General features: G+C 27.0%; 40 protein-coding genes, 7 tRNA genes, 3 rRNA genes and 1 other RNA gene (2 of these 51 running past the window's edge). 1 reads left to right on the top strand and 50 read right to left on the bottom strand.

Features of this window, described 5'->3' with window-relative positions; all coding sequences use genetic code 11:
• The 48 genes from H7686_RS00720 to H7686_RS00485 form a co-directional block, all read right to left on the bottom strand.
• Window positions 1-323: the start of a GNAT family N-acetyltransferase gene (locus tag H7686_RS00720; RefSeq protein ID WP_193621764.1), read on the bottom strand. It extends 340 nt beyond the left edge of the window; the window shows 323 of its 663 coding nt (coding positions 1-323); the start codon lies at window positions 321-323; its stop codon lies beyond the left edge, outside the window.
• A 140-nt stretch (window positions 324-463) separates the two neighbouring features.
• Window positions 464-1,135 carry a hypothetical protein gene (locus H7686_RS00715; RefSeq protein WP_193621762.1) on the bottom strand — a complete coding sequence of 224 codons (672 nt, stop codon included), beginning with the start codon at window positions 1,133-1,135 and terminating at the stop codon, window positions 464-466.
• 59 nt (window positions 1,136-1,194) lie between these two features.
• On the bottom strand, window positions 1,195-1,623 hold the full coding sequence (locus H7686_RS00710) for a hypothetical protein (RefSeq protein WP_193621760.1): 429 nt from the start codon (window positions 1,621-1,623) through the stop codon (window positions 1,195-1,197).
• Between the two features lie 35 nt (window positions 1,624-1,658).
• Complete coding sequence (locus tag H7686_RS00705) at window positions 1,659-4,379, bottom strand: PHP domain-containing protein (RefSeq protein WP_193621759.1); 2,721 nt, start codon at window positions 4,377-4,379, stop codon at window positions 1,659-1,661.
• 108 nt (window positions 4,380-4,487) lie between these two features.
• Complete coding sequence (locus H7686_RS00700; protein WP_193621757.1) at window positions 4,488-4,877, bottom strand: hypothetical protein; 390 nt, start codon at window positions 4,875-4,877, stop codon at window positions 4,488-4,490.
• Window positions 4,878-4,966: 89 nt separating this feature from the next.
• Complete coding sequence (gene lysS, locus H7686_RS00695) at window positions 4,967-6,445, bottom strand: lysine--tRNA ligase (RefSeq protein ID WP_193621755.1); 1,479 nt, start codon at window positions 6,443-6,445, stop codon at window positions 4,967-4,969.
• A 162-nt stretch (window positions 6,446-6,607) separates the two neighbouring features.
• Window positions 6,608-6,995: RNase P RNA component class B (gene rnpB / locus H7686_RS00690), an RNA gene on the bottom strand.
• A 1,471-nt stretch (window positions 6,996-8,466) separates the two neighbouring features.
• On the bottom strand, window positions 8,467-10,635 hold the full coding sequence (locus H7686_RS00685; protein ID WP_193621754.1) for a polyribonucleotide nucleotidyltransferase: 2,169 nt from the start codon (window positions 10,633-10,635) through the stop codon (window positions 8,467-8,469).
• 87 nt (window positions 10,636-10,722) lie between these two features.
• Window positions 10,723-10,798, bottom strand: a tRNA-Asn gene (locus tag H7686_RS00680).
• Between the two features lie 62 nt (window positions 10,799-10,860).
• A tRNA-Val gene (locus tag H7686_RS00675) sits at window positions 10,861-10,936 on the bottom strand.
• Between the two features lie 12 nt (window positions 10,937-10,948).
• A 5S ribosomal RNA gene (gene rrf / locus H7686_RS00670) occupies window positions 10,949-11,062 on the bottom strand.
• Window positions 11,063-11,105: 43 nt separating this feature from the next.
• Window positions 11,106-13,985, bottom strand: a 23S ribosomal RNA gene (locus tag H7686_RS00665).
• 68 nt (window positions 13,986-14,053) lie between these two features.
• Window positions 14,054-14,130 (bottom strand) — tRNA-Ile (locus H7686_RS00660).
• A 79-nt stretch (window positions 14,131-14,209) separates the two neighbouring features.
• A 16S ribosomal RNA gene (locus H7686_RS00655) occupies window positions 14,210-15,739 on the bottom strand.
• The 16S, 23S and 5S rRNA genes sit together here with 4 tRNA genes alongside, the layout of an rRNA operon.
• Before the next feature lie 174 nt (window positions 15,740-15,913).
• Window positions 15,914-15,997: transfer RNA gene (locus H7686_RS00650), tRNA-Tyr, on the bottom strand.
• 455 nt (window positions 15,998-16,452) lie between these two features.
• Window positions 16,453-18,051: a YidC/Oxa1 family membrane protein insertase gene (locus tag H7686_RS00645; protein WP_193622174.1), complete on the bottom strand. Its 1,599-nt coding sequence runs from the start codon at window positions 18,049-18,051 to the stop codon at window positions 16,453-16,455.
• Window positions 18,052-18,368: 317 nt separating this feature from the next.
• Entirely contained in the window at window positions 18,369-18,746 is a 378-nt protein-coding gene (locus tag H7686_RS00640) for a hypothetical protein (protein ID WP_444517549.1), read from the bottom strand.
• A 10-nt stretch (window positions 18,747-18,756) separates the two neighbouring features.
• Window positions 18,757-18,918, bottom strand: coding sequence for a hypothetical protein (locus H7686_RS00635; RefSeq protein WP_249175820.1), 162 nt, complete (start codon window positions 18,916-18,918; stop codon window positions 18,757-18,759).
• 94 nt (window positions 18,919-19,012) lie between these two features.
• Window positions 19,013-19,366, bottom strand: coding sequence for a hypothetical protein (locus tag H7686_RS00630; RefSeq protein WP_304515068.1), 354 nt, complete (start codon window positions 19,364-19,366; stop codon window positions 19,013-19,015).
• A 554-nt stretch (window positions 19,367-19,920) separates the two neighbouring features.
• Window positions 19,921-20,205: a ribonuclease P protein component gene (gene rnpA / locus H7686_RS00625; RefSeq protein WP_193621936.1), complete on the bottom strand. Its 285-nt coding sequence runs from the start codon at window positions 20,203-20,205 to the stop codon at window positions 19,921-19,923.
• Window positions 20,206-20,272: 67 nt separating this feature from the next.
• Complete coding sequence (gene rpmH, locus H7686_RS00620; RefSeq protein ID WP_078122845.1) at window positions 20,273-20,407, bottom strand: 50S ribosomal protein L34; 135 nt, start codon at window positions 20,405-20,407, stop codon at window positions 20,273-20,275.
• A gap of 441 nt (window positions 20,408-20,848) precedes the next feature.
• Complete coding sequence (locus H7686_RS00615) at window positions 20,849-21,910, bottom strand: M42 family metallopeptidase (RefSeq protein WP_193621935.1); 1,062 nt, start codon at window positions 21,908-21,910, stop codon at window positions 20,849-20,851.
• A gap of 44 nt (window positions 21,911-21,954) precedes the next feature.
• Window positions 21,955-22,533, bottom strand: coding sequence for a hypothetical protein (locus H7686_RS00610; RefSeq protein WP_193621934.1), 579 nt, complete (start codon window positions 22,531-22,533; stop codon window positions 21,955-21,957).
• 47 nt (window positions 22,534-22,580) lie between these two features.
• Window positions 22,581-23,279 carry a 50S ribosomal protein L20 gene (gene rplT, locus H7686_RS00605; protein ID WP_193621933.1) on the bottom strand — a complete coding sequence of 233 codons (699 nt, stop codon included), beginning with the start codon at window positions 23,277-23,279 and terminating at the stop codon, window positions 22,581-22,583.
• Window positions 23,280-23,314: 35 nt separating this feature from the next.
• Window positions 23,315-23,503 carry a 50S ribosomal protein L35 gene (gene rpmI, locus H7686_RS00600; protein WP_193621937.1) on the bottom strand — a complete coding sequence of 63 codons (189 nt, stop codon included), beginning with the start codon at window positions 23,501-23,503 and terminating at the stop codon, window positions 23,315-23,317.
• 80 nt (window positions 23,504-23,583) lie between these two features.
• Complete coding sequence (gene infC / locus H7686_RS00595; RefSeq protein WP_304513325.1) at window positions 23,584-24,096, bottom strand: translation initiation factor IF-3; 513 nt, start codon at window positions 24,094-24,096, stop codon at window positions 23,584-23,586.
• Between the two features lie 599 nt (window positions 24,097-24,695).
• On the bottom strand, window positions 24,696-25,898 hold the full coding sequence (gene tuf / locus H7686_RS00590) for an elongation factor Tu (protein WP_193621931.1): 1,203 nt from the start codon (window positions 25,896-25,898) through the stop codon (window positions 24,696-24,698).
• Between the two features lie 549 nt (window positions 25,899-26,447).
• Entirely contained in the window at window positions 26,448-26,600 is a 153-nt protein-coding gene (locus tag H7686_RS00585; RefSeq protein ID WP_193621930.1) for a hypothetical protein, read from the bottom strand.
• Window positions 26,601-27,321: 721 nt separating this feature from the next.
• The gene (gene fusA / locus H7686_RS00580) at window positions 27,322-29,388 is read right to left on the bottom strand and encodes an elongation factor G (RefSeq protein WP_193621929.1); all 2,067 of its coding nucleotides are present in this window, start codon (window positions 29,386-29,388) and stop codon (window positions 27,322-27,324) included.
• Between the two features lie 39 nt (window positions 29,389-29,427).
• Window positions 29,428-29,898, bottom strand: coding sequence for a 30S ribosomal protein S7 (rpsG, locus tag H7686_RS00575; RefSeq protein WP_193621928.1), 471 nt, complete (start codon window positions 29,896-29,898; stop codon window positions 29,428-29,430).
• 40 nt (window positions 29,899-29,938) lie between these two features.
• On the bottom strand, window positions 29,939-30,343 hold the full coding sequence (rpsL, locus tag H7686_RS00570) for a 30S ribosomal protein S12 (RefSeq protein ID WP_193621927.1): 405 nt from the start codon (window positions 30,341-30,343) through the stop codon (window positions 29,939-29,941).
• Between the two features lie 213 nt (window positions 30,344-30,556).
• Entirely contained in the window at window positions 30,557-34,690 is a 4,134-nt protein-coding gene (rpoC, locus tag H7686_RS00565) for a DNA-directed RNA polymerase subunit beta' (protein WP_193621926.1), read from the bottom strand.
• Between the two features lie 8 nt (window positions 34,691-34,698).
• Complete coding sequence (gene rpoB, locus H7686_RS00560; RefSeq protein WP_193621925.1) at window positions 34,699-38,433, bottom strand: DNA-directed RNA polymerase subunit beta; 3,735 nt, start codon at window positions 38,431-38,433, stop codon at window positions 34,699-34,701.
• A gap of 235 nt (window positions 38,434-38,668) precedes the next feature.
• Entirely contained in the window at window positions 38,669-39,055 is a 387-nt protein-coding gene (locus tag H7686_RS00555; RefSeq protein ID WP_193621924.1) for a ribosomal protein bL12, read from the bottom strand.
• A 71-nt stretch (window positions 39,056-39,126) separates the two neighbouring features.
• Window positions 39,127-39,648, bottom strand: a complete 522-nt coding sequence (gene rplJ, locus H7686_RS00550; protein ID WP_193621923.1) for a 50S ribosomal protein L10 — start codon at window positions 39,646-39,648, stop codon at window positions 39,127-39,129.
• Window positions 39,649-39,763: 115 nt separating this feature from the next.
• Window positions 39,764-40,453, bottom strand: coding sequence for a 50S ribosomal protein L1 (gene rplA, locus H7686_RS00545; RefSeq protein ID WP_193621922.1), 690 nt, complete (start codon window positions 40,451-40,453; stop codon window positions 39,764-39,766).
• 67 nt (window positions 40,454-40,520) lie between these two features.
• A complete protein-coding gene (rplK, locus tag H7686_RS00540; RefSeq protein ID WP_193621921.1) occupies window positions 40,521-40,946 on the bottom strand; it encodes a 50S ribosomal protein L11 in 426 nt (141 codons plus the stop codon).
• 227 nt (window positions 40,947-41,173) lie between these two features.
• Window positions 41,174-41,785 carry a transcription termination/antitermination protein NusG gene (gene nusG / locus H7686_RS00535; protein ID WP_193621920.1) on the bottom strand — a complete coding sequence of 204 codons (612 nt, stop codon included), beginning with the start codon at window positions 41,783-41,785 and terminating at the stop codon, window positions 41,174-41,176.
• 81 nt (window positions 41,786-41,866) lie between these two features.
• Window positions 41,867-42,244, bottom strand: coding sequence for a hypothetical protein (locus tag H7686_RS00530; RefSeq protein WP_193621919.1), 378 nt, complete (start codon window positions 42,242-42,244; stop codon window positions 41,867-41,869).
• A 33-nt stretch (window positions 42,245-42,277) separates the two neighbouring features.
• Window positions 42,278-42,421: a 50S ribosomal protein L33 gene (gene rpmG, locus H7686_RS00525; protein ID WP_193621918.1), complete on the bottom strand. Its 144-nt coding sequence runs from the start codon at window positions 42,419-42,421 to the stop codon at window positions 42,278-42,280.
• Between the two features lie 155 nt (window positions 42,422-42,576).
• Window positions 42,577-43,299 (bottom strand): 23S rRNA (guanosine(2251)-2'-O)-methyltransferase RlmB, encoded by a 723-nt coding sequence (gene rlmB, locus H7686_RS00520; RefSeq protein ID WP_193621917.1) that lies wholly within the window; start codon window positions 43,297-43,299, stop codon window positions 42,577-42,579.
• A 36-nt stretch (window positions 43,300-43,335) separates the two neighbouring features.
• Window positions 43,336-45,762, bottom strand: coding sequence for an HAD-IC family P-type ATPase (locus H7686_RS00515; RefSeq protein ID WP_193621916.1), 2,427 nt, complete (start codon window positions 45,760-45,762; stop codon window positions 43,336-43,338).
• A gap of 42 nt (window positions 45,763-45,804) precedes the next feature.
• A complete protein-coding gene (cysS, locus tag H7686_RS00510; RefSeq protein ID WP_193621915.1) occupies window positions 45,805-47,127 on the bottom strand; it encodes a cysteine--tRNA ligase in 1,323 nt (440 codons plus the stop codon).
• Between the two features lie 97 nt (window positions 47,128-47,224).
• Window positions 47,225-48,568 carry a glutamate--tRNA ligase gene (gene gltX / locus H7686_RS00505; RefSeq protein WP_193621914.1) on the bottom strand — a complete coding sequence of 448 codons (1,344 nt, stop codon included), beginning with the start codon at window positions 48,566-48,568 and terminating at the stop codon, window positions 47,225-47,227.
• Window positions 48,569-48,615: 47 nt separating this feature from the next.
• Window positions 48,616-49,008, bottom strand: a complete 393-nt coding sequence (rpsI, locus tag H7686_RS00500) for a 30S ribosomal protein S9 (protein ID WP_193621913.1) — start codon at window positions 49,006-49,008, stop codon at window positions 48,616-48,618.
• Window positions 49,009-49,015: 7 nt separating this feature from the next.
• The gene (rplM, locus tag H7686_RS00495; protein WP_193621912.1) at window positions 49,016-49,495 is read right to left on the bottom strand and encodes a 50S ribosomal protein L13; all 480 of its coding nucleotides are present in this window, start codon (window positions 49,493-49,495) and stop codon (window positions 49,016-49,018) included.
• 422 nt (window positions 49,496-49,917) lie between these two features.
• A tRNA-Gly gene (locus H7686_RS00490) sits at window positions 49,918-49,992 on the bottom strand.
• 2,195 nt (window positions 49,993-52,187) lie between these two features.
• Window positions 52,188-52,263: transfer RNA gene (locus tag H7686_RS00485), tRNA-Glu, on the bottom strand.
• Window positions 52,264-52,724: 461 nt separating this feature from the next.
• On the opposite strand from H7686_RS00485, the gene H7686_RS00480 reads away from it, so the two are divergent.
• Window positions 52,725-53,768, top strand: coding sequence for a hypothetical protein (locus tag H7686_RS00480; RefSeq protein WP_193621911.1), 1,044 nt, complete (start codon window positions 52,725-52,727; stop codon window positions 53,766-53,768).
• A 118-nt stretch (window positions 53,769-53,886) separates the two neighbouring features.
• On the opposite strand, the gene H7686_RS00475 is transcribed toward H7686_RS00480, so the two are convergent.
• Window positions 53,887-53,978 (bottom strand) — tRNA-Ser (locus tag H7686_RS00475).
• A gap of 185 nt (window positions 53,979-54,163) precedes the next feature.
• Window positions 54,164-57,671, bottom strand: the 3' portion of a protein-coding gene (locus H7686_RS00470; protein WP_444517548.1) for an AAA family ATPase. The gene runs 2,156 nt beyond the window's last position; the window shows 3,508 of its 5,664 coding nt (coding positions 2,157-5,664); its start codon lies off the right edge, out of view; the stop codon is at window positions 54,164-54,166.

The raw sequence follows: 57,671 nt of genomic DNA, 5'->3' as shown, positions 1-57,671 counted from the left end.
ATCATTTTAAAACCTAATTTTTTAAAAATAGTAAAATTAATAGGTTTTGTAAAAACAAAAATTTCATTAAAATTTTCTGTATAAATTCTTTTAATAATAAAACTAATTAATAAATTAGCCAAATTATGACCTTGATATTCAGGATCAATTGATAAACATCTAATATTATTATAATATCGACCAACTACTCCAATTAATTTATCATTTAAGTCTTTAATTATAACATATTCATGAACTAAATCATTTATTAAACCATTTCGCAATAATAATTGTTTAATAGATGCAATTTCATTGGTTTCTCCTTCATGAACAATTCGCGGCATTTGATAATAACAAATAATTTTATCACCTCTTCAACATAAATATTGATTAAATTAAATCAAAAAAATTAATCAAAACTAATAAATAATAAAAGAAACTTAATTTAACTATACTAATTATTTTAACATTAAAAAAGAAAATTTTATAAATATTTATCAAAAAAAGAAGTAATTTTCGATAATATTAAAAACAACAAGATATTGCTGAAAATAAAATTAAAAATAAAAACAACGAAACAATAAATGAAACAAATTAACCATATTTTTTGATTTAAATTTTGAAAACGTAATAAATTAAATAACCAATTATACCAAACATTAACTAAAGATAATTGCATATGAGCGTAAACCCAATAACTAGAAATAAAAAAACAACAACTTCTCAAGAAATATACTAATAATAAACCCAAAAAAATATTTTTTTTATTATCGGCAATAAATCTTTTTTTATTGATAAAAATACCCACTAAACTCAATAATAAATCAGGAACAATATAATCAAAAATGCAAGACAAAAATAATTGAATTCTAGTAAACAAAAATAATTGATTTAAAGATAATAAAAAATTATAACTTTTTATTAAATGAAAAACTGAATATAAACCACAAATTAATAAATGTGTTAAAAAATTATTATAAATACCTGATAAACAGAAAATAATCAAAGAAAATTTAAATATTCGACCACCTAAAGGTAAACATAAAAAAGGAGTTAAAAATTTGCTAAATAAATCTATAAAAATAGCTAAAGAAAGAAAATAACTTACCAAGACAACTTTACGTAATATAAAATTATTAGATAATCGCATAAACATAAAAAAATATTAATTACAAATTAATTTATTAAATTATTGTAATTTAAATATTATTTCCTTTAAATTTTAAAAACCCCTTTATAAATTAATTCTAATAAATAAATAATCGATGGATAAACCATGGCTAATCCTAAACCTACAAACGCTCCTAAAAAAGTACCTAAAGTAATTCCTAAAAATCCTTTTTTCGAACTAAAAATAAAAATACCCTGAATAATAAAAATGAACATAGATTTTAAATAAATAATAGTTTCTTCTGATTCTTGAGGATCATTAATTTGATATTGATATATTCGATGACTATCAAAAACATTAGAAAAATTGATTTGATTATTTATGTAAACAGTTCTATTATTTAACTTCCAAGAAATAATTAATAAAAAACTTAAAATATTTAAGATATAAAATGAAATAATAACCCATTTTTTTTTCCAAAATTTACTATCTATTAAATATGCACAAACAACATCACACTTATTATTAAACAAAATCAATTATTACCTCCTATTTGCTGAAATTATTATTAATCTAACATATCTAATTTTAATTTAAAAGAATTTTGGAAATTATAATTTAAAATATCTTGATTATACTCGTTATCTTTCAATTTTTTTTTACAAAAATTAGTTAAATATTGACTATGTTCTATATAATCCAAATCACAATCTTGAAGCATTTGTAAACGAGTTAAATCGAATGCATTATCTAATGCTCCAGCAAAAATTAATTTTTGCAATAATTCCTTATTTAAAACTTCCCTTAATCTCATTTTAAAATCATAAAAATTTTCAAATTTTTTTATAGAACGCTCTTGTATCAGAATCTTGCACATTTCTAAATTCATATCTTTAATAAAATTTAGAGGTAAAAAAAGTTTATCATCCAAAATTAGACAACTACTAACATTGCTATATAAAATATTAGGTTTTTTAATCTTTATATATTTTTTTATTTGTGATAACCATTGTTGAATGGTTACATAATCATAAGGATCTTCTTCTAAATAAACCATTCCAAAATAAAGCAAATAATTAGCTTTCAAATAAGCCATTCTATAACTAATCAAAGCATAAGCTGCACCGTGACTTTTGTTAAAAATATAATTAGAAAATTTTGAAATATAATCATAAACTTTACTAGCTGATTCCGCTGTTCTTCGATATAAAACGCTTTGATCCATAAATCTTTTTTTTAAATTAACATTACTATCTTCAGAAGATTTAGCCATAATTTTTCTCATAAATAAATCTGCTTGGCCTAAATCATAACCTGAAAATTCTGAAGCTATTCTCATTATTTGTTCCTGATATAAAACAATACCATAAGTATCACGTAATATATTGTCTACAACATCTATACCAGTAAAATTTACTTTTTTATTAATTCTATTATTTATATAAAGATCTACAAATTTTATAGCACCAGGTCTATTAAAAGATAAAACAACAATCAAATCTTCAAATGTTTTAGGTTTAATAAGTTTTATCACTTTTATAGCAGAAACAGATTCTAATTGAAAAATATATTTTGTATCTCCTTGTTGCAATATACTATAAGTATTAACGTCGTTAAAAGATATATTAGATAAATTAATTTTAATTTTGCCTTTTTGTTCAATCAAATTTAAAATTTTATTAATTAAAAAAAGATTTCGTAACTTTAACAAATCCAATTTAATAAAACCTAATTTTTCTAACTGTTTATGATCAAATTGCAAACGATATAATATCACAGAATTATTAGAATTTTTTTGAATAGGTAAATGTTGAGACAAATCTGCTTTAGTAAAAACTACTCCCGAAGGATGAGTACCAACTAATCTAGGAATCCCTTTAATAATAGATGAAAATTCAGAACAAATTGACTTTATATCAATTTCAAAACCATTTTGTTGAAGCAACTCTAAATCTAGACGAAACAAATCTTTGGAATATTTTTGAAAAGTAATTAAATTAGCGATATGTTCCGTTCCATATTTATCTACAAGATATCGCATTAGTGTAACAACTTGATTGTCAGGAACATCTATATCGATATCAGGAACAGTCGTTCTTTTGAAATTTAAAAATCTCTCAAAAATTAAATTATATTTCAAAGGATCAATCTCAGTAATCCCTAAACAAAAACATAACAAAGAACCAACCGAAGAACCTCTTCCGGGACCTATTAAAATTTTTTGATTTTTAGCATATTGTATTAAGTCAAAAATAATCAAAAAATAATCAACATAATGCATTTGATTAATTAAAATTAATTCTTTTTGCAATTGTCGAATATAAAAAATATGTTTTTCTAAATTTATATTTTTTTGCAAATAACTTGTTAAAAAAATATTAGCTTTTGTTTTTAAATATTCAAACTTATCACAAGATAAATTATTTTTAAATGAACATACGGTTGAAGGGAAAACAAAATTATATTTAATCGTTGATAAAAATGTTTCTAAATCAAGAAATAATTCATAATCATTAAGATTATAAAGTTGATAACGTTCTTGAATTTTTTTTTGATCAATAAATTTAACATCTAACTCCATTTGTTCATTGTTATGATTAAAATTAATAAATTTTCGATTATCATTTTGATAATTACTTATTTTACATAAATATTCATAAATTAATTTTTCTTCTGAAGACAAATAATTAGTCTTATTAACTAAAACTACTTTTAAATTTAATTTTTTAACTATCTTCAAAAAAAAACCAGCATAATCTTGTAATAAAAAAGATTGCAAAGAAAATCCAAAAAATAAATGGTTAATATTTATTTTAAAATATCGAAAAGTTTCCAAAATAAAATTTTCATTTTCATAATTAGTCAGATCTATAATTTTATCTTTTAAAATATCACATAAAATAAAATCTAAATTAGATAAAATACCAAAAATACCATCTCGGAATTTTTGAAATTCTGTTAAAGTAATTTTATGATTTAATTGGATAAAATTTAAAATTTTAATTAAATTGTTAATACCATTATTATCAAAAGCATAAATCAAAAAGCTAATTTTAACATCACGATATTTCAAAAGATCAAAATAAATATAAATTTGCGCACCTATAATAGGTTTAATATTATATTGGTGGCAAAAATTAATTAATTGCATCATCCCGTATAAATTTTCAAAATCACTTAAAGCAACAAAATTATATTTACTTTCGAAAGCTTTTTTAACCAAAGCTTCTACAGAATGAACACTTTTTTTAATACTATAAAAACTTTGTAAATAAAAAACTCCCGTCATAAAAAATAAAACACTCTCTTACTTACAATAGCCAATTATATCCAATTTAAAATAACTTATATATTAAAATTAAAATATAAAATCCTCAACTGCAAAATTAAATAATTTTTAATTCAAAATTTTTTTTAAATTTCGTTTATCATACTCTGTTTCAAAAAAATCCAAAATATTCGTATTTTCATTATTATTTATTATTTGAAATTCAGCAAAATAAAAAGATTCCAAAAATATTATAATCATATACAAATTATATTCTTGGGTAGGCAAAAAAGATTCTTGTTCTTGAAGATAATATAATAAATGTTCTTGTAAAAATTCAATATTAATTGTAATTTCTGATAATGAAAATTTTTCTATAATTTTATCAGCTAATTTAATAATATAAATATTGTCCATATTCTCATAATCAATATCAGAATAAATCTGAGAATGATTTATAATCTGTAAAAAATATAAAAATAATTTTTTTATTTTAAAAAATAAAAATAAATTTTTCATTATTATCAATCCTTTGCTAATAAAATAGAACAACAAATTAATAATTAATGAATTATAATATTACGAATAATATTAGGATAAATCTTATATTATTTTTTTAAATGAGGAAATAAAATCACATCACGAATATTAGAATTATCAGTCAATAACATTATTAAACGATCTATTCCTATACCTAAACCACCAGTAGGAGGCATTCCATATTCTAAAGCTTCTATAAAATCTTCATCTAATTCATGAGCTTCATCATTACCTAATGTTTTTTGCAATATTTGCTCTTCAAAACGTTTTCTTTGTTCAATAGGATCATTTAATTCGCTAAAAGCATTTACCAATTCCTTACCAGCTACAAATAATTCAAATCTTTCAGTTAATTGTGGATTTTGCGGATTTACTTGAGCTAAAGGACTTACCTCTATAGGATAATTAAAAATAAAAGTAGGTTGAATCAAATCTGGTTCTACAAATTTTTCAAAAAAAGCAACTATAATATGACCTTTTTTATAAAAATCTTTCAAAGAAATATTATGTTTTTGGGCCAACTCTTGACACGATGATAAAGATATATTCTCATTAAAATCAATATTAGTTTTTTGTTTAATAATGTCTATCATATCATATTTATAAAAATGATCAAATTTAATCAAATTCCCTTGATAATTAAATTCTAATTTACCTAAAAGTTTATAACAAATATCTTTTAAACATTTTTCTACCAAAGACATCATAATATTCATATCGGCATAAGCTAAATAAGCTTCTATAGTTGTAAATTCGGGATTATGACTAGCATCAATACCTTCATTACGAAATACTTTACCTATTTCATAAATAGCTTTCATACCACCAACAATTAATTTTTTTAAAGAAATTTCTGTAGCAATTCTTAAATAAAAATTAGTGGATAAACTATTATGATAAGTAACAAAAGGTCTAGCATTAGCGCCGCCTACACAAGAATTTAATACAGCGGTTTCGACCTCTAAAAAATTTTCATTATTAAAAAAATCTCTGATAAAACGAATAATTTTTGATCTATCAACGAAAGTTTTACGAGATCGCTGATTAACAATTAAATCTAAATAACGTTTTTTACGCATTATTTCTTTATCTTGTAAACCTTTATATTTATCAGGCAACGGTCGTAAACTTTTACTTAACATTACCAATTTAAAAATTTTAATAGTTAATTCTCCTTTATGAGTTTTGAATAATACACCTGTAACACCAATAATATCCCCCAAATCAGACCAACTATAAATTTGAAACTCTTTTTCCGTAATATTATCGCGTCGTACATAAATTTGTATATCAGATTCAAAATCACGTATATTAGCAAAACCAGCTTTACCTTGTATCCTTTTTAAAATAATTCTACCCGCCACAGAAACTAAACTTTGATCTCGTTCTAATTGATTAACTGTCCAAGATTTATATTTCAACAATAAAGAATTAATTGAGTTAGTTTCTGTAAATTTATTACAAAAAGGTTCTATATTGTTTCTCTTTAAATTATCTAACTTAATTCTTCTAATCGCTTCTTGTTCCGTTATATCTTCTTTATTCATATAATTTAAACTCCTACTTTATAAATCATAACCTATACTATTATACTATTATATTTTTTTCATTAATAATTGTAATAATTATAAATAAAATAATAAATATAAATAAATAAAATAAAAAAAGAATCTTTTTTGCAAAAAAGATTCTTATGATAAGAAAATAATGTGCATAAGCCATGTTCTGTTCTTATTTAATCAATAAGTGTGATCATTTATCTCTATTTTTAAAATAGTATAAAAATTAATTTTTCTTATAAAGGGAATATTAACTTTTATATGCCCCTACCTTTTTTTGGGTTGCTAGCTTGAGGGGTTTACCGCGTTTCACTTGATTATTTCTAATCAATTCGTCTCTGTGGCACTTTATTTTTACATTCATAAACTTATTAATTTATAAAATAAGTTCTTAGAACTTCAAAGCCGTCATTTAAATAAATTTAAATGCCTTAAGTTATTTTTTTCTTAAGCACAAACACTACATACATTTCCCAAGATACGGATAGATTATTTGCGTTTCTTTGATAGTTATCAAATGTTACAAACAGCCCCCGTCCAAACGGTGCGAGCAAGTTTCCAAGCACACCGCTTTCCATAATTTATCCCTTTTTAGGGTTTAACTTCGTGTCGCCACTGGTTAAATGTTTATTCTTGACCTTTTGTTCTTTTTAAATATTATAATATTATTCATTTGTTGGTTGGTTCTTTTGCTATGACAAACCTAACAAAGTATAGTTGTTTTTTTGTTAATCACGCTTCTCCAATTAGAGTCTCTAATGATTTCGACATGACGAATTTCAAAGGATTGATTTTCTAACTAACGACAGACCTCGCATTTTTTGCGCTGTTAACCTTTCGGTTAATTTAGTTCGTCTTTTGAATAAATTCGGATTGATAACTATTTCGGTTATTTCACCTTTATAGTTTCTCATTCTTTTGATTCTTTTCCAGGACAAGTTATCCCGTAACGATAATTATATCTTGCATTAAAGGTCTATTTTATCCTTTTTCGGGAAAATGCACTCTTTAACCGGTTTTTTGGTTATATTGGTTGTGAAAGTATTTTTGGTGATATTTCTTTAATTGGTTTAAGTTCATATCATTTATGATTCTCTCATCTATTCCAGGTGTTCCTACCGCTTTATGATTGGCAACCTGATTAAACGCGAGGTGTTTATTCATTAAGTTTTTTATTTCTCGTTTGAGTTATTATTTTAATGGGTTTTGTTTTAAAGACTGGTCATGAATCTCATTCATTGCCCGTAGAAGCCTCGATATTAATGAATCAAAATCATTTATAGGTTTTACTTATACCTTCCGCGGCCAATGAATAAACAATAAATTACTTTCTTCTTTCGCCCTATAAAGGTCGTTAACCTTCATCTCGGGAGGGCGATTAACTTAATTATTCCAAATCAAGTTTTACTCCTCCGACTACTAAAAAGATTCTTTATCCTTGACTATCAGAACTTTCATATTCTAATTTGTAAATTTAATTACATAGTTTTAGGATTCTCCAAGTTGCTCTAAATATCTACCTTGGTTCTTTAGGAGGAGTAACCATTGTATTAATGGTGAGATTCCAGATTTTAATTGATAAACTATCAAATCCACATACTAAATTGATAGATTCTGGACTGTCCGCTTATAGTAGTTTACGAACAGGTTTGTTAATTACATCTTCTTTTGTCTTCTTAGGCCATTACAGGCTTTTCCTTGGAACCATTCGGTGGCGGTATCGTCTTGACTAACTACTTCGTCTCAATCCGCTTTTAAGAACTGCTGTAATTCTTGAAAGTTTCCCTTCAGGAACCGTTCTTATCCTTTCGGTGTTTATCACACTGGTCATTGGTAAAATGACAAGATAATTAGGCCTCTTTGGCGCCCTATGTGCTAACATGGACTTTCCTAAATCAGAAATTTTTAAATTTTAAAAACATCTAACTTCGATCACCTTCCATTATTCTTATCAACAATTATTTTAACAAATTTTTTAAAAATTAATTATTTATTAATAATTATTTGTCTCAAACTAAAGATAAATCAATTTTACCTTTTTCATTTATAAAAATACATTTAGCTAAAACTTTTTGTCCTACCGAAACAACATCCTCTACACGTTCAACTTTAATATTTGATAATTTACTAATATGAATAAAACCTTCAATTCCAGGAAAAATCTGAACTATAGCAGCAAAAGAATGACCATTTTTTTTATCATATAAAATTTTCATAACAGTAACTTCGTAGACTTTACCTATTTTAATTTCATCTACTAAATTTAAAATATAGTTAGATACTTGATTAACAATATTTTCACTATTATGCATAATAAATATATTGCCATTTTGTTGAATATCAATTTTAACATTATCATAAGTATCAATAATTTGATTAATAATTTTACCACCAGTGCCAATAATATCGCGAATTTTATCTACAGGAATAGTAATCATTTTGACTTTAGGTACATAAGCAGACATATGCTCTCTAGGATTTTGAATAGTCATATTCATTTTTTTTAAAATTTCTATTCTACCCAAACGAGCTTTTTCTAAAACTTCTTGTAAAATATCCAAACTAATACCTTCTATTTTAATATCCATTTGCGCGGCTGTAATCCCTTGAACAGTTCCGGCGATTTTAAAATCCATATCACCTTTTTGATCTTCTAACCCTTGAATATCGCTTAAAATAACATAATCATTTTCGCTAGAAAAAAATAATCCCATTGCTAAACCTGCTACAGGTCTTAATAAAGGAACTCCTGCATCCATCAAAGCCATAGAAGCTGCACAAATAGTTGCTTGCGAAGATGAACCATTAGACTCTAAAATTTCTGATACTACTCTAATAGTATAAGGAAAATCTTTTTCCATAGGAAGTACATGAGATAAAGCTTTTTTAGTTAACATACCGTGCCCAATTTCTCTTCTAGAAGGCATCATATATTTGCCTGTAGAACCTACAGCAAAAGGCGGAGAATTATAATGAACAATAAAAGATTCTTTATCTTCTTCACTCAGATCATCTATCAATTTACATTCGCTTAAAGCGCCAATAGTAACAACTGCTAAACTTTGAGTTTCACCACGAGAAAAAATAGCTGATCCATGAGTACGTGGCAAAATACCTACTTCGGTTTCAATAGATCGAATTTTATTTAAAGTTCGTCCATCAATTCTTCGTTTTTCTTTCAAAACCATTTCTCTCATTAAATCAGTTAATAAATCATTAAAAAGATGCATAAATTGTTCTTTTATTTTTTCTAATTTATGATTTTCACAACTAACTATAGAATTCTGGAATATATCATTATCAATAACAAAATCTTTATCTTCTATATATTTTTCCAAAATAAAATGTTTAAGATTATTAATTGTATCTGAAAAATTTTTTTTAATAAATTTTTTATTAATTTCTGTTTGTAAAGTATTTTTTACAATCTCAAAATATTTAAATTTAAATTTATTATATAAATTAATATCATAATTATTTGTAAGATCAATATTTTTAATGATATTTAAATTATTTATAATTTCTTCCTGAAAAATACATAATTTTTTAATAAAATTATGACCAAATATCATAGCTGATATTAAATCTTTTTCTGAAATTTCTTTAGAACTAACTTCTATCATATTTAATTTTTCTTTAGTTCCGCTTAAAACTAACCATAAATCAGAAATATTCTTTTGTTGAGGATTAGGATTAATAATAAATTGATTATTCACTCGACCCACACAAACCGCTGAAACAGCTTTATAAAAAGGAACATTAGAAATTAAAGCAGCTAAAGAACTACCTAAAATACCAAAAATTTCATTATTACAACTATCATCATTGCTTAAAATAGTATTTACGATTTGAATTTCTTTATTAAAATTTTTATTAAATAAAGGTCTTAATGTTCTATCTATCAAACGAGCATTTAATATTCCTGCATCAGAAGGTTTTCCTTCTCGTTTTGAAAAATTTCCGGGTATTTTTCCTGCTGCATAAAATTTTTCTTGATAAAAAATCATCAAAGGCAAGTAATCTAAACAAACTTCATTATTACCGATAACTAAAACACTCAATAAAACAGTATCTTTATAACGAATTAAAACAGAACTATTAGCTTGTTTAGCTAATTTATTAATCTCTACAATAAGTAAATTATTTTCAAAAGTAGTTTCAAACACTTTTAAAGTCATGAAAATCCCCTTTTTTTCTAAAATAAATGCGAAAAATATCACAAACTACTTTTGAAAATAAAATATTAAAAAATTAAAAATTTTAAATGGCGCCTATGCTAGGGATCGAACCTAGGACATTCTGATTAACAGTCAGATGCTCTACCAACTGAGCTACATAGGCACAAATATAAATTATTATAATAATCCTATTATACCTTATTATAATACGAAAGTTTTTTGGTTTGGTAGAGAATGAGGGGATCGAACCCCCGACCTCCTGCTTGTAAGGCAGATGCTCTCCCAGCTGAGCTAATTCTCTACTACAAATAATTCCGGGCAAACCCCTATCTTGGCAATTCAAATAAATTACTATTGTGGGGACCACAGGTCTTAACTTCTGTGTTCGGGATGGGAACAGGTGGAACCCCTGTGTTAAATCACCCGGAATCTCTCAAAACTAGGCAAATTCTAGTTATTTTTTCCAGCTATCATCAAAGTCGTTGGATCTATTAGTACTAGTCAGCTCCAAATATCACTACTCTTCCACTTCTAGCCTATCAACCTGATCGTCTTTCAGGGATCTCTTAGGGAAATCTCATCTTGAGGGAGGCTTCACACTTAGATGCTTTCAGTGTTTATCCTAACTATACTTAGCTACCCAGCTATGGCTCTGGCGAACCAACTGGTGCACCAGCGGTATATCCATCCCGGTCTTCTCATACTAGGGACAGTTCCTCGCAAATTTCCAACGCCCACGACGGATAGAGACCGAACTGTCTCACGACGTTCTGAACCCAGCTCGCGTACCGCTTTAATGGGCGAACAGCCCAACCCTTGGAACCTGCTCCAGCTCCAGGATGCGATGAGCCGACATCGAGGTCCCAAACCGCCCCGTCGCTGTGAACGCTCGGGGGCGATAAGGCTGTTATCCCCAGGGTAGCTTTTATCCGTTGAGTCACGGCCCTTCCATTCGGTACCGCAAGATCACTAAGTCCGACTTTCGTCCCTGCTCGACTTGTAGGTCTCACAGTCAAGCTCCCTTATACCTTTACGCTCTAAAAATGATTTCTGACCATTTTGAGGGAACCTTTGAACGCCTCCGTTACTTTTTAGGAGGCGACCGCCCCAGTCAAACTGCCCACCAAACACTGTCCCTCATAATCCACTTATGCAGGTTAGAAACTAAAAATCTTAAGAGTGGTATCCCACCGGTGACTCCCTTTAAACTAGCGCCTAAAGTTCTCTGTCTCCCACCTATCCTGTACATAAGATTTCCAATTTCAATATTAAGCTACAGTAAAGCTCCATGGGGTCTTTTCGTCCTGTCGCGGGTAACCGGCATTTTCACCGGTAATTTGATTTCACCGAGACTCTTGTTGAGACAGCGCCCAAATCGTTATGCCTTTCGTGCAGGTCGGAATTTACCCGACAAGGAATTTCGCTACCTTAGGACCGTTATAGTTACGGCCGCCGTTCACTGGGACTTCAATTCAATGCTTTGGGTAAACCCGAACATCTCCTCTTAATCTTCCAGCACCGGGCAGGCATCAGCCCCTATACATCACCTTACGGTTTAGCAGAGACCTGTGTTTTTGATAAACAGTCGCTTGGGCCTATTCTCTGCGGCTTTTACTTTTTATTATAAAAGCTCTCCTTATCCCGAAGTTACGGAGTCATTTTGCCGAGTTCCTTAACAAGAGTTTTCTCGCGCGTCTTAGTATACTCTACCTTCCCACCTGTGTCGGTTTACGGTACAGGTAAAAAAATCATTAACCTTAGAAGCTTTTCTAGAAAATATGAACGCAGTCACGTTACCCTCAAATCTTATTTTTTGGCAAGTAAGAAGACGGATTTGCCTATCTTCTCAAACTCGATTTTTCGACCCTAATCCAATAAAGGGCGTGCTTATCCTCTTTTGTCCCTCCATCAGTGATTTTTTTAGTGCAGGAATTTTAGCCTGCTGGTCATCGACTACGCATTTCTGCCTCGCCTTAGTTCCTGACTAACCCAGGGCGGACGACCCTGCCCCTGGAAACCTTGGGTTTTCGACGGATAGAATTCTCATCTATCTTTTCGTTACTTACACCGGCATTCTCACTTCTAACCTCTCCACTACTGCTTCCGCTATAGCTTCTACGATGTTAGAACGCTTCCCCTACCACATGTTTCTTAACTATTTCTAGTAGAAACATATCCGTAGCTTCGGTATAATGTTTAGCCCCGTTACATTTTCGGTGCAAAAATATTAGATTAGTGAGCTATTACGCACTCTTTAAAAGATGGCTGCTTCTAAGCCAACTTCCTAATTGTTTTAACGTTTTTACTTCCTTAACCACTTAACATTAATTTAGGGACCTTAGCTGACGGTCTGGGCTCTTTCCCTTTTGACCATGGACCTTATCACCCATCGTCTGACTGCTGGGATACGGTTCTTGACATTCGGAGTTTAATTGAGATTGGTACCCCGAGGTGGAGCCCGCACTCATTTAGTGCTCTACCTTCAAGAACTATTAAATACCCAACGCTAGCCCTAAAGCTATTTCGGGGAGAACCAGCTATCTCTGAGTTCGATTGGAATTTCACCTCTAGCCACAAATCATCCAAACACTTTTCAACGTGTCCTGGTTCGGCCCTCCATGACGTGGTCACGTCACTTCAGCCTGTTCATGGCTAGCTCACTTCAGTTTCGGGTCTATGACATACAACTAAACGCCCTATTCAGACTCGCTTTCGCTCCGGCTACGTTCCTTCAAACTTAACCTTGCTCTATATCATAACTCGCCGGTTCATTCTGCAAAAGGCACGCCATCACTCTTAAACGAGCTTTGACTACTTGTAAGCACACAGTTTCAGGATCTATTTCACTCCCCTTCCGGGGTTCTTTTCACCTTTCCCTCACGGTACTAGTTCACTATCGGTCACCAAGGAGTATTTAGCCTTAGGAGATGGTCCTCCTATCTTCCGACAAGATTTCTCGTGTCTCGCCGTACTTAAGGATACCCTAGATTTTAATCTACCTCTACAGGATTTTCACCTTCTAGGATATAGTTTTCCAACTATTTCGAGTTAATTAAAATTTGATAACTAGAAATTGGTATCCGGCTGTTCCGGGTTCGCTCGTCACTACTACCGGAATCGTTATTACTTTCTTTTCCTACAGTTACTTAGATATTTCAGTTCACTGCGTTCCTTTCAATCAATTAGTTACCTAATAAATTGATACTATAACTACTTATAGTAGGTTGCCCCATTCGGAAATCCACGGATCTACACTTATTTACAGCTCCCCGTAGCGTATCGCCGTTAATTGCGTCCTTCATCAGCTCTTGGTGCCTAGGCATCCACTGTGCGCTCTTATTTCCTTTAATGTTCCGGAAAAATAACTATTATTTACCTAATTTTCAAAGAATTTGTGTTCTTACGACACCTATAACTCTGGTGGGCCTAAATGGACTTGAACCACCGACCTCACGCTTATCAGGCGTGTGCTCTAACCAACTGAGCTATAGGCCCTTCGTGAAGTCACGAAGAAAAACTTAGTTATCCTAAGTCTTTCAAAACTGAAGATGATTGATTTTATTGGTTTCCTTAGAAAGGAGGTGATCCATCCCCACCTTCCGGTAGGGATACCTTGTTACGACTTAACCCCAATCATCGACCCTACCTTAGACAGCGCCCTCTCGAATAAACGAGTTAGGCTACCATTTTGGGGTATTGCCAACTTTCGTGGTTTGACGGGCGGTGTGTACAAACCCCGAGAACGTATTCACCGCGACATGCTGATTCGCGATTACTAGCGATTCCAACTTCATGAAGTCGAGTTGCAGACTTCAATCCGGACTGAGACTGTTTTTGGGGATTGGCCAAGAACTTACGTTTCAGCTACCCTTTGTAACAGCCATTGTATCACGTTTGTAGCCCAGGTCATAAGGGGCATGCTGATTTGACGTGATCCTCACCTTCCTCCAGTTTATCACTGGCAGTCTCGTTAAAGTCCCCACCATAACGTGCTGGCAACTAACGATAAGGGTTTCGCTCGTTTTAGGACTTAACCTAACATCTCACGACACGAGCTGACGACAACCATGCACCACCTGTGTTTCTGATAACCTCTACGATATTACTACCGTTTCGCAAAAACATGTCAAGACCTGGTAAGGTTTTTCGGGTATCTTCGAATTAAACAACATGATCCACCGCTTGTGCGGAGTCCCGTCAATTCCTTTAAGTTTCATACTTGCGTACGTACTACTCAGGCGGAGTACTTAATGTGTTAACTTCAGTACCGGTTTAACCCGACACTTAGTACTCATCGTTTACGGCGTGGACTACCAGGGTATCTAATCCTGTTTGCTCCCCACGCTTTCGTGCCTCAGCGTCAGTTAAGACCCAGCGAGCCGCCTACGCCTCTGGTGTTCCTCCATATATTTACGCATTTTACCGCTACACATGGAATTCCACTCGCCTCTATCTAACTCAAGTTTAGCAGTTTCAATAGCCGGACAACGTTGAGCGTTGCCATTACACCACTGACTTACTAGACCGCCTACGCACCCTTTACGCCCAATAATTCCGGATAACACTTGCCCCTTATGTCTTACCGCGGCTGCTGGCACATAATTAGCCGGGGCTTATTCATCAAGTACCGGCAAACAAATGGTTCGCCACTTGCTTTTCTTCCTTGATAAAAGAACTTTACATACCAAAGTACTTCGTCGTTCACGCGGCGTTGCTCGGTCAGAGTTTCCTCCATTGCCGAAAATTCCTTACTGCTGCCTCCCGTAGGAGTTTGGGCCGTGTCTCAGTCCCAATGTGGCTGTTCAACCTCTCAGTCCAGCTACACATCATCGTCTTGGTAGGCCATTACCCTACCAACTAACTAATATGGCGCAAGCCCCTCCTAAAGTATACCTATTACTAGGTCTTTTAAAAGAAATAAGATGCCTTATTTCTTCCTATCCAGTCTTAGCCACTGTTTCCAATGGTTATCCTCGTCTTTAGGGTAGGTTGCTTACGTGTTACTCACCCGTTCGCCACTAAAACCCGAAGGTTTCCGTTCGACTTGCATGTATTAGGCACGCCGCCAGCGTTCATCCTGAGCCAGGATCAAACTCTTCGTAATAAATCATTCAAATAAATAAAAATTATTTATCAGAATATAGTTAATATTTAATAATTTTTTATGATAAAAATATCATAATAAATAATAAAATATCATCTTCAGTTTTCAAAGAAGTAGTTTTAACTGACAATTATATAATCTTACTTAATATACATAAAGATACAAAAATTAATATGGTGGAGGGAGACGGATTCGAACCGCCGTACCTTTCGGAACAGTTTTACAGACTGCTGCGTTTAGCCACTTCGCTATCCCTCCATTTAAAATATTATGAATTATAAATAATTATAATATATATTTATATTTTTTTACTTAAAAAACTTACTAATTGATTTTAACATAATTTAATGATAAAAATATATTTTTTTTTATATATATATAAAAAATTTCAAAAATAAATATTATTTTTTTAATATTTCGAAAATATTATTTTAATTCCTGATGTTTATTATACACAAAAAGAATATTTTTTGGCAAATAATCAGGAATTATCTTGAACATTATAAATATTGTTTAATATTTTTTTAATTTTGGCATTTTTCTGAATATAATTTGTTTATTAATGAGTGTTTGTAAAATAGTATAAGAATTACTTATAACCCAATATAAAGATAACATAAAATCTTCCTGATATTTATTATACACAAAAAGAATATTTTTCGAATATTTTTTGGCAAATAATCAGGAATTATCTTGAACATTATAAATATTGTTTAATATTTTTTTAATTTTTGCATTTTTCTGAATATAATTTGTTTATTAATAATTGTTTGCAAAATAGTATAAGAATTACCTATAATCCAATATAAAGATAACATAGAATCACGAAAAGAGAAAAACATCATAAAAAGAATCATAAAATAACTAAAAAATTTCATCATTTGTTCCGGTTTAATTATATTAGATTCTTTCGAGGTTAATAAAACGTTTTTATTTTGTATAATTTCAGAATTTTTCATTATTAATTTATTCAAAATAAACATACTAAAACCTGTTATTAAAGTTAGTGATATAGAAAAAAATAAATTATCATTATTATTTTCTAATTGTAAATTTATTACACCTAAAAAAGATTTTTGATTATAAATTTTAAAAATACCACCAGGAATACGGAAACGACGTAAAACCCGAAACATAGCCAAAAATAAAAACATCTGACAAAAAGACATTAATAAACTAGAAAACATATTTAAATTATACTTTTTATAAACTCGTATAATCTCTAAATGCATTTTTTTTATTTCCATAGGATTTTTAGATAAAGAATATTTATTTTGAATTTTAGCAATTTCTGGTTGCGCCAAATTCATATTAAAAGCAAAATTATTAGTTTTAGTATAAATAGGCCATGATAAAGTTCTGATTAAAATAGTAGTTAATACAATTCCTAATCCTAAATTACCTAATATAAAACCATCTACTCCGTGAGAACCTATAGAAGAAAAAAAATTTAATAAAGAAGCTATAAAAATAATTAAAAAATTCCAAATATAACCAAAACCTAAAAAATTACTCCACTCTAATTTTGAAGGCCATTGGATAGGTAAATCTTCTTGATCATTCACAAAAATCTTTAAACCTAATTGTGGATTATTAGAAATATCATTTTTTAAAATAAAAAAATTTATTTTTTTCATTTTAGAATCTGAATCTAAATATTTATAACGAATAATATTATTATAATCTTGATTAGATATTTCTTTATTATCATCCAAATCTTTATAAATTTGAAATTTTAATAAATCTTGCGACGAAATTGAATTGATTACATTTGTTTCAGGTTCAATATTTTTTATAAATAACATTTTAAAATCTTTTTCTTTTACAAAACGATTTAAAAAATAACTTCTATTAATTCCTGTTATTACTGTAAAAAATTTTTTTAATATAATAATTTTCTGGTCTAAAGAGATATTAAAATTATTAAAACTAAAATAATATTCTAATCCTAAACATATTTTATTTATTTTTTCCTGTAATTGTTTTTTTACATAATCATTCCAGTTTTTACTATCTAATAAATACCATTTTAAATTACCATTATCTTCAAGTTCACAAACAAAAATATCTAAAAATTTCTGACATTCATATAAATCAAAATTTTTTAATTTCAGTAAATTATTAAATAATTTATCATCTGAAATATCAATATTACTTTCTTTCTTTATAAAAACTTTTAAATCAATAATATTAGGTTTAGCATTAATTTTTTTATTACTAAAAAATAACTCTCTAATGCTAACAGTTATCAACAAACAAAATAAAAAAATAATTACAAATCTTTTTAAAAAAATAAATTTATCATCACTCATATATACAATAAATATCCTTATCAGGAACTTATAAGACGAGATTTTCTCAATAAAACTGATAATTTTACAGATAAATCGACAAAGTTCAATTTTTTTGCTGTCGGTTTAATAATAATAAATACGGATAGATTAATTGCGTTTTATGCAGCGATTTATCTTTGCTGTTTTATTTACAATCAGCCCCCGTCCAAACCGGACAAGCAAGTTTCCAAGCATCCGGCTTTCCCTAATTCACTCTCTCTCGAGAACTAATTTCCCCTCACGGTTGATTAGCTATTTAATTCTTATTGTTCTTGTTTTCTAATATCGTGTATTTGTTAATTGGTTATCTTCTGATGACAATCTTGACACAATACTTCAGTTCTTTTATTCCCGACCCTGTGGCGATGCGCGTTACGAATCGTCCCAATGTGATGAATTTGCAGTGGGGTTGTTTTGTCACAGTTCTCACAACGTTCCGCTTTTAGACGATTAGTGAAATTCGTACGACCTTGGAATATAAATCTATTAATGCTAATATCCGGATTTCCCTTATAGTTACACATTTTTTTAATTCTGTCCCAAGAATAAACATCCCATGGTTCGTAATGGGTTTTTTCTTTATTAAGATAAGAAACACCCCAAGTCGAACCTATCTTGCATTTTTTCCGAACTCTGGCAATTGAAGTTTTCCGTTTCTTTGCCAATGTTTTCAAACAGCTATACTCAGCTAGATAATTTAGATGAAATTAAAACCTTTAGATTGTTAGCTAAACAAAAGTATTGGATAAGTCCTTTGACAATTGTCTTATAGGTCCAAATTATTTCTAATTCGTCTCTCTCTTCGCTAATGTTTCGTCGTGTTTCGTTTTTCCCTTTTTTAACCAATTGTATTCATACCCATATTCTTCGACTTTCGCTTTAGAAATTTGGATTTGAACTTTGCCACTTAAGGAATTATTTGTGGCTTTCTTGTAATCAATTACCTGAAATCTTTGTTTGACACGTTTGATAGCGTCATGACCAGATTTTTTGGTTCTACACTAGGAATGAGAATTCTTTTAACTGGTTTCGGGTTATAACCATTATTGACGTATTCCTGATGGTATCTTTCTAGTTTTCCTAGATTAATTACATCAATGGTCTCATTGTCAACACCCGGTTTTCCTGCCCCTTTGTTAGTGGCAATTTTGTTGAATGCCGTTAACGTGTTGTAAAAGTTATTTATTTCTTGTTGTAGTTCTCTTTTTAAAGAGTAGCCATTTGATGAACAATATTGAATTTTATCCCGTGTTCGCGAAAGTTTAGTTTCTGGTGAAACCGTTGTTGATATCATTTATCAACTTCTTTCTCGATGCCATTGAATAAATAGTAAATTACTATCTTCTTTCGCCCTATAAGAGTGATTAACTCTCTTCTGGGTAAGCCGATTAACTAAATTATTCCAAATTTAGGTTTACCCTTACGACTACTAAGAAGATTCTTTATCCTTGACGATCCGGGCTTTTATTTCCGGATTAGTAAATTTAATTACTTCGTTTTAGGATTCTCCAAGTTACTCTAAATTTCTACCTTAATTCTTTAGGGGAAGTATCCTCTTTGGGAGGCTGATTCCAGGTTTTCTTTTATTGATAAACTACTCAGTACTTTTTATTTATACCAGTAGACTCTGGACTGTCCGTTTCAGCAACTTCCGGAACAGGTCATGTTATTACATCAATTATCTTTTTTAGGCCATTTCAGGCTTTTCCATAGAATTATTTGGTGGCGAGGTCTTCTTGACTAATTTGCTTTCGTCGCAACCCGCTTTTATGGTCTGCTGTAATCTGACATTCTTTCGTTTGTCAGACCGACCATTTCCTTTCAGGGTTTATCGGCCCTGGCTATTGGTTAGATAGCACGAAATTTAGGCCTCTTTGGCGCCCTAAAAAAAACATTAGGTTTTAAAATTGAAGAATAATTATAAATGATTGCCCTTATACGACGTTTAATTAAATTTCTCTCATGAGATTTTCCATATCTTTTGTTAATACTTAAAGCAAATTTAAAATTCAAAGTTTTATTATAATAAATATAATATATTTTAAAAAAATAATTAGCTACACTTTTGTTTTCGTGTTGGAAAATTAAATTAATTTCTTTATTTTTGCTTAAAATAAATTTTTTTTTCATCATAATAATTTTTTAAATTTGATTAATTAAAATATTATAAAAAATAAAAATTTTAATTTTATTCATAATACTAAACTGTTAATTGATAACGTCCTTTAGATCTTCTATTAGATAAAAGACGGCGACCACTAGAATTAGACATTCGTTTTAAAAAACCATGTGTTCTTTTTCGTTTAATTTTACTAGGTTGATAAGTTCTTTTCATTTTTCTTAATATCTTTTCCTTTGGAATATTTTAAATTTCATTAACAACTAAAATAAAACAATAAAAACTATTAATATTAGTTAAATTTCTAATAATAGAGTTTTGCCATTTGTCTTTGCTAGTGTCTTTAAACAACTGAATTCGGTGATGTAGTTCAAGTATGTTATTTAACTTAAATTCCTTTTCATACAAAAATATGAGATAATGCTTTGAACCCTTAATAAGGAGTTAATAATTGTTCTAGCACTTTTAGGATAAATAAAATCGCAACCCGCTTTTATGGTCTGCTATAATCTGATATTCTTTCGTTTGTCAAACCGACCATCTCCTCTCAGAGTTTATCGGCTCTGGCTATTGGTTAGATAGCAGGAAATTTAGGATTCTTAGGAGACCTAATTTAAATTATAAAGATTTTTGATTTAATCCCCATTATTAATAATTTTAACTAAATAAAATTTCTTGAACCTGTTTTTGATCTAATTTTTCTATTAATAGAGTTAATAAATTAATAGTGTGAATTATATCTTGTTGATGAACAATAGACGCGTGAGAGTGTATATAACGAGTAGGTACCGAAATTACTAACGCTGCAGCACCTATATGACGCGTATGCATGGCAGCAGCATCTGTAGTTCCGCCTTCTGGAGCAGCTTCTTGAAAAGGAATATTATTTTTTCGAGCCACTTTTAATACAAATTCTCTTAAAGCTGTATGAGCAACTAATCCGTGATCATAACAAGATATTTGCGGTCCTTTTCCTAAATAACTAATTGATGAATTTTGATTACCAGGAACATCATTAGCAACACACACGTCTACCGCTATAGCAATATCAGGTTTAACCTTATTAGCACTAGTAATAGCCCCTCTTAAACCAACTTCTTCTTGAACTGTAAAAGCGCCTATAAATTGATTAGGATTATTTTGTAATTTGTGTAATACTTCAGTAACAATTAGCACTCCCACACGATTATCTATCGCTTTAGCCAATATAAAATTTTCATCCCCTAAAGTCCGAAATTCTAAATAAGGAGTAATCATATTTCCGATAGTAACTCCTAATTGTTGAGCTGCTTCTTTAGTAGAAACACCTATATCTAAAAACAAATTTTTCATATTAGGAGCTTGATTACGTTCGTTCGAACTTAAAGAATGAGGAGGTTTAGCACCAGTAATACCCCAAATAATACCTTTATTAGTATGAATCTGCCAAAGTTGAGCTAACATAACTGTCGGTAGCCAACCACCTATAGTTTGAAATTTAACAAAACCATTGTCTGTGATTTCGGTTACCATTAAACCAATTTCATCCATATGACCAGCCAACATAATTTTTGGACCATTCTGTCCTTTATAAGCTATTAAACTACCTAAATTATCATATTCTATTTTATTTACTGAAGAAATAATATTATTTTTAACATAATTTGTAATCTGTTTTTCTTGACCAGAAATACCATTTAACATAGTTAATTCTTTCATTTTAATTAATAAATCAGACATTTTTTGATGCGATCTCCTTTTTTCAAAAAAAATTATTTTTTTGATTATTTCACAGTTATTTTCTTATAATTAGAAATTTGATTAATCACAATAAATAGATAGAATAAAGATAAAAAACCAAACAAAACAGAAAAAATTCTTAAAATTATATAAGAAAAATCAATATCTTTTCCTAATAAAAAACAACTTGTCCCAAAAGTTACTAAATAACCGTTTAAACTCCAAATATTCATTTTATTATTTTTCCATCCAAACAAATGCAAAGAAATAAAACAATGAATCATTAAAATATAACTAATAATATTGCTTAAATTTAACAATTTTTTCACAAAAACATTAGTTATTAAAAAAGACAAAAACAAACTACCAGAAATAAGCGATAATAAACATGTTTCTATTAAAAAGAAAAACTTTTTTAATCCTGAATTTTTTTTAAAATTTATAAATACAAAATAATAATTAAATAATAATAATAAAATTCCTAATAAAATATCAATTATTCGGATGCCTTTTATAGAAAAATATTGAGGTTCAAAACATGTCACGGCACTTAATAAAAATAAAATAGTTATTAAAATATTTAAAATAATTTTCTGAAAAGTTATTTTTTTAATTTCATACATATTTGTTGAACCTCTCTAAAAAAATCTATAATAAAATTTGATTTTATTTACAATGTTTCCAGTAACAAATTAATTAATTCCGCTTTTTTCAACTTAGACACTTTATTAATGTTATTTTTTTTTGCTAACTGACGCAAAGTTAATAAATTCATTTTTTGTAAAGATGATAAGTTTATTGTAAATTCATTATCTGCAAGAATATCTAAATTTTTAGATTTTAAATCACCAATATTATCGGTTACAGATTTTTGGGAAATAGTATCTGAAAAATCTTGTTTAATATTTTTTGAATTTAAAGCATAAAAATCTGAATTTAAATCAGATTTCGAAATATCTGTCGAATCTAATGTAGATTTAGAAATATTTTTTGTTAATTTATTTTGCTTAAAATCAAGCAAACTTTTTTGAGATAATTCGATATAAAATTTAAACATTTCAGGTTTATTAATAATTAAATTAGATAAAATTTTACGATTTAAATCAACACCAGCTAATTTTAAACCATATATAAAAGAGGAATAATTCATACCATTTTCTGAACATCCAGCATTAATACGACGAATCCATAAAGAACGCCAATCTCTTTTATTTCTTTTACGACCAACATAAGCATATTGCCAAGAACGCATTACTTGTTCATGAGCAGTTTTATAAATAGTACTTTTAGAACCTACATAACCCTTAGCTAATTTTAATATTTTCTTACGACGTCTACGTCGAGCTGGAACTAAATTGACTTTAACCATGACTCTTCTTCTTTCTTTAGATTTATATAAATTTGCTAAATTAAATTTTTAATACGTTTTAAATCTGAAGAATCTACATAAGTAAATCCTCTTAATTGTCTATTTTGTTTAGTAGTTTTAGAACCGGCTAAATGATTTTTAAAAGCATGTTTGCGTAACCATTTACCAGTTTTAGTAATTTTGATACGTTTTTTTAAACCTTTATGTGTTTTTTTTTTCAAAATCAATTACCATTATTTCTTTCTATTTTTTTAAAACAAAAAACTAAATGCATAACAACATTCAAATAAGCTAATAATTAAAATTAATTAGACTTTAAAGGAACTAACAAAGAATTGATTTGATTTCCTTCTATTTTAGGAGGAATATCTACCTTCGAGACTAAATTTAAAGCTGATATAATTTTCTTAAAAATATCGCTACCAATACTAGGATTTATAGCCATTCTACCTGGCAAAAGCATATTAATTTTTACCTTATGTCCGCTTTTTAAGAAATCTTCGGCTTTTTTAATTTTAACATATAAATCATTATCTTGAATACGAGGGCTTACACAAATAGTTTTAATATTTATTTGATTATGCTGTTTTTTACGATTTTGTTTAATTTTTTTTTGTTGTTCATAATAAAATTTGGAATAATTAACCAAACGCACTACTTTAGGATTGGAATGAGCATTAATTAAAACAAAATCTTCATTTTGCTGTTCAGCTATATCAAATATTTGTTCTTTTTGAAAAATTCCTAATTGTTTTCCTTGATTATTGATAACCAAATATTCTCCGGAAGGAACTTTTTCGTTATATAAAAAACTAATTTTTAAATTTTCTTTTTTATTTTTTTTATGTTTAATAATATGAATAACTCCTTTTTTTACACTATATTTATAATTTTAGCAAAAAAACTAAAATTATTTAAAATAAACTTAACTATTATATATTAATAAAATTTAAATATATTTAATCTTTTTCCGCAAAAAATTAATTTTGCTATTATTCGTAAATAATTAACTCTTATAAGAACTAAAAAAACACAAATCTTATATCTGTCCAATAAATTATTTAATTACCTTACTAACTTGAATATAGGTCAAATTATAAAATTTAAAAATAGATAATTCAATAATAAAACAAAAAATTCTTATTAATAAGACAATTTTACTCATTATTAATTTTAAATTTTTATTTTTAAATTTATTATGATTTATTTTAATTAAATTAATTAACAAAAATAAACTTAAAATACTTTTATAAAGTAAAAAGATTTCAATCAATTAAATCAAAAATTAATTTATTAATTTAAATATCAAAATAATAATTTTATAATTTAAATATTTAAATTATAAAAATTTTAATATGATTAAAAATATAAAAAAAGACTATACACTAGTCTTCTTTCATAATTAAATAACTTTAATTAATTCGGTAAAATTTCAATAATTTTTCCTGAACCAATAGTTTTACCACCTTCACGGAAAGCAAAAGAAGTACCCACTTCTAACGCAACAGGTTTAATTAAATCAACTTCAATAGTCGCATTATCACCTGGCATCGCTACAGCAATATCATTAGGCAAAGTAATAACCCCTGTAACATTAGCAGTTCTAAAGAAGAATTGAGGTCTATAATTAGTTCTGAATGATTTTTTACGACCACCTTCTTCTTCGGTTAAAATATAAACTTCTGCTTTAAATTTAGAATATACCTTTAAAGAATTTGGTTTCACTATTACTTGACCCTTTTTAATATCACTATGTTTAATACCACGTAATAAAATAGCAGCATTATCTCCTGCTTGAATTTGAGTTCTAGATTTTTTAAAAATTTCCAAACCAATTGCGACAGTAGAAGTATCTTTATCTAAACCAAGAATTTGGACTTCTTCGCCTAAAGTTAATTTACCTCTTTCTACTCTACCAGAAGCAGTTGTTCCGCGGCCTGTAATAGAATATATATCTTCAATAGGCATCAAAAAAGGTTTATCGATATCACGAATAGGCAAAGGTAATTTATCCAATTCTGCTACTAAATCTGCAATTTTAGATAAATAACTTTGATCACCATCTAAAGCTTTTAAAGCGGATCCTTGAATAATAGGAATTTCTGACCCATTATAACCATTTTTAGTTAAAATTTCACGTATTTCATGTTCTACCAAAGGTATTAAATCAGGAATAGCTTTATCACATTTATTTAAAAAAACTATTAAATTAGGAACTCCTACGTGTTTAGCTAATAAAATATGTTCGCGAGTTTGAGGTTGAGCACCATCAGCAGCCGAAACTACCAAAATAGCTGCGTCCATTTGAGCTGCTCCAGTAATCATATTTTTAATATAATCCTTATGACCAGGACAATCAATATGAGCATAATTACGAGTGTCACTTTCATATTCCAAATGATGAGCATTAATAGTAATACCACGCTCTTGTTCTTCAACGGTTTTATCTAAAGTTTTAATATCTTTACGAAATTTAGCTAAATTTTTTGCGGCTAAATAATTATTAATAGCCAAACTTAAAGTGCTTTTTCCGTGATCTACATGACCAAGAGTTCCTACATTTAAATGAGGTTTAATTATTTGTGCTTCTTCTTTAATATTTATTTTTTCTTTTGACATTTTATTTTTTTTCTCCATTTAATATTTTTGTACTAAAATAATTAATTAATTATTTATAATTACCGAAATATTAATAAATAATACAGATAGATTAATTGCGTTTTATACAACGATTTATATTTGCTATTTTATTTACAATCAGCCCCCGTCCAAACAGTGTGATCAAGTTTCCAAACACACCACTTTCCATAATTTACTCTCTTTCGAGAACTAATTTTTCCTTGCGGCTCATTAGCTATTTATTTATTCTTATTGTTCTTATTTTTCTGATATCATGTATTTGTTGGTTGGTTATCTTCCGATGACAAACTTTACACAACAATCTTGTTCTTTCATGATCTTTTGGCAATTCGCATTGTGAATTGTCCCAATATGATGAATTTACAGTGAAGTTGTTCTGTCGCAATTCTCACAACGTTCCGCTTTTAAGCGGTCAATTAGAGTTGTTTCAGACATTTTCGTATTAACCGATCTTTGATAGTCGGTAGACCTAGGGGTCTGATTCTTTTATTATCATGAGGAATGAGAATTCTTTTAACTGGTTTCGGATTATAACCCTTGTTGACGTATTCCTAGATGGTATCTTTCTAGTCTTTCTAGATTAACCCCATCAATGGTTTCATTGTCAACATCTGGTGTGTCCTCCCTTTTGTTAGTGGCAATTTTATTAAATGCGGTTAACGTGTTATAAAAGTTATTCATTCCTTATTGTAGTTCTCTTTTTAAAGAGTAACCATTTGATGAACAATATTGAATTTTATTCCATTTTTGTGAAAGTTTAGTTTCTGGTGAAACCGTTGTTGACATAATATCAACCTCTTTCTCGATGCCATTTTAAATAAATAGTAAATTACTTTCTTCTTTCGTCCTATAAGAGTGATTAACTCTCTCTTCTGGATAAGACGATTAACTAAATTATACCAAATTTAGGTTTACCCTTACGACTACTAAAAAGATTCTTTATCCTTGACCATCCGGACTTTTATTTCCGAATTAGTAAATTTAATTACTTCGTTTTAGGATTCTCCAAGTTACTCTAAATTTCGACCTTAATTCTTTAGGAGAAGTATCCTCTTTAGGAGGCTGATTCCAGGTTTTCTTTAGCTGATAAACTACTCAATATTGTAAGATGTATTAGTAGATTCTGGATTGTCCGTTTAAGCAACTTCCGAAACAGATCTTATGATTACCTCAATTTTCCTTCTTAGGCCATTTCAGGCTTCTCCGTAGAATTATTCGGTGGCGGAGTCGTCTTGACTAATTTGCTTTCGTCGCAACCCGCTTTTATGGTCTGCTGTAATTCGGCATTCTTTCGTTTGCCAAACCGACCATCTCCTTTCAGAGTTTATCGGCCCTGGCTATTGGTTAGATAGCAGTAAAGTAAATTTAGGCCTCTTTGGCTCCCATGTTATATCTATAAATTTTATTTATTACGTGATTCCATAATTTTATTAGCGATATGGTCAGGAGCTTTTTCATATTTAAAAAATTCCATAGAAAAATTAGCTCTTCCTTGAGTATTAGAACGCAAACTACTGGAATATTTAAACATTTCTGCTAAAGGAACAAAAGCCTGAATTTTCATAACCATACCTATATTTTCTTGATTCTCTAAACGACCTCTACGCGAAATTAAATCTCCGATAACATTACCAATATATTCATGAGGAGTAATTAATTCTAATTTCATAATAGGTTCTAAAATAACAACTAATTTGCTATTGCGTAATTTTCGCAAAGCTGCTGCTGCAGCAGATTTAAAAGCAAATTCCGAAGAATCCACTTCATGAAAAGCACCACTAAATAAAGTTGCTTTAATATCAGTCAAAGGATAACCAGCGATTATACCACTAGATAAAGATTCTTGTAAACCTTTAGATACAGCCGGAATATAATTTTGCGGGATAGCACCATATTTAACATTATTAACAAATTCAAAACCTTTTCCAGGATTAGGTTCAAATAAAATTTGAACATAACCATACTGCCCGCGGCCTCCTGTTTGATGTTTACATTCTCCGTCAACTTCTATAGAACTAATTAAAGTTTCTCGATAAGCCACTTGAGGTTCTGACACTTTTACTTGAATTTGAAATTCTCTTTTTAAACGTTCCATGAGAACATCCAAATGTAAATCACCCATTCCAGCAGCAATCATTTGTTTTGACTCTGGATCTACAGTAAATTTAAAAGTCGGATCTTCTTGAGTAAAACTAAACAAAGCAGAACTAATTTTGTCCTGTTCTTTGGAAAAAACAGGTTCTACTGCAACTTGTAAAACTGGTTCAGGAAAACTCATTTTTTCTAACAAAATAAAATCATTTTCATATGTCAAAGTGTCGCCTGTAATAGTATTTTTTAAACCAATTACGGCTACAATATCACCAGCATAAGCTTCTTTAATATCTTGTCGAGAATTAGCATGCATTAATAATAAACGTGAAGCACGTTCTGTAATATTTTTATTATTATTTTGCACATAAGAACCAGATTTTAAACAACCTGAATAAATACGTATAAAGGTTAAACGTCCAAAAGAATCCGTCATAACTTTAAAAGCTAATGCGATAAAAGATTCTTTAAAATTAATTTTACGAACAATAGGTTGTTCATTTTTATCATAACCATTAATGTTGGGTAAATCTAAAGGTGAAGGCAAAAAATCTACTAAAGCATTTAATAAAGGGACAATACCTTTATTTTTTAAAGCTGAACCACATAAAACTGGAAAAAAATTAACTTCTAAAGTGGCTTGACGAAGTGCTTTTTTAATGAGAGTAGAAGAAATAGGCTTATTTTCCAAAAGATTATTTAATAATTCGTCATTTAAAGAAGCTAGTTTATCTATTAATATTTGTCTTTTGGAATTAACAAGTTCTTTTAGTTCTTCAGGAATAGGAATTAATTGATTTTCTCGATCAGGACTAGAAGAATATTCCCAAGCTTGCATTTCTATTAAATCAACAAAACCACGAAAATTATTTTCTACACCGATAGGCCATTGAATGGCATAAGCAAAAACATTTAATCTTTTCTCTAAACTAGCGATAGCATTTTCAAAATTAGCCCCTAATTTATCAATTTTATTAACAAACACAATTCGAGGAACTTTATAATAAGTTGCTTGACGCCAAACTGTTTCTGTTTGTGGTTCTACTCCGGCTTGAGCATCTATAACTACTACACCACCATCCAAAACACGTAAAGAACGATTAACTTCTGAAGAAAAATCAATATGTCCTGGAGTATCAATAATATTAATTTTACAATTATTCCAAAAAACAGTAGTAGCAGCTGATGTAATTGTAATTCCTCTTTCTTTTTCTTGATCCATCCAATCCATTTGCGCTAAACCTTCATGAGTTTCTTTAGCTATACGAATTTTTCCGGTATAAAATAAAATTCTTTCAGTAGTAGTAGTTTTTCCTGCATCGATGTGAGCCATAATACCAATATTACGTATTTTACTTAATTCTAATTCAATTCCCATATTGCCTCCTTTAAGTTGAAAATATTAAAAGCAGTGATTTTACCAACGATAATGAGCAAAACTTCTATTAGCTTCAGACATACGATGAATTTCCTCACGTTTTTTAACTGCTAATCCTGTTCCAGAAGCAGCAGAAATAATTTCTTGAGCAAGTTTTTCTTGCATACTTTTTTCATTACGTTTACGTGCTCCCATAATTAACCATTTCAAACCTAAAGAATAACGTCTTTCTACTGAAACTTCTAAAGGAACTTGATACTTTTGACTCCCAATAGTGCGTGTACGTAATTCTACTAAAGGCATAATATGATTAAAAGCCTCATTCAAAACTTCAATAGGTTCTTTTTTTGTTAACATTTTAACTTGAGATAAACAATTATATACTATAGAACAAGCAATATCTTTTTTTCCATTTTTCATTAATTTATTAATAACTCTAGTTACTAAAACAGAATTATAAATAGGATCTAAAAGTAATGTTCTTTTTTTAAAACTTTTTTTACGAGACATAAGTTTATACACCTTAATTTATTTACATTTTAATAAATTCTTATTTTTTCGCACCATATCGGGAACGACCTTGTTTTCGATTGGATACTCCAGCAGTATCAAGAACTCCTCGAATAACTTGATAACGAACTCCGGGCAAATCTTTAACACGACCACCTCGTATTAACACAAGACTATGTTCTTGTAAATTATGACCTATACCAGGAATATAAGCTGTCACTTCTTGACGATTTGACAAACGAACTCTAGCTACTTTTCTTAAAGCAGAATTAGGCTTTTTAGGAGTGGTAGTATATACTTTCAAACAAACTCCAGATTTTTGAGGAGAATTAATATTTTTAAATTTCTTTTTTAAAATATTAAAACGAACAGATAAAGCTGGTGATTTGGTTTTAGTATTTTTTTTTACTCTTCGTTTTCTGATTAACTGAGAAATAGTAGGCATATTTAAATAATAAAACCTTTCTTTGTTATTTTTGGTAATTAGAAATATAAGACGACCTAAATTTTATCTTTTTTTTGAATAAAAGTCAATATAAACTTCATATCGTTAAAACAAGATTATTTAAAAAACTTAACAATAACAACTAGCTCAAAAATAAAAAATATATAGTCAAATTTAATTTATAAATTATGATTAACAATTATTTATTAAAAATTATTTATTTTTATCTTCTTCTGTTAAAGGATATTCGAATAAAGAATGATTTAAAATTCCGGTTCCGGCAGGTATTAAACCGCCTAAAATAACATTCTCTTTTAAACCTAATAAAAAATCTTTTTGACCTTTAATTGTAGCATCAATTAAAATTTTAGTAGTTTCTTGAAAAGATGCCGCAGATAATAAAGAATCGCTTTTTAAAGAAGATCTCGTAATACCCAAAACTATAGGACGTCCAGCTGCTAATTTTTTATTTTGTTTAATTAATTGCATATTTATTCTTTTAAATTCTTTAATAGAAACTTCAGACCCCGGTAATAAATTACTATCCCCTTCAGAAATAACTAAAATTTGTTTAAACATTTGGCGAATAATAATTTCAATATGTTTATCACTAATGTAAACACTTTGAGATTGATATACTTGCTGTACTTCTTCCAAAATATATTTTTGTGTATTTACTACAGAACTAATACGTAATAATTCCCTTAAATCTATTGAACCAGAAGTTAAACGTTGTCCGGCTTTTATAGCCATGCCATCATTAACTAAAATATCTACATTAGAATCTACAGTATAAATATATTCTTGTTGAGGATTAATTGCTGAAACTATAACAATATCTGATGAATAAAGATTACTAGATTTAATTTCTTTAATTACACCATCATATTCGCTTATTAAAGCTTTACCTTTGGGCTTACGAGCTTCAAATAATTCTTGAATACGCGGCAATCCTTGAGTAATATCAGAAACCGATAAAACTCCTCCTGTGTGAAATGTTCTCATAGTTAACTGAGTACCAGGTTCGCCAATAGATTGGGCAGCAATAATACCAACAGCTTCTCCGATCTCAACTGCTTTATTAGTGGCTAAATTTAAACCATAACATTTAGCGCAAATACCATAATCAGAATTACATGTTAAAACACTTCTAATTTTCACCGATAAACATCCAATGTTTACAATATTTTCCGCTATTTCACGAGTAATCAATTCACCAAAATTAACTATAACTTGCTTATTGAAAGGATCTACAATACTTTGCGCTATATAACGACCAAATAAACGTTGTTGTAACGAAATAATCTCTTTACCATCTTGCTCTAAAGAAGTTACATAAACACCTTTATCACTGCCGCAATCATTTAACATAATAATCACATCTTGAGCAACATCAACTAAACGACGAGTTAAATATCCTGATTCAGCCGTTTTTAAAGCTGTATCAGTAGAAACCTTTCTAGCTCCATGCGTCGAAATAAAAAATTCATGAACATTTAAACCTTCTTTAAAAGAAGATTTAACAGGGATTTCTAATTGATTATTAGTAGGACTATGCATTAAACCTCTCATACCGGATAATTGTGCAAAATTAGAAACATTACCACGAGCACCACTATCACTTATCATAAATAAATGATTATCTTGATTAAATTCTTGCATCAAACCTTCTTGGATAACATTACGAACATTTTTCCATTCTTGAATAATTAAACTTTTTTTTTCGCTAGTGGTCAAAAATCCTTTGTCGTGCCATTGCTCAATTTCTATAATTTTATTTTCTACTTGAGCTATTAATTCATCTTTTTTAGAATAAACATTAATATCTGCGTGAGAAATAGTTACACCTGACATAGTTGAATATTTAAAACCTAAATTTTTAATATCATCTAACATTTTAGATGTTTCCGAAATATTACTTCTTTTAAAAACACGATCAATTATAAGCGACAAAAAACGTTTTTTAAAAGGTTCCGGAGTAGGAATATTATTCAAATATTCATTCAAATGAACGCCTTTAGGTATAAAATAAACATCTGGTGTTTTTATTTCTAAATTAAATATAGTAGGTTCTTGCAAATAAGGAAAATCATTAGGCAAAATACTATTAAAAATCAATTTACCTAATGTAGTAACTAAATATTTATTTTTTTGATTATCATTAAAATAAGAAGAAATATTAGAAACACGCACTAAAATACGAGTATGTAAAGCTATTTGTTTATTATAAAAAGCTAATTCAGCTTCTTGTAAATCATTAAAAACTTTACCTTCATTACGATGTTTATAACGATGTTGTTCGTTTCTACTATCAGAATTATAACCTTTTATAATACGTTTGCGTGTTTCTTCAATAGTTAAATAATAATTTCCCAAAACCATATCTTGAGAAGGAGATAAAACCGGACTACCATTTTTAGGATCCAATATATTATAAGAAGATAACATTAATAAACGAGCTTCAGCTTGAGCTTCTACAGAAAGAGGAACATAAACAGCCATTTGATCTCCATCAAAATCTGCATTAAAAGCTAAAGTAACTAAAGGATGTAATCTAATAGCTTTACCATCGATTAATTTAACTTGAAAACCTTGCAATCCTTGACGATGTAAAGTAGGTGCTCTATTTAATAAAACAGGATGTTCTTGGACAACTTCTTCTAATAATTTCCACACATGTTCGTTCATTTTTTCGTATAAAATATTAGCACTTTTTTTATCAATACCTTTAGATTCTTGTAATTTATTTAATACGAAGGGTTTAAACAAAACAATAGCCATTTGCCGAGGAATACCGCATTGATGTAATTTTAAATCAGGTCCTACGATAATAACAGAACGACCAGAATAATCTACCCTTTTTCCTAATAAATTTTGACGAAAACGTCCTTGTTTACCTCTTAACATTTCTGATAAAGATTTTAAAGGTTTATTACGTTCAATATTAGAAGTGCTTTTTTTACTAGATTTAGCATTATCAAATAAAGCATCTACAGCTTCTTGTAACATTCTTTTTTCATTTTTAATAATTAATCTAGGAGCATTTTGTTTTAATTGTCTTTTTAAACGATTATTACGATTTAAAATTCTGCGATATAAATCATTAATGTCAGCAGAAGCAAAACGTACACCTTGTTCTAAAGCAACTATAGGTCTTAAACTAGGAGGAATGACATTAATAGCTTCTAAAACAATCCATTCTGGTTTATTATCGGACTGATAAAAAGATTCCATTAATTCTAATCTTTTAACAATCAAATCTCTTTTTTGCTTAGATGCTTGTTTTAATTCTAACCTTAATGACTGAATAGTTTCTTCCATATTCAATTCTTTTAACATAGTTTTAACAGCTTCAGCACCAGTTAAAGCGACAAAATTATTATCACAACGTTCCAAATATTGACCATATTCTAACTCAGATATAATACTATATTTAGTTAAATCACTATTACCAGGATTAATCACTATATATGATACATAATAAACAATTTCTGCCAATTCTTTAGCTTTCATTCCTAATAAAATAGCTAAGCGACTAGGTAAACTATTCAAAAACCATGTGTGAACTACAGGAGCAGCTAAATCAATATGACCCATTCTTTCCCGTCTAACTAATTGTTCTGTAATTTCTACACCACATTTAGAACAAATTTGACCTTTTTTTAAAGTTTGTTTTTTAGAACATATACATTGTAAATCTTGAACAGGACCAAAAATAATGGGGCAAAATAATCCTCCTTTTTCCGGTTTAGCCGTACGATAATTAATAGTTTCATAATTTACAACTTCACCATAAGATTTTTGACGAATTTCATGAGGAGAAGATAAACGAATCTTAAAATAATCATATTCTCGATTGCTATTATTTGCAAAAATGGCCTTATCAATTATCCATGAAGATGCAGATTCATTTTCATTATTCTCATTTTTCACAACGATATCTTCTATATCCGCAACAGAATTATCAATTTTCTGATTCAAATTATTTTTCGAACCATTATATAAATTTAAAATATTCATTACAAGATCCTGATGAGAATGATTATAACTAAATAACTTAAGCAAAACATCTTTATCAGTTGTTAATAAAGAGAAACAATTGAAAATATTATTTTGACATAAAATATCTAAAACCTCTTGATTTAAATTTAAATTATTTAAAGATTCAGGAAGACCATATTTTTTTAAAATAACTACAAATTCTTTAAAAGATTCTTCGTTTAATAAAGAAACTAATTCATTTAAATGATAATTATTAATATCATTTAAACTATTAATACCTATAGATTTTAAATTTTTTAAAGTTCTTTTAGTTAAAGTAAAATCTTCAATTTTCATATTTAACATAATCTGGGTTACTTCTTGTTCTCCTTATTATTCGAAACTAAAGAACGATTAATTTGATTATCTTTAGTATCAGCTTTAATTAATTCTACATGCAATCCTAACGCTTGTAACTCTTTAGTAAAAACTCTAAAACTTTCCGGAATAGAAGGTTTAGGAAAACGTAAACCATTAACTATAGCATGATACAATTGATTACGTCCTATAATATCATCACTTTTCAAAGTTAAAATTTCTTGTAAAGTATGAGCGGCTCCATAAGCCAATAAACTCCAAGTTTCCATTTCACCAATTCTTTGACCACCTAAAAAATTACGACCACTACCAGGTTGTTGTAAAATTAAAGTATAAGTTCCAACATTTCTAGCATGTATTTTATCTTCAACCATATGAGATAATTTTAACATATACAAAATACCCACAGATATAGGATTATCATATGGTTCACCTGTTCTACCATCGTATAAAATCATTTTTCCATCAAAAGGCAAATTAGCTTCTTGCATAATATTTTTTAAATCTTCATTATCAGCCCCATCTAAAACCGGAGTAGCTACCTTAATATTTAATTTATACGCAGCCATTCCTAAATGCATTTCTAGAATTTGTCCAATATTCATCCTACTAGGTACACCTAAAGGATTTAAAATAACATCTACAGGAGTTCCATCCGACATATAAGGCATATCTACTTTAGAAGCAATACAAGAAATTACTCCTTTATTACCATGCCTTCCGGCTATTTTATCTCCTTCTCGGATTTTTCGTTTTTTAGCTATATAAACTTTAATAATTTCATTAACACCAGGAGTAGAAATAAAATCACCTTTTTTAACAGAAAAATATTGAACGCTCTGAACAATTCCGCTCTCGCCACAAGGTACTTTCAAAGAAACATCTTTATAATCGCGAGATTTTTCTCCAATAATTGTTTGAATTAATTTTTCATAAGGATTATTTTCTAAAGAACTTTGAGGAATAATAACAATTTTGCCAACTAAATAATCACCTTCATTAACTTCAGAACCCGGAATAATAATACCTCGAGAATCTAAATTTTTAATAGCTTCGGAACTAACATTCGGTATTTCTCGAGTTATTTCTTCTCTTCCTGCACCCTTCTTTAATTCCCTAACTTGAATTTCATATTTACTAATATGAACAGAAGTAAAAATATCTTCTTGTACTAAACGTTCTGATAAAATCACAGCATCTTCATAATTATAACCATCCCAAGTCATAAAAGCTACTGTAACATTTTTACCTAAAGCTAATTCACCTTGATGAGTAGAAGAACCGTCAGCAATAATATCTCCTTTATGAACATTTTCATTTAATTTAACAATAGGTTTTTGTAAAATTAAAGTATCTTGATTAGATTTATCGAAAGTAGATAAAATATAACTCTTTTGCTCTCCATGGTTATTCTCAATAATAATTTTTTTAGCATCTACATAAACTACAACACCATCGTCTTCAGCAATAACAACGCAACCTGAATCTTTTACTATTCTATGTTCAATACCAGTAGCCACAATAGGAGCTTCAGAAATTAGCAAAGGTAAAGCTTGTCGTTGCATATTAGCGCCCATTAATGCTCTAGAAGCATCATTATGTTCTAAAAAAGGAATAGATGCTGTAGCTACAGATACAATTTGTTTCGGAGAAACATCTATATAATCAATTTGATCAACATTATATAAACTAATTTCTCCATTTCGTCTAGCGATTACTTTTGTTTGTTTAAAACTAAAATCATCATTTAAACAAGACGAAGATGTGGCAATAATACGGTTTTCTTCTTGAATAGAAGTTAAATATTCATATTGATGGGATACTACTGATTTACCATTTTCGTGAATTACTTTAAAAAAAGGAGTCTCAATAAAACCATATCGATCTACTTGAGCATAAGTAGCTAAAGAGCAAATCAATCCAATAGATGGGCCTTCCGGAGTTTCAATAGGACATAATCTACCGTAATAAGAATCGTTAACATCTCTTAACTCTACACCTGCTCGATCACGATCAATACCTCCGCTACCTAAAGCGGAAATTCTACGTTTTTGAGTAATAATAGCTAAAGGATTAATTTGATCCATAAAATGAGATAAACGAGAACTACAAAAAAAAGTTTTAATAGCCATAGAAAGAGAAGAAAAATTAAATAATCCTCCTGGCGTAATAGATTCAAATTTACTAATAGACATACGATCTTTAATATTTTTTTTAGTTCTATTCAAACCTACGCGTAATTGATTTTTTAAAAGTTCTCCAATCAATCTTAATCTTCTATTGCCTAAATGATCGATATCATCAATAGTTCCGATATTATGATAAAGATTTAAATAATAACTAATAGATGCTATTATATCAGATAAAACAATATTTTCGGCATCTTCGGATTGATCATTACCTATAATTTTAATAAAATGCTTATTGTTTTTGTTATCCACAACATAAACTTCTAAGCTTTCATTGAAAACTTTTTGCCGATCTTTAACGACTTTATGAACATATTCTTTATTAGCGAAATATTTCATAATTTTATCATCAATATTATATTTATGAGTTTCTAATAAAATCTTCAAAACATCATCATCTAAAAGTGTATCAGCCTTAATTAATACTTGTCCTGTTTGGAAGTGCAAAATATCTTCTTTAATATATATTTGATCATCATTTATATTTTTTCTATAAGTAAATAAATTATTATCATGATTTTGATTTTGCAAATGAAAATCTGAATTAACCAATTCTACACGAAATTTATCTCTATGTAATGATAATTTTTTAATAATTTCATAATTTAAAAAAGTTCCAGCCGAAAATAAAATTTTATCATTGGTTAAATCTTTAATATCTTGAGCTAAAAAAGTATTTTCAGCTCTATTTAAAACATCTAATTTTCGATTTAACTTATATCTTCCTACTAAAGATAAATCATATTTATCTTTATCAAACAAACGATTACGAATAAATTCTCTTGCTGCATTAGTAGGGACTCTTTCTCCTTGATGCAACTTAGAATAAAGCTCAACAATAGCATCATTACAATTAGAATCATTATCTTTATTAAAACTCAAATCTAATAAAGAATTTATGCCGAAAGCTTTTTCGATTTCTTCCTGAGTATCAAAACCTAAAGCATGAATAAATTTTGTTAAAGGTATTTTTTTAGAACGATCCAACTTAGCGTATAAAAAATCTTTATTATTTTGCTCAAACTCTATCCAAGCGCCTCTAGTAGGAATAATTTGAGCAGTAAAACGATTTTTATTAATTTTATTATCTAATTTAGAAGTAAAATAAGCTCCTGCTGAACGAACTATTTGCGAAACTACAACTCTTTCTGTACCATTAATTATAAAGGTTCCTGCAACAGTCATTAAAGGTAAATCTGTCATTAATATACGAGCTTTTTTAGTTTGTTGAGTAATAACATTTTCCAATGTTACATTTAAAAATAATTCCGCACTATAAGTAAAACCCCTTTTTCTAGACTCTTCAGCATTAAATTTAGGTTCTTCCAAAAAAAAATCATTAAAATGTAACTTTAAATCACCATTATAACTCTCAATAGGAAAAATACTTTTTAATGATGTTTTAATACCATAATTTAAAAATTCTTGAAATGATTTGGTTTGAATTTCAATTAAATTTGGTAAATCCAAATCATATTTCATCTTAGAATAATTTCGTCGTTCCACCTTGTTGCCATATTTTACATTACAATATTTTTTCATTTTTTTATTCAGAACTCCCAATAAATATCAACATAAATTGAATTTAAATTTAAAAAATATAAATTCTTAATAAGCAAAACACCAAAAACAAACTCAATAACAATAAAGATAATAAAAAACCTAAGATACCTATTTTAGTTCTCAGGTTTAATAAATATTTAGTTTATCAAAAAAATTTTATTTTTGTTGTCGCCTAAAACTATATTTTTTGCAACCAATTTATAAAATATTTTTTTTATTCAATTTTCACTTGAGCTCCTAAATTTTCTATTTGTTTTTTGATTTCTTCAGCTTGTTCTTTATTTACATTTTCTTTAATTAATAAATTAGCATTTTCGGCTTGACATGCTGATATTAATTCACCGATGCTAAAACCAAAATTTTTAACTAAATATTGAATAACCGCAGTGCGAGATTGACCCGCAGAAGTCATAATAATTTTAAATTCTGTTTGCTCATTTTTTTCTTTATTAACATCTTCGGTAGCACTACTTACATTAGCAACATTTTCCATTTCAATACCAAAAGAATCTTGAATTTTAGTTACTAATTCTTGTAATTCTTTAACTTTCATATCACCTAAAAATTGAATAATTTGCTCTATTTTATTATTTTCTGCCATTGTTAATCTCCTATTTATAATTTGTTTATTTTAACAAATACTTAAAAATGTCTATATAATATTAAAAAAATTTAATCATTATTAATTTCTATTTGTTGTTTTTTTTGTATTAATAATTTTAAAACAGTAATTATATTTTTAACAGGCACCAAAACACTAAATAACAACATAGATAACAATGCTGCTTTAGATGGTATTTGCGCCAATTTAATCATTTGTTCCGAAGAACAAATTTCATTTTCTACAATCCCAACATTAATTTTTAAAAATTCATTCATTTTAGAAAATTTGTATAAAGCATTTAAAGAAGAAAAAATATCCGAAGAATTAGATAAAGTCCAAAATAAAGCTTTAGGATTCTTAAATTCGGTTAATTCACCATATTTTGACTTAGTTAAAGCTCTTTTAATGATATTATTAGGTACCACTTGGAACTTACATGAAACTAATTTTCGCAATTGACAGCGTAAATTAGTTAAATCAATCACTTTTAATCCTTTAAATTCTAATAAAACAACTAAATTAGAATTATCAATATTTTGAGATAAATAATCAACATAATTACTTTTTTCTTTAATAGTAGATTTTAACATAAATTGTTGTTTCCTTTTTTAAACAATATAAATTTATCGATATAATATAAATCACAAAAAAATCTTTTATAACAAAATAAAATTAAAAAAATAATTTAAATAATTATTTTAAATTTTATCTAATCGATAAAAAATCAACTTTAATACCCGGAGACATAGTAGAAGAGATAGTTATATTTTTAATAAATTCACCTTTTATTGTTTTAGGTTTTATAGAAATTAAATGATTATACAAAAAAACCAAATTTCCCGTTAATTGTTCTTTATTAAACGACAATTTACCTAACACCGAATGAAGATTACCAAATTTATCTGTTTTATATTCCATTCTACCTTTTCGGATATCCTTTATAATCGGTTCCACATCCTCTGTCATAGTACCTAACTTAGGATTAGGCATTAATCCTTTAGGCCCTAAAAGTTTTCCTAACTTTGTTAAAGAAGGCATAAAACTAGAAACAGATATTAAAACATCAAAATCTGTCCAACCATTGGAGATTTTTCGAATTAATTCTTGATCACCAACAAAATCCGCACCTAATTCTTTAGCTTTCTGAGCTTGTTCGCCTTGAGCGATCACAACGATACAAAATTTTTTCCCCAAACCATAAGGTAAAACAACAGAACCACGTATATGTTGATCTAACTTTTTATGTTCAACATTTAAAACAAAAACGCATTCAGCAGTTTCATCAAATTTTGCAGTTTTGATATTATACAATAATTCAACAGCATCATGCATTTTATAAATTTGATTAAAGTCTATTTTTTTACTAATTGATAAATATCTTTTACTTCTTGTCATAAATTTTAATCCTTTTATACTATAAAAATATGCCTTTCTTTTTTTATCGATAAAAAATAATAAATTATTATTTTTCTACAATAATCCCCATATTAATAGCCGTTCCTTCTATAATTTTAGAAGCTTGTTCAATGGAATAAGCATTTAAATCTGGCATTTTTAATTTTGCTATTTCTATGATTTGATCATATTTAATAGTAGCTACTTTATTTTTAATCGAATCAGACGAACCTTTCGAAATATTAGCAGCTTTCTTTAATAAATCACTTGTAATCGGAGTTTTCACAATAAATTTAAAACTTTTATCATCAAAAACTGTAATTTCTACTGGTAAAGTAAAACCTAATTTATCTTTAGTAGCTTCATTAAACTGAGAGCAAAATGAAGGAATATTCACTTGAGCTTGTCCCAAAACAGGTCCTATAGGAGGAGCAGGATTAGCTTTACCAGCTAAAATTTGTAATTTAATATTTTTAACAATTTTTTTCGCCATTATAATTTATTTAATACCAACCTTTTTTATTTCTAAAAATGTTTAACATTTTCTCAATAATTTAAAAAATTATTTTATTACTAATAAATAACAAAATATTATTTTCAAAACGAAAATCCAATTAATTAAATATTTTAATAATCAAAATATCCAAAATATTCATAGTATTATAACATATTTAATCATACTAATTAAATTTCTTAACTAATTTAAAAAATTATTTTAATTTAATTTATTTCTTTAAAAGAAGAAAAAGAAATTTCTATAGGTGTTGCTCTACCAAATAACTCGATTTCGACCATCATTTTATCTTTTTCATAATCTACTAAAGAAACTCTACCTACTTGGCCAACAAAAGAACCGTTTATAATTTGAACTCGCTTATTAATTAAATGATCATAATTTGGTTTAGAAATAATTCCCATTTTTAATAATATAGGATTAATTTCGCTTTCAGTCAAAGGTATAGGTTTAGAACCTTTTTCTTTTTTAATAGAACCTAAAAATCCAGTTACTTTAGGAATATTACGAACTATAAACCAAGATTGGTTTGTCATAATCATTTTAATAAAAATATAACCAATATAAATTTTTTTCTCTATTTCTTTTTTAGTGCCATCAGCTTTAATTTTAATATGTTTTTCAGTAGGACAAATAACTTCATGAATCAAATTTGATATCCCAATACCGCTATTAGCTATCTTTAATAAATCTTGTTGAACAACTTTTTCATAACCTGATTGAGTTTGCAAAATATACCATTGAGATTTCAAAAGATTATTATCTTCATCAGTTACATCATTATCAATTATTTTATTATTTTTCATTTTTGATTGCATTTTAAACACCTAAATATATTTTCATTAATAATTTTTGAAATTTCATCATTTAATTAATTAAATTCATCATAAAATTAATTTTCAAATTTTTTTAAGCAAAGATATCATATAAACATCATAAAAATATTGAAATAAATTTAAAATCAAAATTAAAATAACAGTAAATACAAAAACCTGAATAATTTGCTTAATAATTTGGATTTTTGTCGGAAAACTTACAAAACGAAGATCAAAAAAAATATTCCGTACAAAAGGAAAAATACTAATTAAAAAAAAAACAATAGATAGTGATAATAAACAAATACTCCAGTGATCAGGAAATTGATGAAAACAATTGCAACAAACTCCCAAACAAATTATAGATAAAATAACACAAAAAATATTAATTACGCTGTATTCTTCCCGCAAAACTTGCATTAAAGGAATTGTTGGTTTTTCTTCGATTTTTTTATATACCACAGTTATCTCCTTTATATTTACAGATAATTTTATTCATCTAGTTTCTTCGTGAATAATATGTTTTTTGCAACAACAACAATATTTTTTTAAAACTAATTTTTGATTACGATTATGTATCTTAACACGATAATTACGACTTAAACAATTTTGACATATTAAAATATTACTTTTAACCATTATTCTTATATTTTCACAATTCAGATAACCTTATAAATTTTAATAACTTACTAAAGATAAATAAAATATATTATAATATAAATCTTTTAAATCAAGATAAGCTTTTCTCAATATTATAACATAACATAATTAAATAAATTAAGAAATAAATTAAATTAATATTTTTTATTTTTCATATATAAATAAAAAATAATAATAGCTGCCGAAACACTAACATTTAAAGAATTAACCATACCTTGCGTCGGAATACTAACTAAATAATTACATTTTTTTTTTAACAAAGAACGTATTCCTATACCTTCATTACCTAATATAATAGCTAAAGATTGATTTAAAGGAATAGTGTTTAAATTATTATCTATTCCGATTTCGGTCCCAATAATTATAAAATTAAATTTTTGCATAGTTAAAATGGTTTGATATAAATTGCAAACTAAAAAAATATTCACATATTCTAAAGCACCACTTGAAGTTTTAGCTACTGTACTATTTAAAGGAACCTGATGTTTTTTGCTTACAATAATTCCATCAAAATCACTTGCTTCTACAGTGCGTATAATTGCTCCAAAATTATGAGGATCTTGAATAGCATCCAAAATTAAAAATTTAACTATTCTATCTGATTTTTCCTTTAAATATTGCAATAAATCTTTTCTATATAAATAATCTTGAACTTCTGCCACTACCCCTTGATGATTATTATTTTGAACTTTATTATTTAGTTGATGTTTATCTAAAGAACAATAATTCGGATAATGACGTAATATAAAATTTAAAAAAACTTTATCTTTCATAAGAGGATTAATATATAAAAAATAAATTTTTCTTTTAGCTTTAAGAGCTTCTTTAATTATGTTTTTACCATAAATAATTACCATATCTATATAATTCTTTCGAAACTTCTAAAATCAATTTTATTTCTTAATTCGAAATAAAATTAACAAATTAATCGTTAATAATATAATAAAATCAAAATATTTAATCAAAATAACATCCCAAATAGCAGTCGCGATTTCATAAATAAAAGGTATCTTCCAAACGAAAATAATCAATAATAAAGAAAAAATAAACATAATACTGAAAAATAAAATTATTTTAAATTTATCAAAAGGAAAACAATTCATAAATAAAATACTAGCGAAAATAAAAGCAGTTATTAAAGTTAAAAGATAAGATATTTGATAATGAGATTGAAAACTATTAATTTTTCCCGCATATAAAGTTAATATCAAAATATAATTAAAACTAATTAATAAGCCATAAATTCCTGATTTTTTTAAAACATCGCTAATAAAGAAATTATTTAAAGGTTTATAATTAGATTCTAAAGATAAGAAAAAAGAAGGTATACCGATAAAACAAATATCAATAAAATTTAATTGTAATGGAGTAAAAGGAAAAAAAATTAAATTCTTACAAAAAAAATTATTAATTATTGTAATCCAAGCTAATAAAAAGGTAAAAATAGTTTTAGTTAAAAAAACAATAGAATTTTTTTCTAAATTATTAATTAATCTACGACCTTCTAAAAAAACAGATGGTAAAGAATCAAATTTAGAATTTATCAAAATTAAATTTGCAACATTTTGAGCAGCCTTACTTCCTGAAGCCATAGAGATAGATAAATCGGATTCTTTAAAAGCTAAAATATCATTAACTCCATCTCCAATCATAGCAACTTTTTGATTATTACTTTTAAAACAAGAAATTAATGTTTTTTTTTGTTCCGGAGTAGCCCTACCAAAAACATCATATTTATTAGATAAATCACATAATTTTTTAGATTCTATATTAGTTAAATTAAGAGATTTTTCCTTAACCGAATTAATCAAACCAATTCTTTGAGCTATATAACCTGTAGTAAAAGCATTATCACCAGAAATAATTTTTATTTTAATACCTAAATTTTGAAAATACTTAATAGTTTCGTAAGCATCTTTTTTAATAATATCTTCTAACAAAATCAAAGATATAACTTGATAATCAGTATTATTATCGATATTAAATAAAAGATCATTGGTATGAACTAATAACAATACTCTATAACCTAAATTAGTATATTTTTTTAAATCTGTTTCAAGAATCTCATTTGTTTGTTTTAATAAAAATTCCGGAGCACCTAATAAAAATGTACCTAATCCTTCAAATTCAATAGCACTATATTTTCTTATACTAGAAAAAGCTTGTAGATTTTTTACTTTATAAATGATTTGAGAATTCAAATAATCATTAAAATAATTATATAAGGCTTTTTGAGTAGGATTATTATCGGTAGAAAAATGTTGAACAAAATTAGCCATTAAAGAATGTACATTAATAGTATCATCAGCAGAATATTTTAAAATTTTTTTAACATTCATATTACCATCAGTAATAGTGCCAGTTTTATCTAAACACAATATATTTATTTGAGACAACATTTCAATGCCTAACAAATCTTTCATATAAGCTTTACGTTTAAATAACCTGATAAAACCTAAAATAGAAATCATACTCATTAACAAGAATAATCCGGAAGGAGTCATACCTAACATAAAACCACATATTCCTAATAAATGTTCATCATTCAAGTGATAAAAATTAAATTTATATGAACAAAATAAAATTATAGTAGTAGGTATTGTGGCAAAAAAAATTAATTTCACTAACATTGAAAATGTTTTCATTAAAGGGGTTTTGATTTTTTGATATTTTTTAGCTTGTTTAATCAAATTAGAAACATAAGTATTTTCCCCCAAAGAAATAACATCAGCATAAGCTAAACCTGAAATAACATAACTACCAGAATATACAATATCACCTATTTTTTTTAAAACTGATTTCGATTCACCTGTTAAAAATGATTCATTTACTTCTAAAACTCCATGTTTGACACAAACATCTGCTACAATTTGATTACCTAATCCCAATACCAAACAATCACCTAAAACCAAATTAGAATTCAAAATTTCTATAATACAACCATCCCGAATAACTTTAATATTATTCGGTAAAATTAAATTAATTTTATCCAAAGTTTTTTTTATTTTAATTTCTTGAACAATACTAATGATAATATTTAAAGAATTTACTATTAAAAAAAATAATTGATCATAACGTCGCATTTTCAAAATAATAATAACAATCACAAGTAATAACAAATTTAGACATGTAAACAAATTATTACAAATGATACTCAAGATATTTTTATCATTATTGATTGATTTATATTGTTTTTGATTTTTCAATCTTCGATTTACTTCATAAGTAGTAAGACCAAAATGACTTAAATCTTGATTTAAGAAATCATTAATTGCAGAATTTTCCAAACTTGTTTTATTAATATCGTTATTGTTATTCATATTTTCACCTGCTCCGAAATAATAATTACTTAAAATTTATTATCAAATAAAATTCTGTTGTAATAAAATATTTCTAAAAAAATCTGCTTGATCGAAGTCTTTTAATTTTTTAGCTCGCTGCCATAAATAATAATATTCAATCATCTGTTCTGTAACATTATTTAAAATAATAGAAATATCTAAATTATTTAAAATATAAATTAAAGTATAATATAATTCAGATAATACCCGCAAATTACTTATATTTTTAAAAATATTTTTTAAAATTTTTTCAATTAAAGTAACAATATTAGGAGTATCCATATCATTCTTCATAAATTTATGAAATTGTTTTAAATAAATTTTATTTATTTCGTAATTATAAAAATTATTTATTATTATTGTAAAATTAACTTTATTTAAAATTTTTAACATTTTAAAATACTTGATTTTAATTTCATTAATCAATCCTTGAGTATAATTAATAGGTTTTAAATAATGAAAATGACAAAACAAAAATTTAATAATATTAGAATCTTTAATTTCAGTCAATAAATCTTTTACTAGAACAACATTATTCAAAGATTTACTCATTTTATGATTATGATAATTAACGTGTCCTATATGCATAAAATAACGAGCTAAAGGTTTACCATCGCTAGCCATAAATTGAGCTTGTTCGTTTTCATGATGAGGAAATTTTAAATCATGACCCCCACCATGAACATCAATTGTGTTTCGGAAAATTTCTCTAATCATGACTACACATTCAGTATGCCATCCCGGACGACCTAAAAACCAAGGACTAAAATAACGAATACCGATATCAGTTTTTTTCCATAAAACAAAATCTTCAGAATTTTGTTTCACAAAAACATTTTTCTTATTAATATTTGTATACAATTTATTAATCTTTTGGCCACTTAAACAACCATAATTAATAATATTATTATTACAAAAATAAACACCTTCATTAGTCAAATAAGCATACTTTTTTTCCAAAAGTAAGCTAATATATGAAATCATTTGATCTATATAATTAGTAACCAAAGGAAATTGATCAATTCCATGAATTTCTAATTTATCTAATAAATAAAAAAATTGTTTTTTGTAATAATCAGCTATTTGTTTCTCAGTACTTTTATTTTTGATAGCAACTTGAATAATTTTATCATCTAAATCAGTAATATTAACAACTAAAAAAACTTTAAAACCTATAGATATTAAATATTTTTTTAATAAATTAAAAAAAATTAAAGATCTAATGTTACCTATATGAAGATGATCATATACAGTAGGACCGCAAACATAAATATTAACTTGTGAATTATTTAAAGAATAAAATTCCTCTTTTCTACCAGTTAAAGAATTATAAAATTGTAACATCCAAAAAACCTTTTTATATCTTTATTTTTTTAAACCTACAAACAATTTAAATTATTTAAAACAATAAATAAAAAATAACGTTGTTTTAATACAATAACTAATCAAAAATTAATTTAAATTTCTCTAAATTTTTTAATACTTTATCTTTACCTAAAAGCTCCAAATAATCAAATAAATTCGGTCCTTGCGATTGACAAGTACATAATATTCTAACTGTTTTAAATAAAATTTTTAAATCCATATTAAAATCCTGTTTTAAATTTAAAATTATTTGTTTTAATTCAAAAGATTTAAAAATATCTAATCTATGAAACATTTCTAACAAAATAGGTATCAATTCATAACCTTTATGTTCGATTAAAAAAAATTTTAATTCATAGGTGACTAAATGTTCAGTAACAAAAAAAAACCTATACAAATCAATAATTTCCTGAATATAATATATTCTATCATGCAACAAAGAAACTAATTTACTTATCCGATCATGTTCTAAATCAATTTGAAATTGTTTAAAAAAAACTTTAACCTTAGCAACTAATTCTTCTAAAGATAATTTTTTTAAATATTCTTTATTAATAAAATTTAATTTTGAAATATCAAAAACAGCGGGATCTTTGCTAAAACGTTTCATATCAAATAAATTAATGATATTTTCTTTATTTAAAATAGTTTTATTCGTGTTTGGAGAAAATCCTAAAAAAAACAAAAAATTCAAAATTGCTTCAGGTAAATAACCTAAATTCCTATATTGTTCAATAAATTGAATCACATCGTAACAATTACGTTTACTCATTTTTTTTTTATTTTGATCTAAAATTAAGGACATATGAGCAAAATTAGGAATTTTCCAATTAAAAGCTTTATAAATCATTATTTGTTTTGGAGTATTAGTAATATGTTCTTCTCCTCGTAAAATATGAGAAATTTTCATTAAATAATCATCTATAACAACAGCATAATTATAAGTAGGATAACCATTTTCTTTTAATATAATCCAATCTTCAATATCTTTACTAGCGAAACTAATAGGACCACGAATCAAATCTACAAAAGAATATTGTTGATCTTTAGGTACTCTAAAACGAACTACGTAATCATTTTTATTACTACGAGAATAAACCTTATATGCTAATTTTTTTTCTAACAATATTCTTGTATATTTATCATAAATAGATAATCTTTCCGATTGTCGATAAGGTCCATAAGATCCTCCTACATCAGGACCTTCAGACCAATCAAAACCTAACCATTTAAGTTGTAATAATTGTTTTTCTTCGCTACCAATTACGTTACGAAAAACATCTGTATCCTCTATACGAATAACAAAAGAACCTTTAAAGACGTGAGCAAATAAATAATTGAAAAATGCTGTTCTAGCATTACCGATATGTAATCCGTTACCAGTCGGACTCGGCGCATAACGAACTCTAACAGATTCCATAATCATCCCCTTTTTATCAGAAAAAAAATAACTAATTAATAAAAAAATTAACGTTTAGAAAATTGAGGACGAGCTCGTGATTTTCTATAACCAGGTTTTTTTCGTTCTACAATACGCGCGTCCCTAGTTAAAAATCCTGCCTTTTTTAAAACACTTCTTAAAGAGGGTTTAGCTTTGAGTAAAGCTCTAGAAATTCCCAAACGAATAGCTTCTGCTTGAGAAGTAGATCCTCCTCCGTAAACAATAACTTTAATATTGTAACAATTTAATTCATTAGTTAATTTTAAAGGTTTTAAAATTTCTGAACGATTAATAGGAGATGATATATATTTTTCAAAATCTCTGTTATTAATTACAATATTGCCCGATCCAGTTCTTAAAATAGTTCGTGCAACAGAAGTTTTACGCCTACCAGTACCATTGAATTGTATTATTGTCATAAAATTATTAAACCTCTAAAATTTCCGGATTTTGAGCATTATGTTTATGAATATTATCGGCATAAACAAACAACTTCTTTTTTATTTTTCTACCTAATTTATTTTTAGGCAACATACCAAAAACTGCTTTTTCAATTATTCTATTAGGAAATTTTTGCATCATTTCCGTAAATTTTACTTGAGTTAAACCACCTGGATATCCTGAATGTCTAGAATATTTTTTTTGATGAATTTTCCTCCCTGTCAAAGTAACTTTTTTAGCATTAATAACTATTACATAATCACCATTATCAATATGAGGAGTATAAAAAGTCTTATTTTTTCCCATTAAAATGGCAGAAATTTTAGTCGCTATTCTTCCTAAAATTTTCTGATTAGCATCAATAATATACCATTTTTTTATAAAAGAATTTTCACTAACACTAATAGTACGATTCAAATCATTAAAATTTTTATTAAAAAACACTGAAGTATTATTATTAATCATAAATTAAAAAATCTCCATTCAAGACAAAATTAAGAAAAATATTTTAATCAATAATTTTATATAATTAAAATCCATCTATAAGCTAAAAATAAAGATATGAAAAATAAAAAAACATTCTCATTTATTGCAAAAAATAAATTTCATGCAAATTAAAAATTATAATAGCTAAAAAATTTAATTCAATATATAAAAAAAATCAATAGAAAATTATAAAATCGCAAGATAAATCCTCATAAAACAAATATAATCAAATTATATTAAAATCAAATAAGAATGTCAAGTATCTTTTCAATATATTTCCAAAACTATAAAAAATAAAACTTATACAATAATAAATCAAAAACAAATCAAAAAATAAATTCCTAAAATATTTTTTATATAAAAAAATACAAATTATTATTGTATAAATTTTAACTTAAAACTGGAGCGAATGATGGGAATCGAACCCACATATCTAGCTTGGAAGGCTAGAGTAATAACCATTATACGACATTCGCATAAACGGAAATAAATTAAATTATTAATAATAAAATGGTCGGGAAGACAGGATTCGAACCCGCGACCTCCTGGATCGTGATAGAATTATTGCGTTTCATGAAAGTTTCATTATTACAATAAGCCCCACACAACACCGTACAAACAAGTTTCCAAGTATACGGCGTTTAAATAATTTTATTTAAATTTTTCTAACCTATAAAGTTTAAATTAAATTTATTTAAAATTTAAATTTTATTCAAGTTAGATGTAATTAAAATATACAAAAATTATCTTTTTCCTTTCGCCTTGTGATTAGCTTTCCTAATCTCTTAAATGGGATCATGCAATAAGAATATTCCAAAACTTATCTTGAATACACCATGACTACTATGGTTTTGCTTTTCCCTTGCCGCTTCTTCAATAAAAATTTAAAATTTTTCTTAAAAAAATATCATGCAGTTTAGGGAGATAGAAGTTACTCTAAAATATTTACCCAATGACCTTAGGCGAGATAACCTAAAACCAAATATTTTTTATACAAAAATAAACGAATGATAGGTGAATCTTACAAATTAGTCCTTTTTAGTTTAACACAAAAAGGTGATAATTATTTTAATCTTGGGACCGAATTAAAATAAAACTTCAACACTTTAAAATTACTAATAATTATAATAATTTTAATTTTGTTCAAATAGTCAAATAGATTTCTTAATTCTCTTAGACTCTAATAAGAGTTTATCCATAGTCATCATTCAACTTGCGCAAACTTTTTGTAAAAGTATTTTTTACTCAATGCGCTTTTATATCTTGCTATAATCAATTAATCTTTCGATATAATCAACCAGATATATGTTGCGTCACATTATCATAATGACGATGGATGGTTAAACCACTAAATATTTTAGGCATCTTTCTCGCCCTCCCAAACCAGGCGCTCTAACCAAGCTAAGCTACTTCCCGACAAAAATAACAAATAATGGCACACCCAAGAGGATTTGAACCCCCAACCTTCTGAATCGGGATAGATTAAATCGGTTTAAAAAGTAAATTATCAAATTCACTTTTGTATTCGAAATTAGCCCCCCACAGAACCGGACAAGTAAGTTTCCAAACATCCGGCTCCTAACATCTATTATTTTTTTTGTTATTTGAAAAATAAATAAATTATTTTTCTAATTTATATTTAACATAACAGTATATTTTTAATTTTTATTAAACCGGTTTAGGTTTATATCGATTTTAAACATATTATTGATGGATTTGAATTAAATTATATTATTATAAAAGAAAAAATATTAAAGATTTATAATATCTCCATCTAATCCGGATTTTCCTAAAAAAATTTAACAATAAATTTAAATTAAATAAATAATAATAAAAATAAATCCAAATAATTTTTTTATTATTTTATATATAAATTTTTTTAAGATTTAATTTTTTACAAAATATTTAAAAATGAAAATTGATACAAATTAATAAAATTATTTACTGTCAATTATTAAATTTCTCGAATACAAAAAAACTAAAAGATATTGAAACTTTTTCGCCTTGTAAAGGTTATTATCCTTCTCCATGATAGGGTTATCCTAAAATATTCCAATTTTAATATTATTCCTATGACTACTCTAAGTTTCACTTTTCCCTTGGATCAGCAACTAGCTGTTTTAAGATTTTTTTTAAAATCTATCTTTAGGGAGATCAAAGTTACTACATAATTCTACGTGAAATTTTAGGTTCAGCTTACCAATTTATTTATAAAATCGAGGTGTTCATGTGTTTTTTAATAAACACATATTAGATAGCTGTTTGAAGAGTTAGTTAATACTAACTTTATAGATAATTAAAAGGTACTACGAATCTATACCTTTTACCTTCAAAATCTTGGTTTTATTCAATATCTTACCAAAGATGTCTCTGAAATGACCATACTTTTTAGCTGATTAGGGATTTTCACCTTTTCCTTAACTTCTGGTCTCGCGAAAACTTATTGACTAGATATTTCATCTCATCTCGCTTGCGTGCTTTTGCTATTGTTAATAATTCTTTCGAAATAATTAACCAAGCCCACCTTATGGTGTTTACGTGACCTCTTGTAATTATCGTACAAGGCTATTCGTTAAATAGCAGAATTATGCGCATCTTTTGCGCCCTCCGTAGTCAGATGCTCTATCCAGTTGAGCTATGGGTGCAATTTTTAAAATAAAATAATATTTAATGGTGACCCGTACGGGATTCGAACCCGTGAATGCATGCGTGAAAGGCATGTGAGTTGACCATTTCTCCAACGGGCCTAAAATAAAATTTAATATTTATTAAAGTATAGCTTAACAAATTTTAAATAAATAAAGATAAACACTAGAAGTAAAAAATTAAATGCTAAAGAAAATTTTCAAATTCAATCAAATTTAAAAATTACTTTTAAAAAAAATATTGACAAAATATAATTGAAGAAGATTAAACATTTTTGAACTAATAAACCGCTTTTTATTTTAACAACATTATTTATTAAAGTCAATATTAAAATAATCATTTTATCCAACTTAATTGCTTTTAAAATTAGATAATTCTAACCTTCAAAGACTTTAAAAAGAAAAAATATATATCTCTTATTAATAATAAAATTTTTTTAAAAATATTATTTTCAAAAAATTTTTATGTTAGAATTAATCTTGTATAAGATTAAAATAATCAACATTTATAATAAGTTTTTTGCTTTTTTAATCTTACAAATGAAAGGATAAATTTTATAAATATGCTTAAAGTTATAAATAATATAAAACAAAATTTTAACATTAATAAAATATTAATTGTTTTAATGTTTTTAATAACATCATTATTTACTATTAATTACATAACTTTAAATTCAAATTTTTCATTCCAAGCCAATATACAAACAGAAGAAAGCGATGATATATTAGAATATTTAACAAAAATGAGCAATAACCCGATAATAAAACAAAACAAAGAGTTGCTCGATCAATGCACTAATTTATTAAACGAATACAACCAAATCAAAAAAGATATCAAAAATTTTTTCATAGAAGAATTTAAAGATGTAAACGATCAATTATTTAATCCAATAGAAACCAGAAAAAATGAAATCGAAGGTCAACTTAATACAATAACAGATTTAATGAAAAACAAAGAAGACCAAAAACAAACATTCGAAACTCTAAAACAAAAAATAAATGAATATTTAGATAACGCATTAGAAAAATTAAAAAATATTGTAACATTCTTCCAAAACATAGATAACCAAGATACGATTACAACTATCGAATCATTAAAAGATAATTTAACAAAATTTAAAGAAATATATGATTATTTAAAAGACGACAACAACGAAAATTATAAAAATATAAATGATAAATTGTTGGATTTATATAATAACCAGAAGGAAAGCGAAACTGAATTAAGAACTTCAATAGAGGACACAAGAACAAAAATATCCAGCATAAATTCCATGTTAAAAACAGCAATTATAAGCGAACAAATATTAGATAAAGATATAAATAACCAAAACATAACATTAAGTGTTCTTATAAATCCGAATTTGGACGAAAAATTAAATAATTTCAAAAAATTAAAAGATAAAATAGATACAATTTTAAATACTGATACTAATACTAATATTCCTAAGAACAATAACGATGAGGATAATTTCGAATTTTCATCCAATAATAGTTCTTTTGCAGGTAAATTATTTTATTTATTATGTATTTTAATAACAGTAACATTTCTACTTATAATTTATCAATTTAATAAAAAAAATGAACACAAAAATAAGAGTTTATAATTTATACAAATACTTTTAAAATAAAAAAAGCACTTTCTAAATCGATTAGAAATTAGAAAGTGTTTTTTATTTTAATATTTACTTTTTTTAAAAATTTCATGATCAAAAAAAATACAAATGGCGGAGCAGAAGGGATTCGAACCCTTGCATCAATTTCTTGAACTACATCCTTAGCAGAGATGCCTCTTATAGCCACTTGAGTACTGCTCCAAGGAAAATTTATTAATTTTTTATAAATTTTTATTTTAAAAAAGATAATACGACGTAAATTATAACAAATATAATATCAATAAATAAAAAAATATTAATTTTTTTAAAATATTAATTTTTTAAAATTTTCCGTTTTAGAACGGAAAATTAAAAAATGAATGGATATATGAAATAATATATTAAATTTATTTTTTTAGATTATTAAAACATAAAAAATAAAAAACAGAAAATAAAAACAAAAAAATAAAAACAATAATTTTAACAAAATTACTTTCTAAAAATGTTTCCCTTTTTTGTTGGTTAATAATTATATTTTTTGTATATTTTTTTAAAAAATTAAGCACAATATTTTCAATTTCTTTTTCTGATTTAATTTTTTCATCTGATTTTAAATTATGATTAATCCATATATTAGCTCTTTTATTAATTAAACTAATAGTCGCAAGATCAGGGAAATTTTGAAAATAATTAGATAAAAAATATTGATTTACAATTTGATTAATTTTTTTTTCTAATTTTTGTTCAAATTGTTGCTTATAAATATCAATTTTTTCGTTTAACTGTTCGATAATTTTATCTAATTCTAAATCTTGTTGGAAATAAGTCTTAATTAATTGATGAATCAAATATTTTTTTAATTTTAATTGTTCAAAATGAGGTAAAGAAATATCTAAATATTTATATATTTTTTCCTGCCAAAGTTTATAATATACACTATCTTGTTGATTGAAATATTTTTCTTGATTAACAAATATTTTTGTTAAAATTTCTTCAGACCAAATATTGTTTTGAAAAAATGAATCCAATTCTTTTTCTTTTTCAAATTCTTGAATAGTAGTTTGTTTTAAATATTCTTTAATTTTTTCAATTTGAAATTGAGAAAATATTTTTCTATTTAAACTTATTTTATTAATTATTTTAATAGTTTCATCACGAAGAAAATTTTTACACAAATTAGAAAAATTTTCATTCAAACGCATAATAATCTGTTCTAAACAAGTATCTTTCGAAAGATTATCTTTTTGCCAACATAAATCAATTTCTTCTTCAATTAAGTTAATAAGATTTAATTTAAACAAATCATAAATAGTTTTTGGGGATAATTTTATTTTAGGCATTACTTCTTCAATCCATTTATTTTTCAATTTTTTTATCCAATTATTAAATAGTTTATTTAATTCTAAATCTTTTAAAGAATGAATTTGAGAATTCACCTCATTTTTCATAACTTGATATTGTTGTTTTAAAAAAGGATATTTTTGAACCAAATTTTCCCATTTTTTCAATAAAAAAAAGTTAATTTCTTGTTTTTTACATAAATCCCATACAAAATATATCTGATCAACTTTATATTTATTATTATTTTGAATATATAACCTTAAAAGATCTTCCGGATTGGAAATTTTTAAATTTGGTGGTTGCACATGAAAATCAAAATTATCAGTTAAAACATTTTGAACATCTAAATAAAAACCTAATAAATCGGAAGGCCACATATTATTCGAATCAATATCAATATCATAAAGATAACCTACATCATTTTTTAAAGAAATATAAATAGGTTTTTTATTATTTTGGCTCTTATTTTTGATTAATTTATAATATTTTAATTCTAATTTTTCAAAATTATTATCTTCAAAAAGTTGTTTTATAGAAATACCGTTATATTCTTTGATAAAAGCTAAATCTTGCCAAGTATAAGCTTGATGTTGATGATTATCCCAATTAACACTATTAAGACCTAATTTTAAATCTAAAGATAATTGTAGATCGATTAATGTTACATAAGAATGTTGATGATTCGAATTTTGCGATATAGTAACAGCTTGATTTAATAAACTAATTAAACCACGAGGAGTTTTTAATTCGTCATTATTAAGTTTAAAGATAATTTCAGGAATATCATTTACCAAATAATCATAAGCCATTAAATCTAATTTATAATCTATAGCTTTTAATTTTAAAAATTCTTGAATTGAAGAAAAATCCCATAAATCAACTTTAATACGTTTATCAAAACGACTTAAAATAGCTGAATCAATTTCTTCTAAAATATTGGTCATAGCAATAATAAACACAGGTCTTTCTTTATCTTCGTGAACACCCTCTAAATAAGATAAGAAAGCAGCTATAACATTACCATGATCAGTAGTCAAAGAATTACTAGCACGAGAACGAAATACACTTTCGCACTCATCTATTAAAATAATACTAGGAAATTTTTTACGAGCTTCAATAAAAATATTTTCTATTAACCTTGGCGCTTCACCTACATAAGTTTTTGAAAAATCCGAAGATGATAAAGAAAAAACTGATAAACCTGATTCTCGGGCAAATGCTTCAGCTAAATGAGTTTTACCTGTGCCTGGAGGACCGTATAATATAATACCTTTAGGAGGTTTTTTCATACCCATCTCAAAATATTTATTAGTATCTCTAAGATAATTTAAATATTCTTGTAATTGAGCTTTTTCTTTTTTGAGACCAATCAATTGCTCAAATAAAGGCATTTTAGAAGTATCTTTAGCAAATTTTTGAGCAGAAACATTTAAAGAATTATTTTTAATATTTTCGGAAGTTTGTTTATCTAATTGTTTCAAAAACGAAGATGCAATCAATTCTAAAATATCAATAAATTTAGAGGCAATATCAATATTATTAGTTAATTTTTGTTTTAACTTTTGATTATCTTGTTTAGCCTTTATCAAATCTAAGTTTAAATTATCATGTTGAGAAGTTAAACTATCTAATTCCGATTTAAGTTGATGAATAGTGGTTTCACTAAGTTGATGATCTTTTTCTAATTCTTTGCGAATTTCTTCTAATTCAGAAGAAGTTTGAGATAAAGCTTCTTGAGCTTTTTCTAAGTCATTTTTATGTTGAGCAATTTTTTCTTGACTTGTAATTAAATCCTGAGTAAGTTGACCGATTTCTCTTTTTAACTGTTGACGTTCAGCTTCAGATAAATCCATTTGATGACGGTATTGTGTTTCTTTTTCTTGAATAGTTCGGGTTAAAGAGTGAATATTCACTTCTAATTCGCTATTTTTTTGGCGAGTAGATAACACAAGTTTATTTATTTCATCAATAGTTTGACGTTGTTCTTGAATACGATTTTTTAACATACTAACTTCTTCTGTCAAAGTTTTTACTTGTCTAGTTAATTGTTGATTTTGAGAATTTAACTTTTGATTATCTTGTTTAGCCTTTATCAAATCTAAGTTTAAATTATCATGTTGAGAAGTTAAACTATCTAATTCCGATTTAAGTTGATGAATAGTGGTTTCACTAAGTTGATGATCTTTTTCTAATTCTTTGCGAATTTCTTCTAATTCAGAAGAAGTTTGAGATAAAGCTTCTTGAGCTTTTTCTAAGTCATTTTTATGTTGAGCAATTTTTTCTTGACTTGTAATTAAATCCTGAGTAAGTTGACCGATTTCTCTTTTTAACTGTTGACGTTCAGCTTCAGATAAATCCATTTGATGACGGTATTGTGTTTCTTTTTCTTGAATAGTTCGGGTTAAAGAGTGAATATTCACTTCTAATTCGCTATTTTTTTGGCGAGTAGATAACACAAGTTTATTTATTTCATCAATAGTTTGACGTTGTTCTTGAATACGATTTTTTAACATACTAACTTCTTCTGTCAAAGTTTTTACTTGTCTAGTTAATTGTTGATTTTGAGAATTTAAC

The sequence above is a fragment of the Candidatus Phytoplasma asiaticum genome (assembly GCF_015100165.3).
Taxonomy (GTDB): Bacteria; Bacillota_I; Bacilli_A; order Acholeplasmatales; family Acholeplasmataceae; genus Phytoplasma; species Phytoplasma citri.
Note: the sequence above shows the minus strand (reverse complement) of the source record. Positions and strands in the feature narration are given on the sequence as shown.

What these genes read in the sequence shown, in the direction of transcription:
- H7686_RS00715 (WP_193621762.1), bottom strand. Translation starts at nt 1,135, where the DNA reads ATGTTTATGCGATTATCTAATAATTTTATATTACGTAAAGTTGTCTTG.
- H7686_RS00705 (WP_193621759.1), bottom strand. Translation starts at nt 4,379, where the DNA reads ATGACGGGAGTTTTTTATTTACAAAGTTTTTATAGTATTAAAAAAAGT.
- H7686_RS00700 (WP_193621757.1), bottom strand. Translation starts at nt 4,877, where the DNA reads ATGAAAAATTTATTTTTATTTTTTAAAATAAAAAAATTATTTTTATAT.
- lysS (WP_193621755.1), bottom strand. Translation starts at nt 6,445, where the DNA reads ATGAATAAAGAAGATATAACGGAACAAGAAGCGATTAGAAGAATTAAG.
- H7686_RS00685 (WP_193621754.1), bottom strand. Translation starts at nt 10,635, where the DNA reads ATGACTTTAAAAGTGTTTGAAACTACTTTTGAAAATAATTTACTTATT.
- H7686_RS00645 (WP_193622174.1), bottom strand. Translation starts at nt 18,051, where the DNA reads ATGAGTGATGATAAATTTATTTTTTTAAAAAGATTTGTAATTATTTTT.
- H7686_RS00630 (WP_304515068.1), bottom strand. Translation starts at nt 19,366, where the DNA reads ATGATATCAACAACGGTTTCACCAGAAACTAAACTTTCGCGAACACGG.
- rnpA (WP_193621936.1), bottom strand. Translation starts at nt 20,205, where the DNA reads ATGATGAAAAAAAAATTTATTTTAAGCAAAAATAAAGAAATTAATTTA.
- rpmH (WP_078122845.1), bottom strand. Translation starts at nt 20,407, where the DNA reads ATGAAAAGAACTTATCAACCTAGTAAAATTAAACGAAAAAGAACACAT.
- H7686_RS00615 (WP_193621935.1), bottom strand. Translation starts at nt 21,910, where the DNA reads ATGTCTGATTTATTAATTAAAATGAAAGAATTAACTATGTTAAATGGT.
- H7686_RS00610 (WP_193621934.1), bottom strand. Translation starts at nt 22,533, where the DNA reads ATGTATGAAATTAAAAAAATAACTTTTCAGAAAATTATTTTAAATATT.
- rplT (WP_193621933.1), bottom strand. Translation starts at nt 23,279, where the DNA reads ATGGTTAAAGTCAATTTAGTTCCAGCTCGACGTAGACGTCGTAAGAAA.
- tuf (WP_193621931.1), bottom strand. Translation starts at nt 25,898, where the DNA reads ATGTCAAAAGAAAAAATAAATATTAAAGAAGAAGCACAAATAATTAAA.
- H7686_RS00585 (WP_193621930.1), bottom strand. Translation starts at nt 26,600, where the DNA reads ATGAATAACTTTTATAACACGTTAACCGCATTTAATAAAATTGCCACT.
- fusA (WP_193621929.1), bottom strand. Translation starts at nt 29,388, where the DNA reads ATGGGAATTGAATTAGAATTAAGTAAAATACGTAATATTGGTATTATG.
- rpsG (WP_193621928.1), bottom strand. Translation starts at nt 29,898, where the DNA reads ATGTCTCGTAAAAAAAGTTTTAAAAAAAGAACATTACTTTTAGATCCT.
- rpsL (WP_193621927.1), bottom strand. Translation starts at nt 30,343, where the DNA reads ATGCCTACTATTTCTCAGTTAATCAGAAAACGAAGAGTAAAAAAAAAT.
- rpoC (WP_193621926.1), bottom strand. Translation starts at nt 34,690, where the DNA reads ATGTTAAATATGAAAATTGAAGATTTTACTTTAACTAAAAGAACTTTA.
- rpoB (WP_193621925.1), bottom strand. Translation starts at nt 38,433, where the DNA reads ATGAAAAAATATTGTAATGTAAAATATGGCAACAAGGTGGAACGACGA.
- H7686_RS00555 (WP_193621924.1), bottom strand. Translation starts at nt 39,055, where the DNA reads ATGGCAGAAAATAATAAAATAGAGCAAATTATTCAATTTTTAGGTGAT.
- rplJ (WP_193621923.1), bottom strand. Translation starts at nt 39,648, where the DNA reads ATGTTAAAATCTACTATTAAAGAAAAAAGTAATTATGTTGATTATTTA.
- rplA (WP_193621922.1), bottom strand. Translation starts at nt 40,453, where the DNA reads ATGACAAGAAGTAAAAGATATTTATCAATTAGTAAAAAAATAGACTTT.
- rplK (WP_193621921.1), bottom strand. Translation starts at nt 40,946, where the DNA reads ATGGCGAAAAAAATTGTTAAAAATATTAAATTACAAATTTTAGCTGGT.
- nusG (WP_193621920.1), bottom strand. Translation starts at nt 41,785, where the DNA reads ATGCAATCAAAAATGAAAAATAATAAAATAATTGATAATGATGTAACT.
- rpmG (WP_193621918.1), bottom strand. Translation starts at nt 42,421, where the DNA reads ATGGTTAAAAGTAATATTTTAATATGTCAAAATTGTTTAAGTCGTAAT.
- rlmB (WP_193621917.1), bottom strand. Translation starts at nt 43,299, where the DNA reads ATGGTAATTATTTATGGTAAAAACATAATTAAAGAAGCTCTTAAAGCT.
- H7686_RS00515 (WP_193621916.1), bottom strand. Translation starts at nt 45,762, where the DNA reads ATGAATAACAATAACGATATTAATAAAACAAGTTTGGAAAATTCTGCA.
- cysS (WP_193621915.1), bottom strand. Translation starts at nt 47,127, where the DNA reads ATGTTACAATTTTATAATTCTTTAACTGGTAGAAAAGAGGAATTTTAT.
- gltX (WP_193621914.1), bottom strand. Translation starts at nt 48,568, where the DNA reads ATGGAATCTGTTAGAGTTCGTTATGCGCCGAGTCCGACTGGTAACGGA.
- rpsI (WP_193621913.1), bottom strand. Translation starts at nt 49,008, where the DNA reads ATGACAATAATACAATTCAATGGTACTGGTAGGCGTAAAACTTCTGTT.
- rplM (WP_193621912.1), bottom strand. Translation starts at nt 49,495, where the DNA reads ATGATTAATAATAATACTTCAGTGTTTTTTAATAAAAATTTTAATGAT.
- H7686_RS00480 (WP_193621911.1), top strand. Translation starts at nt 52,725, where the DNA reads ATGCTTAAAGTTATAAATAATATAAAACAAAATTTTAACATTAATAAA.